Origin of the sequence: Hydrogenoanaerobacterium sp. (assembly GCF_032017025.1) — a bacterium.
In the GTDB taxonomy this organism is placed as follows: Bacteria; Bacillota; Clostridia; order Oscillospirales; family Ruminococcaceae; genus Hydrogenoanaerobacterium.
This window is the reverse complement of the sequence record NZ_DALZQO010000006.1, coordinates 7621-63817: the sequence shown is the minus strand read 5'-3', so window position 1 is coordinate 63817 and position 56197 is coordinate 7621. Positions and strand designations below refer to the sequence as shown.

At 46.5% G+C, this 56197-nt stretch carries 60 protein-coding genes, 2 riboswitches and 2 other annotated features (1 of these 64 cut by a window edge); of the genes, 21 read left to right on the top strand and 39 right to left on the bottom strand.

All coding sequences use genetic code 11. The features are described 5' to 3' along the window. The 4 genes from pyrH to RTV33_RS05440 all read right to left on the bottom strand — a co-directional run. On the bottom strand, window positions 1–279 hold the beginning of the coding sequence (pyrH, locus tag RTV33_RS05455) for a UMP kinase (RefSeq protein WP_312642346.1). Its footprint begins 426 nt before the window's first position; only the first 279 of its 705 coding nucleotides appear in the window; it begins with the start codon at window positions 277–279; its stop codon lies beyond the left edge, outside the window. Window positions 280–558: 279 nt separating this feature from the next. Further along, window positions 559–1485, bottom strand: a complete 927-nt coding sequence (tsf, locus tag RTV33_RS05450; protein WP_312642344.1) for a translation elongation factor Ts — start codon at window positions 1483–1485, stop codon at window positions 559–561. Window positions 1486–1585: 100 nt separating this feature from the next. Continuing rightward, complete coding sequence (gene rpsB / locus RTV33_RS05445) at window positions 1586–2326, bottom strand: 30S ribosomal protein S2 (protein WP_312642341.1); 741 nt, start codon at window positions 2324–2326, stop codon at window positions 1586–1588. Between the two features lie 163 nt (window positions 2327–2489). Next, entirely contained in the window at window positions 2490–2774 is a 285-nt protein-coding gene (locus RTV33_RS05440; RefSeq protein WP_312642339.1) for a YlmC/YmxH family sporulation protein, read from the bottom strand. Between the two features lie 157 nt (window positions 2775–2931). Here RTV33_RS05440 and sigG point away from each other — a divergent pair, with 157 nt between their 5' ends. From sigG to RTV33_RS05425, 3 genes are all read left to right on the top strand, one after another. Then, window positions 2932–3702 (top strand): RNA polymerase sporulation sigma factor SigG, encoded by a 771-nt coding sequence (gene sigG / locus RTV33_RS05435; protein ID WP_312642337.1) that lies wholly within the window; start codon window positions 2932–2934, stop codon window positions 3700–3702. Between the two features lie 162 nt (window positions 3703–3864). Further along, complete coding sequence (locus RTV33_RS05430; RefSeq protein ID WP_312642470.1) at window positions 3865–4965, top strand: PfkB family carbohydrate kinase; 1101 nt, start codon at window positions 3865–3867, stop codon at window positions 4963–4965. 19 nt (window positions 4966–4984) lie between these two features. Continuing rightward, window positions 4985–5938: a pseudouridine-5'-phosphate glycosidase gene (locus tag RTV33_RS05425; RefSeq protein ID WP_312642335.1), complete on the top strand. Its 954-nt coding sequence runs from the start codon at window positions 4985–4987 to the stop codon at window positions 5936–5938. A gap of 84 nt (window positions 5939–6022) precedes the next feature. Here RTV33_RS05425 and sigE read toward each other — a convergent pair whose 3' ends face one another. Together sigE and RTV33_RS05415 are read right to left on the bottom strand one after the other, a co-directional pair. Next, window positions 6023–6754 (bottom strand): RNA polymerase sporulation sigma factor SigE, encoded by a 732-nt coding sequence (gene sigE, locus RTV33_RS05420; protein ID WP_312642333.1) that lies wholly within the window; start codon window positions 6752–6754, stop codon window positions 6023–6025. Between the two features lie 87 nt (window positions 6755–6841). After that, window positions 6842–7912 (bottom strand): sigma-E processing peptidase SpoIIGA, encoded by a 1071-nt coding sequence (locus tag RTV33_RS05415; RefSeq protein ID WP_312642331.1) that lies wholly within the window; start codon window positions 7910–7912, stop codon window positions 6842–6844. 101 nt (window positions 7913–8013) lie between these two features. Between RTV33_RS05415 and RTV33_RS05410 the strand changes: the two genes are divergently transcribed. Continuing rightward, a complete protein-coding gene (locus tag RTV33_RS05410; protein ID WP_312642329.1) occupies window positions 8014–8166 on the top strand; it encodes a hypothetical protein in 153 nt (50 codons plus the stop codon). 74 nt (window positions 8167–8240) lie between these two features. Here the strand turns inward: RTV33_RS05410 and leuD are convergent, their stop codons facing one another. From leuD to RTV33_RS05395, 3 genes are read right to left on the bottom strand one after another with little or no spacing between them, the layout of a single operon-like run. Then, window positions 8241–8714, bottom strand: coding sequence for a 3-isopropylmalate dehydratase small subunit (gene leuD, locus RTV33_RS05405; protein ID WP_312642327.1), 474 nt, complete (start codon window positions 8712–8714; stop codon window positions 8241–8243). A gap of 16 nt (window positions 8715–8730) precedes the next feature. Beyond that, a complete protein-coding gene (gene leuC, locus RTV33_RS05400; RefSeq protein ID WP_312642325.1) occupies window positions 8731–9990 on the bottom strand; it encodes a 3-isopropylmalate dehydratase large subunit in 1260 nt (419 codons plus the stop codon). Window positions 9991–10043: 53 nt separating this feature from the next. Beyond that, window positions 10044–11726: a 2-isopropylmalate synthase gene (locus tag RTV33_RS05395; protein ID WP_312642323.1), complete on the bottom strand. Its 1683-nt coding sequence runs from the start codon at window positions 11724–11726 to the stop codon at window positions 10044–10046. Between the two features lie 60 nt (window positions 11727–11786). Then, window positions 11787–12046: a binding site (T-box leader), on the bottom strand. A 248-nt stretch (window positions 12047–12294) separates the two neighbouring features. On the opposite strand from RTV33_RS05395, the gene nth reads away from it, so the two are divergent. The 3 genes from nth to RTV33_RS05380 all read left to right on the top strand — a co-directional run bounded on the left by nth (window position 12295) and on the right by RTV33_RS05380 (window position 14452). After that, window positions 12295–12936: an endonuclease III gene (nth, locus tag RTV33_RS05390; protein WP_312642321.1), complete on the top strand. Its 642-nt coding sequence runs from the start codon at window positions 12295–12297 to the stop codon at window positions 12934–12936. 32 nt (window positions 12937–12968) lie between these two features. Further along, window positions 12969–13078, top strand: a riboswitch (TPP riboswitch). A gap of 92 nt (window positions 13079–13170) precedes the next feature. Continuing rightward, the gene (gene thiT / locus RTV33_RS05385) at window positions 13171–13743 is read left to right on the top strand and encodes an energy-coupled thiamine transporter ThiT (protein ID WP_312642319.1); all 573 of its coding nucleotides are present in this window, start codon (window positions 13171–13173) and stop codon (window positions 13741–13743) included. Between the two features lie 253 nt (window positions 13744–13996). Then, complete coding sequence (locus RTV33_RS05380; protein WP_312642317.1) at window positions 13997–14452, top strand: small multi-drug export protein; 456 nt, start codon at window positions 13997–13999, stop codon at window positions 14450–14452. 49 nt (window positions 14453–14501) lie between these two features. Here RTV33_RS05380 and RTV33_RS05375 read toward each other — a convergent pair whose 3' ends face one another. From RTV33_RS05375 to RTV33_RS05360, 4 genes are all read right to left on the bottom strand, one after another. After that, window positions 14502–16544, bottom strand: a complete 2043-nt coding sequence (locus RTV33_RS05375) for a DUF5107 domain-containing protein (RefSeq protein WP_312642314.1) — start codon at window positions 16542–16544, stop codon at window positions 14502–14504. 120 nt (window positions 16545–16664) lie between these two features. Further along, entirely contained in the window at window positions 16665–17537 is an 873-nt protein-coding gene (locus tag RTV33_RS05370) for a carbohydrate ABC transporter permease (RefSeq protein ID WP_312642312.1), read from the bottom strand. 18 nt (window positions 17538–17555) lie between these two features. Then, a complete protein-coding gene (locus tag RTV33_RS05365; RefSeq protein ID WP_312642310.1) occupies window positions 17556–18464 on the bottom strand; it encodes a sugar ABC transporter permease in 909 nt (302 codons plus the stop codon). Between the two features lie 100 nt (window positions 18465–18564). Beyond that, window positions 18565–19851, bottom strand: coding sequence for an extracellular solute-binding protein (locus RTV33_RS05360; protein ID WP_312642308.1), 1287 nt, complete (start codon window positions 19849–19851; stop codon window positions 18565–18567). Between the two features lie 327 nt (window positions 19852–20178). On the opposite strand from RTV33_RS05360, the gene RTV33_RS05355 reads away from it, so the two are divergent. From RTV33_RS05355 to RTV33_RS05345, 3 genes are all read left to right on the top strand, one after another. After that, window positions 20179–21099 carry an AraC family transcriptional regulator gene (locus RTV33_RS05355; RefSeq protein ID WP_312642306.1) on the top strand — a complete coding sequence of 307 codons (921 nt, stop codon included), beginning with the start codon at window positions 20179–20181 and terminating at the stop codon, window positions 21097–21099. Between the two features lie 269 nt (window positions 21100–21368). Then, window positions 21369–22295 (top strand): sugar phosphate nucleotidyltransferase, encoded by a 927-nt coding sequence (locus tag RTV33_RS05350; protein WP_312642304.1) that lies wholly within the window; start codon window positions 21369–21371, stop codon window positions 22293–22295. Continuing rightward, window positions 22292–23407, top strand: a complete 1116-nt coding sequence (locus RTV33_RS05345; RefSeq protein ID WP_312642302.1) for an aminoglycoside phosphotransferase family protein — start codon at window positions 22292–22294, stop codon at window positions 23405–23407. The genes RTV33_RS05350 and RTV33_RS05345 overlap by 4 nt, the downstream gene beginning before the upstream one ends. A 52-nt stretch (window positions 23408–23459) precedes the next feature. Here the strand turns inward: RTV33_RS05345 and RTV33_RS05340 are convergent, their stop codons facing one another. The 4 genes from RTV33_RS05340 to spoVG all read right to left on the bottom strand — a co-directional run bounded on the left by RTV33_RS05340 (window position 23460) and on the right by spoVG (window position 27066). Then, entirely contained in the window at window positions 23460–24863 is a 1404-nt protein-coding gene (locus tag RTV33_RS05340) for a polysaccharide biosynthesis C-terminal domain-containing protein (RefSeq protein WP_312642300.1), read from the bottom strand. 360 nt (window positions 24864–25223) lie between these two features. Further along, complete coding sequence (locus RTV33_RS05335; protein ID WP_312642298.1) at window positions 25224–25796, bottom strand: dipicolinate synthase subunit B; 573 nt, start codon at window positions 25794–25796, stop codon at window positions 25224–25226. Beyond that, complete coding sequence (gene dpsA, locus RTV33_RS05330) at window positions 25783–26682, bottom strand: dipicolinate synthase subunit DpsA (RefSeq protein ID WP_312642296.1); 900 nt, start codon at window positions 26680–26682, stop codon at window positions 25783–25785. Before dpsA ends, RTV33_RS05335 begins: the two co-directional genes overlap by 14 nt. Window positions 26683–26778: 96 nt before the next feature. Then, window positions 26779–27066: a septation regulator SpoVG gene (spoVG, locus tag RTV33_RS05325; RefSeq protein ID WP_312642294.1), complete on the bottom strand. Its 288-nt coding sequence runs from the start codon at window positions 27064–27066 to the stop codon at window positions 26779–26781. Window positions 27067–27281: 215 nt separating this feature from the next. Here spoVG and murC point away from each other — a divergent pair, with 215 nt between their 5' ends. Continuing rightward, complete coding sequence (murC, locus tag RTV33_RS05320; RefSeq protein WP_312642292.1) at window positions 27282–28664, top strand: UDP-N-acetylmuramate--L-alanine ligase; 1383 nt, start codon at window positions 27282–27284, stop codon at window positions 28662–28664. 61 nt (window positions 28665–28725) lie between these two features. Here the strand turns inward: murC and RTV33_RS05315 are convergent, their stop codons facing one another. The 4 genes from RTV33_RS05315 to acpS all read right to left on the bottom strand — a co-directional run bounded on the left by RTV33_RS05315 (window position 28726) and on the right by acpS (window position 31908). Then, window positions 28726–29100: a type II toxin-antitoxin system PemK/MazF family toxin gene (locus RTV33_RS05315; protein ID WP_312642468.1), complete on the bottom strand. Its 375-nt coding sequence runs from the start codon at window positions 29098–29100 to the stop codon at window positions 28726–28728. 311 nt (window positions 29101–29411) lie between these two features. Beyond that, a complete protein-coding gene (locus tag RTV33_RS05310; RefSeq protein WP_312642289.1) occupies window positions 29412–29951 on the bottom strand; it encodes a hypothetical protein in 540 nt (179 codons plus the stop codon). Window positions 29952–29998: 47 nt separating this feature from the next. Then, window positions 29999–31534: an NAD(P)H-hydrate dehydratase gene (locus tag RTV33_RS05305; protein WP_312642287.1), complete on the bottom strand. Its 1536-nt coding sequence runs from the start codon at window positions 31532–31534 to the stop codon at window positions 29999–30001. After that, window positions 31531–31908: a holo-ACP synthase gene (acpS, locus tag RTV33_RS05300; RefSeq protein WP_312642285.1), complete on the bottom strand. Its 378-nt coding sequence runs from the start codon at window positions 31906–31908 to the stop codon at window positions 31531–31533. Before acpS ends, RTV33_RS05305 begins: the two co-directional genes overlap by 4 nt. Window positions 31909–32036: 128 nt before the next feature. Between acpS and RTV33_RS05295 the strand changes: the two genes are divergently transcribed. The 6 genes from RTV33_RS05295 to RTV33_RS05270 all read left to right on the top strand — a co-directional run bounded on the left by RTV33_RS05295 (window position 32037) and on the right by RTV33_RS05270 (window position 37606). After that, window positions 32037–32204 (top strand): hypothetical protein, encoded by a 168-nt coding sequence (locus tag RTV33_RS05295; RefSeq protein WP_312642282.1) that lies wholly within the window; start codon window positions 32037–32039, stop codon window positions 32202–32204. A 37-nt stretch (window positions 32205–32241) separates the two neighbouring features. Then, the gene (locus RTV33_RS05290) at window positions 32242–32736 is read left to right on the top strand and encodes a gamma carbonic anhydrase family protein (protein ID WP_312642280.1); all 495 of its coding nucleotides are present in this window, start codon (window positions 32242–32244) and stop codon (window positions 32734–32736) included. Between the two features lie 43 nt (window positions 32737–32779). Further along, window positions 32780–33020: a binding site (T-box leader), on the top strand. A gap of 118 nt (window positions 33021–33138) precedes the next feature. After that, on the top strand, window positions 33139–34158 hold the full coding sequence (gene pheS / locus RTV33_RS05285; RefSeq protein WP_312642278.1) for a phenylalanine--tRNA ligase subunit alpha: 1020 nt from the start codon (window positions 33139–33141) through the stop codon (window positions 34156–34158). 122 nt (window positions 34159–34280) lie between these two features. Next, entirely contained in the window at window positions 34281–36659 is a 2379-nt protein-coding gene (gene pheT / locus RTV33_RS05280) for a phenylalanine--tRNA ligase subunit beta (RefSeq protein ID WP_312642276.1), read from the top strand. Window positions 36660–36764: 105 nt separating this feature from the next. Continuing rightward, complete coding sequence (locus RTV33_RS05275) at window positions 36765–37010, top strand: IreB family regulatory phosphoprotein (RefSeq protein ID WP_312642274.1); 246 nt, start codon at window positions 36765–36767, stop codon at window positions 37008–37010. Between the two features lie 278 nt (window positions 37011–37288). After that, window positions 37289–37606, top strand: coding sequence for a hypothetical protein (locus tag RTV33_RS05270; protein WP_312642272.1), 318 nt, complete (start codon window positions 37289–37291; stop codon window positions 37604–37606). A gap of 73 nt (window positions 37607–37679) precedes the next feature. Here RTV33_RS05270 and RTV33_RS05265 read toward each other — a convergent pair whose 3' ends face one another. The 10 genes from RTV33_RS05265 to RTV33_RS05220 form a co-directional block, all read right to left on the bottom strand. Next, on the bottom strand, window positions 37680–40073 hold the full coding sequence (locus RTV33_RS05265) for an endonuclease MutS2 (protein WP_312642270.1): 2394 nt from the start codon (window positions 40071–40073) through the stop codon (window positions 37680–37682). A gap of 97 nt (window positions 40074–40170) precedes the next feature. After that, window positions 40171–40923: a DNA repair protein RecO gene (gene recO / locus RTV33_RS05260; RefSeq protein WP_312642268.1), complete on the bottom strand. Its 753-nt coding sequence runs from the start codon at window positions 40921–40923 to the stop codon at window positions 40171–40173. Next, entirely contained in the window at window positions 40877–41053 is a 177-nt protein-coding gene (locus RTV33_RS05255) for a hypothetical protein (RefSeq protein ID WP_312642266.1), read from the bottom strand. The genes recO and RTV33_RS05255 overlap by 47 nt, the downstream gene beginning before the upstream one ends. Before the next feature lie 150 nt (window positions 41054–41203). Continuing rightward, entirely contained in the window at window positions 41204–42106 is a 903-nt protein-coding gene (gene era, locus RTV33_RS05250) for a GTPase Era (protein ID WP_312642264.1), read from the bottom strand. A 20-nt stretch (window positions 42107–42126) separates the two neighbouring features. After that, window positions 42127–42636, bottom strand: coding sequence for a GNAT family N-acetyltransferase (locus RTV33_RS05245; protein ID WP_312642262.1), 510 nt, complete (start codon window positions 42634–42636; stop codon window positions 42127–42129). An 11-nt stretch (window positions 42637–42647) separates the two neighbouring features. Beyond that, window positions 42648–43136 (bottom strand): diacylglycerol kinase family protein, encoded by a 489-nt coding sequence (locus RTV33_RS05240; RefSeq protein WP_312642260.1) that lies wholly within the window; start codon window positions 43134–43136, stop codon window positions 42648–42650. Beyond that, entirely contained in the window at window positions 43129–43635 is a 507-nt protein-coding gene (gene ybeY / locus RTV33_RS05235) for an rRNA maturation RNase YbeY (RefSeq protein ID WP_312642258.1), read from the bottom strand. The genes RTV33_RS05240 and ybeY overlap by 8 nt, the downstream gene beginning before the upstream one ends. A 31-nt stretch (window positions 43636–43666) precedes the next feature. Continuing rightward, the gene (locus tag RTV33_RS05230; RefSeq protein ID WP_312642256.1) at window positions 43667–44635 is read right to left on the bottom strand and encodes a PhoH family protein; all 969 of its coding nucleotides are present in this window, start codon (window positions 44633–44635) and stop codon (window positions 43667–43669) included. A gap of 99 nt (window positions 44636–44734) precedes the next feature. Beyond that, window positions 44735–45919 carry a sporulation protein YqfD gene (yqfD, locus tag RTV33_RS05225; RefSeq protein ID WP_312642254.1) on the bottom strand — a complete coding sequence of 395 codons (1185 nt, stop codon included), beginning with the start codon at window positions 45917–45919 and terminating at the stop codon, window positions 44735–44737. Window positions 45920–45967: 48 nt separating this feature from the next. Continuing rightward, on the bottom strand, window positions 45968–46273 hold the full coding sequence (locus RTV33_RS05220) for a YabP/YqfC family sporulation protein (protein WP_312642252.1): 306 nt from the start codon (window positions 46271–46273) through the stop codon (window positions 45968–45970). Between the two features lie 87 nt (window positions 46274–46360). On the opposite strand from RTV33_RS05220, the gene RTV33_RS05215 reads away from it, so the two are divergent. Beyond that, entirely contained in the window at window positions 46361–47506 is a 1146-nt protein-coding gene (locus RTV33_RS05215; protein ID WP_312642250.1) for a hypothetical protein, read from the top strand. A 75-nt stretch (window positions 47507–47581) separates the two neighbouring features. Next, the gene (locus tag RTV33_RS05210) at window positions 47582–48997 is read left to right on the top strand and encodes a potassium/proton antiporter (RefSeq protein ID WP_312642248.1); all 1416 of its coding nucleotides are present in this window, start codon (window positions 47582–47584) and stop codon (window positions 48995–48997) included. Between the two features lie 34 nt (window positions 48998–49031). Here the strand turns inward: RTV33_RS05210 and RTV33_RS05205 are convergent, their stop codons facing one another. Further along, window positions 49032–49661: a stage II sporulation protein M gene (locus RTV33_RS05205; protein ID WP_312642246.1), complete on the bottom strand. Its 630-nt coding sequence runs from the start codon at window positions 49659–49661 to the stop codon at window positions 49032–49034. A gap of 130 nt (window positions 49662–49791) precedes the next feature. On the opposite strand from RTV33_RS05205, the gene RTV33_RS05200 reads away from it, so the two are divergent. Beyond that, window positions 49792–50040: a hypothetical protein gene (locus tag RTV33_RS05200; protein ID WP_312642244.1), complete on the top strand. Its 249-nt coding sequence runs from the start codon at window positions 49792–49794 to the stop codon at window positions 50038–50040. Between the two features lie 50 nt (window positions 50041–50090). Here the strand turns inward: RTV33_RS05200 and scfB are convergent, their stop codons facing one another. The 7 genes from scfB to queA all read right to left on the bottom strand — a co-directional run bounded on the left by scfB (window position 50091) and on the right by queA (window position 55644). Then, window positions 50091–51458, bottom strand: a complete 1368-nt coding sequence (gene scfB / locus RTV33_RS05195; RefSeq protein ID WP_312642242.1) for a thioether cross-link-forming SCIFF peptide maturase — start codon at window positions 51456–51458, stop codon at window positions 50091–50093. Window positions 51459–51566: 108 nt separating this feature from the next. Further along, window positions 51567–51713: a six-cysteine ranthipeptide SCIFF gene (gene scfA / locus RTV33_RS05190; protein ID WP_092751776.1), complete on the bottom strand. Its 147-nt coding sequence runs from the start codon at window positions 51711–51713 to the stop codon at window positions 51567–51569. Between the two features lie 62 nt (window positions 51714–51775). Continuing rightward, window positions 51776–52186, bottom strand: a complete 411-nt coding sequence (locus tag RTV33_RS05185; protein WP_312642237.1) for a TIGR04086 family membrane protein — start codon at window positions 52184–52186, stop codon at window positions 51776–51778. Window positions 52187–52280: 94 nt separating this feature from the next. After that, a complete protein-coding gene (yajC, locus tag RTV33_RS05180; protein ID WP_312642235.1) occupies window positions 52281–52670 on the bottom strand; it encodes a preprotein translocase subunit YajC in 390 nt (129 codons plus the stop codon). Window positions 52671–52835: 165 nt separating this feature from the next. Continuing rightward, the gene (gene tgt, locus RTV33_RS05175) at window positions 52836–53969 is read right to left on the bottom strand and encodes a tRNA guanosine(34) transglycosylase Tgt (RefSeq protein WP_312642233.1); all 1134 of its coding nucleotides are present in this window, start codon (window positions 53967–53969) and stop codon (window positions 52836–52838) included. 45 nt (window positions 53970–54014) lie between these two features. Then, complete coding sequence (locus RTV33_RS05170) at window positions 54015–54566, bottom strand: flavodoxin domain-containing protein (RefSeq protein WP_312642231.1); 552 nt, start codon at window positions 54564–54566, stop codon at window positions 54015–54017. Between the two features lie 10 nt (window positions 54567–54576). Then, the gene (gene queA / locus RTV33_RS05165) at window positions 54577–55644 is read right to left on the bottom strand and encodes a tRNA preQ1(34) S-adenosylmethionine ribosyltransferase-isomerase QueA (RefSeq protein ID WP_312642229.1); all 1068 of its coding nucleotides are present in this window, start codon (window positions 55642–55644) and stop codon (window positions 54577–54579) included. 108 nt (window positions 55645–55752) lie between these two features. Continuing rightward, a riboswitch (Lysine riboswitch) is annotated at window positions 55753–55937 on the top strand. A gap of 170 nt (window positions 55938–56107) precedes the next feature. On the opposite strand from queA, the gene RTV33_RS15665 reads away from it, so the two are divergent. Further along, window positions 56108–56197: hypothetical protein (locus RTV33_RS15665; protein ID WP_396327223.1), on the top strand; the 90-nt coding region annotated here is incomplete at its 3' end.

Below are 56197 nucleotides of genomic sequence, written 5' to 3'. Positions count from 1 at the left end.
ACCCAGCTGCTCCAGTGCATCTGCCAGCGCGAGCGAATTGATGACGGTTGCGAGCATGCCCATGTGGTCGGCTCTGGTTCTGTCCATCTGCCCGCTGGAACGACCGCGCCAGAAGTTTCCGCCGCCCACGACAATACCGATTTCTGCGCCTAAGTCCCATGCATCCTTGATGCTGGCACAAATTTTCAGTACTGTGTCAAAATCCAGTCCGCTCTTTTTATCTCCTGCCAGGGCCTCACCGCTAAGTTTTAGCAATACCCTTTTGTATTTAATAGCCATTGGTAGTATCCTCCAATTTAGTTTGTTACGACTGCGCATTTTTAATCCATAACTTAAATAAACACATCTCTTTATATTTTACAATAACCATACCTTGATGTAAAGAGTTACCGGTAAATTTAACAAGCAAATGTAGTTTACCCGAAGCAGAGAAAACCATTACAACAAAGTAACCCCTTGCACGAATAACCTGCCTCTGGAGAAAAAACTCGAGACATCACCCGCAAAAAAACAGGGCGCAAATCTCTCTGCGCCCTGCGTTTTAATACAATGTGAGAACTATTTCATCATGCTGGCAACTTCATCAGCGAAGTTGTCTTCTCTCTTCTCAAGACCCTCGCCTTTTTCAAAGCGTACGAAGGATTTGATTGCAATAGAACCACCGAGTGCTTTTGCAGTATCGGCAACAAACTGGCCAACAGAAATATCACCGTTTTTGATGAATGCCTGTTCAACAAGGCAGTTCTCTTTGTAATACTTCTTGATTTTTCCCTCAATCATCTTCTCGATAACTTGGGCAGGTTTGTTCTTGGTTTTTTCATCATTCTGGATCTGAACCATCATGATCTCTTTTTCTTTTGCAACAACATCAGCAGGAACAGCCTGCTCGTCAAGGTAAGAGGGCATAATGGCGGCAATCTGCATTGCAACGTCTTTTGCCATCTCTTTAAACTCGGGTTTTGCACCTGTAGCAGCATCGGTATCAAACTCAACCATAACGCCAATTCTGCCGCCGCCGTGTACGTAGGTAACCAGCTCGCCCTCGAATCTTGTGAAACGGCGAATCTTCATGTTCTCACCAATGGTAAGAATTTTTTCTCTGAGCTCTTCCTCAACGGTGGTATCCATACCAGATGCCTTGCATGCAAGCAGTGCTTCTACATCAGCAGGATTCTGCTCTGCAACGGTTTTAGCGCAGTTCTCAACGAATGCAATAAATTTGTCATTTTTAGCAACGAAGTCGGTCTCAGCGTTTACTTCAAGAACAACGCCAACTTTTTTAGCCTCATCGACATAAGCAAGAACAACGCCCTCTGCTGCAATACGGCTAGCTTTTTTTGCTGCCGCGGCAAGACCTTTTTCACGGAGAAGCTCAATAGCTTTTTCTATGTCGCCGTTTGCCTCTGTCAATGTTTTTTTACAATCCATCATTCCACAGCCGGTTCTCTCACGAAGCGACTGTACGTCTTTTGCTGTAAAAGCCATATTATATTCCTCCTGTATTTTACTACTATTATTATTTATGCAATTACCTTAAAAATGCCCGAGCGGCTGGCACGGGCATTTTGGGTTGTTTTATGCGAAATTATTCAGCGTCGGTTTCTGCAATTTTCGCTTCAGCGGTTTCGTCCGCTACAGCTGTGCTGCCCTGTCTGCCTTCAATGATAGCGTCGGACATGGTCTGAGCAATCAGTTTAACAGCGCGGATAGCATCGTCGTTACCGGGGATAACGTAATCCACTTCATCGGGATCACAGTTGGTATCAACGATAGCAACAACGGGAATACCCAGTTTTTTAGCCTCTGCAACAGCAATTTTTTCTTTACGGGGGTCAACAACGAACATTGCACCGGGGAGTTTTTTCATCTCTTTGATGCCGCCCATGAATTTCTCAAGCTTCTCAATTTCGAGCTCGAGTTTGAGAACCTCTTTCTTTGGCAGACGGTCGAAAGTGCCGTCCTCTTCCATTTTGTGAAGCTGTGCCAAACGTGCAATTCTGCGCTGGATAGTTTTAAAGTTGGTGAGCATGCCGCCCAGCCATCTTGCATTTACAAAGTGTGCACCTGCGCGCTCAGCTTCTTCCTTAACGGAATCGCCGGCTTGTTTTTTGGTTCCTACAAACAGAACCTCACCGCCCTGTGCGGATACTTCACGGACGAACATGTAAGCGTCCTCAAGTTTTTTAACGGTTTTCTGCAGGTCGATGATGTAGATACCGTTACGCTCTGTGAAGATGTACTGTGCCATTTTGGGGTTCCAACGTCTTGTCTGATGTCCAAAGTGAACGCCAGCCTCAAGAAGCTGTTTCATGGATACTACTGCCATAATAAATTTCCTCCTTCGGTTTTTACCGCCGTTTCCCGGTACAAATCCTTACCACCGCCTGCAAAAAGGCGGCACCACGCGCAGATTCCGGTGAAACGTGTGTTTTATTTTTGCTGTGTTAGTATACCATAGTAATCTCACATTTGCAAGGGTTTCACAACATTTACTGTAAAAATTTTTCGAAAAACCTTTTTCGCTTCGGTGGGAATTTATGGCTGAAGCATACTAAAACCGTATCTTCGCCAATTACCTCAATATTATCCCACGGAATGATGATATCTTCCTCCCTGCCCAACAAGCCAAAACATTTTGGCCGCCCAAAAATAACAATACACAGCACACGTGCCGAGCAGGTGTCAATCTCAATATCGTTGACACAGCCCAGCCGACATCCGTCCTTAATATTGATAACGTCGCGAAAACGCAGATCAACCACTCTGCACTGCATACACAACACCTCGCCTTCTCTATTATAATCTATGCCAAAACCAGGTTGACCTATGAAAATTTTTAGAAACAATTGGAAAGCGAATTTTAATGCATTACTTTTTGCACACCCGCCAATACTTTTGAGCAACTAGATAAAAGAATGGGGCTGTGTGTGAATGTATCTGAACAAGGTTGAAATCTGCGGGGTTAACACGGCAAAACTGCCAACTTTAAAAGAAGCCGAGACGCGCGAGTTACTGGCCAAGGCTCAACAAGGCGACCAGAAAGCGCGCGAAAAGCTGATACAAGGGAATTTAAGGCTGGTACTAAGTGTAGTGCAAAAATTTTCGAACCGCGGAGAGAACATGGACGATTTGTTCCAGGTAGGCTGCATCGGGCTCATTAAATCAATCGATAATTTTAATCTTGACCTTGATGTGCGGTACAGCACCTACGGAGTGCCTATGATTATCGGCGAAATTCGACGTTACCTGCGCGATAACAACGCAATTCGTGTCAGCCGCTCGCTGCGCGACACCGCTTATAAGGCAATGCAAACCAAGGAGCGCCTAACCAATTTGCATGCAAAAGAACCCACAATTGAACAAATTGCGGAAGAAATGGGGGTTAAAAAGGGGGATGTTGTTTTGGCGCTGGAGGCAATTGTTGAGCCTGTCTCGCTGTTTGAACCAGTGTATTCCGACTCGGGAGATACCATATATGTGATGGATCAGGTTGGAGATAAAAATGATGACAGCAACTGGCTGGAGGAAATTGCGCTGAAGGAAGCGATTACTAATTTAAACGACCGTGAGAAACGAATTTTATCTTTGCGCTTTTTTAAAGGCAAAACCCAAATGGAGGTTGCCGCCGAAGTAGGTATATCGCAAGCGCAGGTGAGCAGGTTGGAAAAAGGAGCATTGTCAAAAATTAAAAAGCAAATTTAGTGCATTTGAATAGGGTTAAACCGCCGTCGGCTTGCAGCAGGCGGCGGTTCGGTTTATTTAAAAAATTTCTAATATAATCTTCTTGACAGCAACATTAAAATCGGTTAATATTAAGCAAAAGATTACTCTTATAAGCTTTTGATTAGGAGGCGATTGACCGTGATGACCGACCGGGAGCGTCAATTACTTACCTGGATTGAAGAAAAACCCCTAATTTCGCAGCAAGAGCTTGCACAGCGTGCGGGGATTACCCGTTCTTCCGTAGCTGTACACATCTCCAATCTGATGAAAAAGGGGCTGATTCAGGGTAAGGGGTACATTTTACAAACCAGACCTTACGCCGTTGTAATCGGCGGAGCAAGCACAGATATTTTTGGCTGCCCCGCCAAGCCGCTGATCGCACGCGACTCCAACCCCGGTACTGTCAGCCTGTCACCGGGCGGTGTGGGGCGCAACATTGCACATAATCTTTCGTTGCTTGGCGAACAGGTAAAGATGATAACCGCGTTTGGCGAGGATGTGCATGCAGAACAAATTACCCGCAACTGCCGTGAACTGGGCATTGATATTTCATGCTCGCTCACCGTGCCAAATGCAGCGACTTCAACCTACCTTTTCATCACCAATCATTTCGGTGATATGGAGCTCGCTATTTCGGATATGGAGATTTACAACCATCTGACGCCTGAGTTTCTAAGTGGCAAAATGGATTTGATCAACAGGTCGCGTATCTGTATTGCGGATACCAACCCACCGCAGGAGACACTGGAATATCTTGCAGAAAATTGCAAGTGCCCCCTGTTTGTAGATACAGTCTCCACCACCAAGGCGGTTAAACTGCGCGGTATTTTGGACAAAATACACACGATTAAGCCCAACCGCATGGAGGCACAGCTTTTAACCGGTATTACCATTACAGATGATGCATCGCTGGAAAAAGCTGCACTGCATTTTCTGAAGCTCGGCGTTAAGCAGGTGTTCATTTCGCTTGGCTCTGAAGGTGTATTTTGTGCCGATAAAGATACCTGCATCAAGCTGCCTTGTTACCCTGCTCAAATTATGAACACTACCGGTGCGGGTGACAGCTTTTTAGCGGCACTTGCCTGGGCGCATTTGGAAGGCTTTTCGCTGGCGGACGCAGCGCGAGCCGGGCTTGCAGCATCAAGCATCTGTGTGGCAAGCAAAGAGACCATCAGCCCCCAAATCAGCACCGATAATATCCTTGCAGTTATAAACAAAAACGGCAGTGAAATTTATATTTAATATAGAAGGAGTCGATTATATGAGCAATCTGGAAAAATATCTTGAGGTTTCGCCCGAGGTTCAGCAGGCAATTGAGGCAGGACAGCCTGTGGTAGCATTGGAATCCACTATTATTTCGCACGGTATGCCCTACCCTAAAAATGTTGAGACCGCTTTAAACGTTGAGCGAGTAGTCCGCCAAAACGGTGCTGTCCCAGCTACCATTGCTATCATCGGCGGCAAAATGAAGGTGGGGCTGACGGAAGAGGAGATTACTCATCTGGGTAAAAAAGGCCTTGATGTGATCAAGGCAAGCCGCCGCGATCTACCGATTCTTGCCGCAAAGGGCGAAGACGGCGCCACCACCGTTGCCGCTACGATGATTATTGCAGCACTCGCAGGCATTTCGATTTTTGCAACAGGCGGCGTAGGCGGTGTTCACCGCGGTGCCGAAACCACCATGGATGTCTCCGCAGATCTTGAGGAGCTTTCGATGACACCCGTTATGGTTGTCTGTGCGGGTGCGAAATCCATTCTCGACCTTGGTTTGACACTCGAATACCTTGAAACAAAAGGCGTTGTGGTGCTTGGTTATCAAACTAAGGAGCTGCCTGCATTCTACACCCGTAAAAGCGGTTTTTATGTAGATTACCAGATGAATTCGCCAACGGAGATTGCAAGTGCATTTAAGGCAAAAGAGGACCTTGGGCTAAAGGGCGGTATGCTTGTCACCAACCCGATACCGGAGCAATATGCGATGGATCACGATTATATCACGGCTAAAATCGAAGAAGCCGTCCAAGAGGCCGATTCTCTTGGAATTAAGGGCAAAGAGACAACCCCCTTCCTGCTGGATAAGATTCAGAAGATTACCGGCGGAACCAGCCTTGAAGCTAACATTCAGCTTGTTTACAACAATGCGGCTTTGGCTTCTCAAATTGCAGTGCAGCTCTCTCAGATGAAACTCGCGTCTTCCCCCGCATTTGATCTTTAATACAATTAAACACATAAAAAGCGCTCGGAGATAACCTCTCCGGAGCGCTTTTTATGTGTTTTTAGGTTTTGTTCTAAGGGTGCTTTACGCAATTCGTTCCAGTTCTTTTTTTAAGCGCTTAATGATACGTTTTTCCAGACGCGATATGTAGGACTGTGAGATTCCAATCATATCCGCTACCTCTTTTTGGGTGTGCTCTACACCGTCGAGCAAGCCGAAGCGCAGCTGCATAATATTACGTTCACGTTCTGAAAGACGATTCACCGCCTCATGCAAAATGCTTTTTTCTACGTCGCTTTCAATGTTTTTATTGACACTGTCGCTCTCTGTACCCAGAATGTCGGAAAGTAGCAGCTCGTTGCCGTCCCAGTCTATATTGAGAGGTTCATCGATTGATACCTCGTTTTTTAGGCTTTGTGTTTTGCGTAAAAACATTAAAATTTCGTTTTCGATACAGCGTGAAGCGTAGGTTGCAAGCTTAATGTTGCGGCTGGGGCAAAAGGTATTCACCGCCTTGATAAGCCCGATGGTACCAATAGAGATGAGATCTTCCACACCGATACCTGTGGATTCAAATTTACGGGCGATATACACCACCAGCCTAAGGTTGTGCGTGATGAGCATTTGGCGAGCTCCGCTGTCGTTGTTTTCAAGCCCCGTAAACACCACAGCCTCCTCTTCACGTGTGAGCGGCGGCGGCAGGCTTTCGGGCCCGTTGATGTAAAACACCTTTCCGCCAAGCTCCAACGCGTTCATCAGCCGCCAAAGCCAAGATTCCTTTAACCTTTCTCGTCCGATTGTAAGAAGCCTTTCCATTACCACTACCCCTTTTGCGGAAACACCGCTATATAAAGTATTTATTGAGTCGATATAAATGCCAGCTGATTTTGTTTTACGCTTGTTTTAGCTAATCTTGACCATTTCTTTGTGCTGCTTTTCGGTTTCATTTTTCAAGCGGTATTCAACCGGCAGCATCTCAAAATTGAGCAGCATGTCATAATCCCCTTTGCACAGTTTTTGCTGCGATACCGCTACATAAACATTTTCCATCTGAAAGCTGCGGGTACCCTCCTGCAAAATCAGACGGTCAGGGATAAATGCAGGTAAAATTCCGCTAAAGCCTACCGTGTTATACGGAATCAGTTTAAATTTGTTGCCGGTATGAACTGTCATCAGCCGTTCCAAACGGTCAATCTGCTCAATCGGTGTTGAGAAAATATCAAGTAAACTGCTCGGCAGGATGCTATGTATGGCATCAAAGTCGCATACCACCACGGGGTATCCGGTATAGACGTCCTTGAGTGTATTGCCCGTATCAAAAAAACCTGTGAGTAAAGTTTGTTTTTGACCAAGTTCAATGGTGACATGGTACATAGCGGTATCCACTCCTTGTTTTTTATAAAGTCTTGAAAATATTTCTGCAACTCCATAGGCAATTCCTGTAAAGCCAATAAGCATTACAGCAGAAATGTTAAAGTAAACGATTCCGTTATAAAACAACATGCCTTTTGGCGAAACAAGCAGCCACAATGCAAGCATGAGCCCTGCAAAAATAAAATTTACAGTAAAGAACACGAGGTATTCTTTTATGTACTGCTTGGGGCTGACATAACGGTACGCAATACGCACCATTGCCGCGGAAATAATTAGTTTAGAACCGAGCAGCACCCAAGGTGGCAAGCCTTTTACAAATAAAATCATTGCATACAATGCACCAAGCATGCTTGCCAGAAACAGCCGTAGCCTTATTTGTTTTCTTTGGCAGAATCGACCTGTCGAAAGTAGCAGAAAATAGTTAACAATTAGGTTAACACAGATAAGAATGTCCACATAAACAACCGTTCTCATCGCCCCCTTCACCACTTTGTCTGCCTTGTCTATTGGCGATATTTTTAGTATAACGGTGTGTGCACTGAATTTTAGTCGCTTACCGTCGTACAAAAATGTCTTTTTGCGTCGCTTGGTGCTGCCCAAAATGCACGCACCCTTTAAAAACCGCCAGCATAAACTGTTATTGTCCCCCAAGGATAAAGAATACGTACGTGAAAAGGAGAGATTTTTAATGTGTAACTTTTTTGGATGTGGGTGCAATAGGTGCAATAGGTGTAACCGCTGCGATCGTGACTGTGATAGATGCAACAACCGCTGCGACCGTGACTGCGATAGATGCAATGGCTGTAACGGCTGCGGCAACAGATGTGGTTGCAATGGCTGTGGCTGCTAAATAAAAAATTCGTGGGCTGATGCCTGCATAAAATAAAAGAACGGAGCGCTCACTTTTAGAGCACTCCGTTCTTTCGGTTTATTTATGAATCCAATTCATCAATCCGCCCGCTTGCATAATCTCCCTTATAAACTTGGGAAACGGCTGGCTTTGATATGTTTCGCTTCTAGTAATATTGGTTATGATGCCCGTTTCAAAATCTACTTCCACTTCGTCACCTGCTTTAATACATTCAGATGCTTCCCTACATTCCAGAATTGGCATGCCGATGTTGATGGCATTGCGGTAGAAAATACGTGCAAAACTGGCAGCGATAACACAGGAGACGCCATTTTCTTTGATCACCATAGGGGCATGCTCTCGAGAAGAGCCGCAGCCGAAATTTGCACCACCGACTATGATATCGCCCTTCGCTACATTTTTGGCAAACCCTTTGTCTATGTCCTCCATGCAATGGGTTGCCAGCTCTTTGCGATCCATAATATTTAGGCACCTTGCGGGGATGATAACGTCGGTATCGATGTTATCACCATATTTGAATACTTTTCCCATACTATATTTCCTCCCTCTACAACATATCAGGTGTGCAGATGCTGCCGCAAACCGCGGATGCCGCCGCCACAGCAGGAGACGCCAGATACACTTCGGAGGTCACATGCCCCATACGCCCCACAAAATTGCGGTTAGTTGTGGCAACTGTGCGCTCACCCGCCGCCATAATGCCCATATGTCCGCCGAGACAAGGCCCGCAGGTAGGGGTAGAAACTGCGCAGCCCGCCTTGATAAAGATTTCGATGTATCCCGCTTTCATCGCATCGAGATAAATTTGCTGAGTTGCAGGGATAATTACAGTGCGTACGTTCTTGGCAACATGGTTATTTTTGAAAACCGCCGCCGCAACAGCAAGGTCACTGAACCTGCCATTGGTACATGAGCCGATAATAACCTGATCGATTTTGATTCCGGTGGCCTCTTTGGCTGGCCGAGCATTCTCGGGCAGATGGGGAAATGCTACGATTGGCTCAAGAGCAGAAAGATCAATCACATAGGTTTCATCATAAACTGCGTCTGGGTCAGCTGTGTATTCTTTATACGCACGGTCTACCCTGCCCTTCATATAAGTACGGGTTGCGTCATCCACCGGAAAGATACCGTTTTTTGCACCCGCCTCAATGGCCATGTTGGCAATGGTAAAGCGATCGTCCATCGAAAGATACTGGATGCCATCCCCTACAAATTCCATTGATTTGTAGAGCGCACCATCCACACCAATTTTGCCGATAATGTATAGAATAATGTCCTTTCCGCTTACCCATTCTCTCGGCTTACCGGTCAGCTCAAATCGGATTGCGGCAGGTACCTTAAACCAGCATTTGCCTGTTGCCATTGCCGCTGCCATATCGGTAGAGCCAAACCCTGTTGAAAACGCGCCCAGCGCACCGTAGGTGCAGGTATGGCTGTCTGCGCCCACAATTAGCTCACCCGCAGCCACAATACCCTGCTCGGGCAGCAATGCGTGTTCAATACCCATTGCACCAACATCATAGAAATGCTTAATATCGTTTGCATTCGCAAAATCGCGGCAAGTGGCACACAGCTCTGCCGCCTTAATGTCTTTGCTCGGGGTAAAATGGTCAAGCACAATCGAAATTTTATCCTTATGAAACACCTCTGTGCAGCCGTGCTCTTGATATTCACGAATTGCCACAGGTGTTGTAATGTCATTGCCGAGCACCATATCCACCTCGGCATAAATCAATTCACCTGCCGAAACCTGCGGCAAGCCTGCTTTATCCGCCAAGATTTTCTGGCTCATTGTCATTCCCATACGTATCAAACCTTTCCCTGTTGTTTTGTTGCTTCCTTTAGAAATGCTGCAAGCTATACCTGAGCTACCGGCTGGCATACCCCTGCACGATTGATGGCGCTGACCAGCGCGTTGACCGAAGCTGCCATAATATCGTCGTGTACGCCGGCGCCCCAGCTAACCTTATTGCCGCCAATGCTGATGCTGACATAAGCAACTGCTCGGGAGTTGGTTCCGCGCTCAAGTGCATGCTCTTCGTAGGTGAGCAGCGAAAAGTTGAGATCAAGATTATTCTTAAGCGCATTTGCAACGGCATCCAGACGGCCGTTTCCAGTACCGGTAAACTCTTTTATCTCGTCACCCACTTTGGTCGTTACCACCGCGTAGATGCCATTTTTCTGAATAAAGTGCACCTCAACAACATCAATCGGAGTAAAGAAGTTGACATACTGCTCTTTAAAGATATGGTGCACCTCACTTGGGCTGAGTTCTTTATGCTGCTGGTCGGAAATACCTTTGACGGTATAACCAAAATCTTCGCGCATTTTGGCAGGCAGCCTGTAGCCGTATTTCTGTTCGAGCAGGTAGCCGATACCGCCCTTGCCCGACTGGCTGTTGATGCGGATAACATCGGTTTCATACTCTCTGCCAACATCTTGCGGGTCGATAGGCAGATAAGGTACGGTCCAGCGTGCACAGTCGTGCTCTTCACGCCACTTCATGCCTTTGGCAATCGCATCTTGATGCGAGCCGGAGAATGCCGCAAACACCAATGCACCCGAATACGGCTGACGGTCGTAAACCTTCATACCGGTCACCTTCTCATACAGTTCGGTAATTGCAGGCAAGTTCTCAAAGTTCAGCTCAGGGTCTACGCCCTGCGAGAACATGTTCAGTGCAAGGGTGACAATATCAACGTTACCGGTGCGCTCACCGTTGCCGAACAGCGTGCCTTCGATGCGTTGTGCTCCCGCGAGCAGACCCATTTCAGAATCGGCAACCGCACAGCCACGGTCGTTGTGGGGGTGCAATGAAACAATGATATTGTCGCGGTAGTTTAAACGGTCGCACATATATTCTATCTGGCTGGCGTAAACGTGCGGCATAGAGTGCGACACGGTAACCGGCAGGTTGATGATCACTTTTTTGTCCGCAGTCGGCTTCCAAACATCCAGTACAGCGTTGCAGATTTCAAGAGCGAAATCCATCTCGGTACCGGTAAAGCTTTCGGGAGAGTATTCAAAACGATAGGGGCTTCCCTCTTTTTGCGAATACTCCAGCAGCATCTGTGCACCGCTGACAGCAATGTCGATAATTTCTTTTTTGGACTTTTTAAATACTTGTTCGCGCTGTGCAACCGAAGTGGAATTGTAGAGGTGCACAACCGCGTTTTTTGCACCTTTTAGTGCTGCAAAGGTTTTCTCGATGATATGCGGGCGTGACTGGGTGAGCACCTGAATGGTTACGTCGTCGGGTACTAAATCCCGTTCAATTAGCGCACGGCAAAACTCATATTCGGTATCGGATGCTGCTGGAAACCCGATTTCCACCTCTTTGAAGCCTACAACTTTGACTAAAAAAGTAAAAAACTCTAATTTTTCTTCTAGGCTCATCGGTACAATCAGTGACTGATTGCCGTCGCGCAGGTCAACACTGCACCAAATCGGCGCCTCGGTAATGTATTCCTTCTGCGCCCACCTCATTGATGTCTCGGGGGGCATAAAATAGGCCCGACTGTACTTTTCAAAATTTTTCATATCATAAAACCCCTTTCTGTTTTGCTGTAAAAAACAAGAAACCTCCGTCTCTTTCTTCGAAAAAGAGACGGAGGTTAAATTCTTCCGCGGTACCACTCTAGTTGATGCAATTGCATCCGCTTTGTTCACATCTGCGCTGCAAGCAAACACCTGCAATGCGAAAATGCTATCTCTGTTAACGGTGAGAAGCTCCGTTCACGCCTACTATATTCGGGTGACAGCTCAGGGGCGAGTTATACACAAATTCCGTATCGTTTTACACCAAGCAACGACTCTCTGTAACTGAAATGCTGTGTTTTGTTCCCCATCTACGCCTTTAAAATATGATGTTGCAATTAATATAACCCGAAAAAGTTTGTTTGTCAACACTTTACCGTAAAAAAGTTTTTACCGCTTTAAAGCAGATGATACAGGACTTGCCAAAAGACTACTTTTGCAGTATAATTTAGATGCAAAACATGATAAATTAACAGTAACCAATCATTTTTATGCTGGTACAGGCTTATGCCCTGCACCATGCAAAATTTAATTTTGTAAAGGTTTTTGGCTTTACACAGGAGGAATCTAAATGACCCCATTACAAAATAGAACCCTGCAGATTATTGAACGGTTTAAACAGGAATATCCCGATGCGGTTTGTTCTTTGAATTATGTGGACCCATTGCAGCTGCTCCTATCCACCCGTTTGGCGGCACAGTGTACCGATGCGCGCGTAAATCTCGTTACACCTGCTCTGTTCGAAAAATATCCGGACGCACAGGCTTTTGCAAGCGCCGAGCTTTCGGAGGTAGAAGAAATTATAAAATCCTGCGGGCTGTACAAAACCAAGGCAAAGGATTTGATTGCGACCGGCAAGATGCTTACCGAAGATTTTGGCGGCGTAGTACCCGATAATATGGAGGATTTGCTCAAATTGCCTGGTATTGGCAGAAAAACGGCTAACCTTGTGCTCGGTGATGTGTTTGGCAAGCCCTCGGTGGTGTGTGACACACACTGCATCCGTTTGACCAATTTGATGGGGCTAACCGTGGGCAAAGACCCGTATAAATGCGAAATGCAGCTGCGCGAACTGCTGCCACCCGAGGAAAGCAACGACTTTTGCCACCGTACTGTGCTGCATGGCAGGGCAGTATGCAAGGCGCGTAACCCGCAGTGCGGGCTATGCTGTGTGCGTGACCTGTGCGATTATGGCTGCCAGGGCGGTGCTTGACAGAACCCGTGCAACGGTGTATACTAAAAGCGAAAAGAATACAGGGGAGCTAACGAAAATTGGCTGAGAGGAACACTGTCGTGTTTAAACCCTTAAACCTGATCCAGATAATGCTGGCGTAGGTAGTAATTAATATTTAATTGCTAGACACCATTTGGCATTATGCTAAGTGGTGTTTTTTTCTGTGTTCTTTTAAATTTAACGTGTTATTTGACACAGGAGGACGTAAAAACAATGACTCAAACCAGTAAAACCCGCATTATGACAGAATGCGCCATTATGGTGGCTTTGTCTGCTGTATTGCAGCTCATTCCATTCGTAAAGCTAGCCAACGGTGGCTCTATTACCCTTGCAAGTATGGCACCTATCGTGTTCATTGCGCTGCGCCACGGCGTAAAATGGGGCCTGCTTACCGCGTTTGTGGGCAGCCTTGTTCAGATGCTTCTGGGCGGCATTTCAGCCCCGCCGACAGAAACTTTCTTTTGGTTCCTATTGGTGATTTTACTCGATTATGTAATTGCTTACACCGTTCTGGGACTTGCACCGGTTTTTGCAAAGCCCTTCCAGAACCAGCTTGTGGGTGCGGGTGTAGGAACGTTTGCTGTTACACTGCTGCGCTATATCTGCCATATCGTTTCCGGAATTCTTATTTGGGGCGTGTATGCACCTGAGGATCAGCCCGTATGGCTTTACTCGATTGGTTATAACGGCAGCTATATGGTTCCTGAGATCATTATTACAGTTGTCATAGTGGTTCTTTTATGGAAATTTGTTGCAATGCGTGCACTTAAAAACCGACATGCATAATACTATTTTTGTTTATTGAATAGAGGCACATTAGCCGCCGGAATGTTACACACATTTCGACGGCTTTTCTTATATTTCCAACTTCTTTATAATAAGTTTACAGCTTTAACGTTGTATCATACTGGCAAGTAAGGTATAATAAACATAAAAGCGCTTATTATCCTCGTTCTAATCCTCTTCGGCTCTTCTCTTACGCGGCAACTACCGAAGAACGGCAATTATACCACAAACCTTAAGGAGTTGTTCTGATTCATTGAAACTGAATAAATATTTGCTTGTACTGCTTGTCTCTATGCTGCCTATTGTTGAATTGCGTGGGGCAATTCCTATTGGTGCGGGCTATGGAATACCATTTTGGACAAACTATGCCATTTGTTTGATTGGCAATGTGCTGCCGGTACCCATTATTATTTTATTTGCTACCAAGGTTCTAAAATGGCTGACTCAATTTCGAAAAATAGGGCCGTTTTTTCAAAGAATACTGGACAAGGCTGAGGAGAAATCTAAAAAGATTGGTAACGTTGAGCTGTTTGGCCTGTTTTGCTTTGTCGCTGTTCCCCTGCCGGGCACCGGCGCATGGACAGGTTCACTGATTGCCGCAACATTGCGGCTGAAATTTTGGCCTTCGATTGTTGCCATTGCGGCCGGAGTTGCCGCAAGCGGTATTATTATGGGTATACTCTCATACGGATTGTTTTCATTGCTTTAGATGCAGGCAATAAAACAGGCTGCCATTTCATATGGCAGCCTGTTTTGTATTATTTGATCTGTTTGGGTGGAGTCATACGGAAATCGAGGTTGTACGGTGGCTCAATGGTCGCTTTTACCTCTTCAATCAAGGCATGGTAATCAGCAATACCGCGCTTCTCAGCCAACAACAATGACTGCCGCTGAAACCAAAGGTCAATAAGGGCACTTTCGCCCTCGCGTACAGTAGCAAAGGTATAGGTAAACTGTTCTTCTAAGAAAGCCCACTCATGCAGTTCAAAGGCTGTTTCTGCTGCGCTCAGGCGTATACGCTCCCCCCGCTTCATCACATCAGGCAAGGAGTTGTAAAATTCCCAAGCCTGTTCGTACTTGCCTGCAGAGTTGTGAATAGCTATATATTCTTCGGCAAATGCGTGATGCTGTGCAACACCGCCAAGCTTAACCGCTTTATCGATACATAAGCACGCTTGACCAGACTCTTTTTGCTGCACCATTGCCTGAGCAAGGCAGCGATAAACAATAGCGGTTGGGTGCAGCTCGGCAGAGCGCAGAAGTGCGTCTATCCCCTGCTGCGACTGATCGTTTTCGTAGAGCATTACGCCGAGGTGGAGGTATGCGGCTGCAGTATGATTTTCATCGTTTTGCAGCGAAGCCTCAAGCAATGGTAGCCAGCGCGTGTCGGTAAGCCATGAAGCGGGCAGCTCATCTGCTGCGAGTGGTGGCAGAGCACCCTGTTCCAGCAGCGACAGCCACGGCTGCTGCTGTGCATCTAAGGTACTTTCGGGGAAAAGCATTCCCTGAGGAATGATAGAAGGCTCACGTTTTGCCTCCAGCGCACCCCAGCCACTGCCGTGATGCAGAATTTCATTAGGCTTTTTAGAATAGAGCGCATCGTATTTTTGATTCAGGGCAGTCAGCTGATTGGCAGAAAGCGCTTGCTCCACACAGCCATAGAGGTATTTGCAAGACTGTTCCCACTCGGCATTCGCCTGTTCTGTATCGACCTGAAAACCGCCAAATACTTGTGTAAAGCTGCATCGCTCGCCTGCACCGAGGTCTTCCCCATGCACCTGTGTGGGCGCCAACCCTGCCTGTATTTCTAGATAATCGCCGCCTACATCATCGGAAAGGAAGTGCTTCCAATGATTGCCGCCACGGTGATTGCCCCAACAGAACATTTTGCGGTAGCTCAGACGCTCGGTAGAGCGCTCCCAAAATGCGGTGCCGTCATCATAGGCAGCTGCCTCCCATGTGCAATCGAGCTGTGCAGGGTTTTGAAAGAAATATTCGTTGGAATAGGGCAGATTGTTAGGATAGCTTGCATCCAGCCCGTTTAGGGTAGCAAGATATGGCATTTCGCCATGACCAAAGCCATGAATAGAATTCTGCGACTTTTGTGTTTCGGGCTTGATGTAGATGACCTCTTTGCTGCCTGAAAAAACACGCACATTGCGGTTTTCTTTAACGGCAATGTTAGTCCACCAGTAAAGAGGTACCGGTTCATCCTTGCTGTTTTGTATGCTGACATGTGCTGCAAGATAACCTACATCTTCGGGCAGGTGAAAGTCGATTTGCAAAAAGAGGCATTTTTGGCGCTCGTACTCATACATGCGTAGGAACTCATTGCCTTCATTGTCGGTGCAGCGGGCAAAAAACACAGGCTCGCAGGTTAGGCAGGTATGCCCATGCTGCCCTAAATTCCATTCAATTCCGCCTGAGAACCATGCATTTCGAATCGCCAAGTTTGCAAAACGAAGAACAGGGTTGCGAAACAGAAGCTCCCGTTTCTCCTGTTTATCGTAAAGCGACCATAAGCGTCCACCAACATCCGGAAGAAAGATTGCTTTCAGTCGGCTATTCTCCATCACAATGGCGTTTAAATCGGTCTCCTGCAGGGTTCTATTGTATTGATCCTGCATGGTATATGGCAACACGCGAAATGCAGTTTCGTAGCCAAAGCCGGTAAGCTCCTCTTCCAGCAGGCCATCATTGATCAGTTGCTTATTGTGGTTTCTGTCGCGAAAACATGGCAGCGGGTTTTGCCCGCTAAGGCTTGCCGCTGGTGTGCGCAGAGTAGTACGATAAATCTTCAAGGCTGATTCCTCCATCCTTTATATGTTATAGAAAAGGAGCCCGCGCCGGCAAGGTGGGAGCTCCTTTTACGGGTATTCACCCGCGACTGATAGGATATAATCTTACTATTTACACAAGGTTTAGCCCTTAATTGCACCACCGGTGACGCCTGCAATGATTTTTTCTGATAGGAAAATATACAGGATAAAGGTGGGTAGGAACACAATAACAACAGCAGCAAACATACCGCCCCAGTCGCCGGTGTAGCGCATCGACTGAATCATAGAATACAGGCCGACCGCAACGGGGCGCGTCTGCGGAGAGTTTGCAAAGATAAGTGAGATAAAGTACTCATTCCAGATCGTAATAAAGTTGAAGATGGTAACGGTGACGATACCGGGCTGGGCAAGGGGCAGCATAATCTTCCAGAATGTTTTTATTGGGCTGCAGCCGTCGATTGCCGCTGCCTCCTCAAACGATACGGATAAATTACGAAAAAACGTAGTTAAAAAGAATATGGTAAACGGTACATTAATTGAGACATACAGGAAAATTAACAGTATCCTGGAGTTGGTAAGCTGCATGGCAGTTACCATTGCAAACAACGGCATAATAATCATAATAGATGGGATACCCAATGCAGTTGCAAACATGTTTTGCAGCAGACCGTTTCCCTTGAACCGAAAACGGCTGAGCACATACGCTGCAGGTGCTGCAATAATAACCACGAGGGTGCAGGATACTAAAGTATAAAGCAGCGAATTCATAAAATAATTGGAAACCTTATGTGTTTTCCACGCTTTTATGTAGTTTTCAGGATGAAAGCCCGTCGCAAACTTGAATAAGTTACCATCAAAAATTTCACGCGTTGTCGAGAAGGAGGCAAGAATGATCCAACCGATGAGCACAAAGGTAAATAATACCCACAGCGAAACAATCAGATATCCCGGTGCAAGCTGCAGCTCCTTCTTCCAGTTAACAGGTTGCTTGATTTTCTTTGATTTTTTAGCCATTTATTTCACCCTCCCCTCTTAAAGCTCAACATCATCGTTTTTAATGATACGCTGGGTTGCAAAAAACACTGCAACTACAATCAAAACCATGATTACGCCGATGGCAGCACCTGCACCGGAATCGCGCTTGGTAATTGCCGCAGAGCTAGCGCCGAATACCAGCTCATACATGTAAGACATTGGCGTAACGGTGCTTGCACTCAGATTAACCGGTGAGAACAATTGGCTCCATACAAAGAATGTAACCGTGCTTACCGTCCATAATACGATATTGGTTCGGATGACGCCCTTGAGCAGAGGCAGTGTAATTTTAAGGAAGCGTTTAAATACATTTGCCCCCTCAATGGTAGCTGCTTCGTAAAAATCTACCGGAATTCTCTCAATGCCGCTCATAAATATGAGCATATGATACCCTACCATGCCGAAGCAATATGCAATCAGCATACTCCAAAATAGCATTTCCGGCCCTGTCCACAGAATTTCAGACATTTTTTTCATACCCAGAGAAGAAAATATTTCGTGGAAAAGACCAAAATCAGGGTTATATACATAGTTAATCCACATCGTTCCCATTGCAACCGCAGAAACAACATTGGGCAGATAAATTGCCGAACGGAAAAAGCTTTTGCCACGGATACCACTAGTGAGGATGACTGCAAAAAGCAACGCAAGGAGCATGACAGAGATTCCGCCTACAAGCCATATTCTGGCGATATTACCCATTGAATTCAAAAACAGCGGGGTATCAATTAGTGTCTTAAAGTTGCCCAACCCGTTAAAACTCCATGTTGCAATAGAATCTGTTACACCTTCTACCCTGAAAAAGCTCATGACAATTGTGCGAATGGTAGGATATAGAAATACCAGAGTATAGGTAAGCACCGCCGGGGTGAGAAAAGCAATGATCATTGTCTTGTTCTTTTTCATAAGAATCCCCCTAGTTCCTTACTTACTTATTGGAAAACGACGGCAGCGTAAAACACGATGCCGCCGCTTTATGCTATCTACTAAGGTTTAGAAGTAAACGTTATTTTTTCATAGCATCTGCAAAGCCCTGTGCGTCCAGCTTACCACTGACAAGCAATGCAAAGTTGGTTTTAATTTTAGCGTTAATGTCGGGGTTATTCTCCATGCCAACTGCCCATGGCAAACGTTTTGTAGTGTTGTCCAAAACTGCTTTTGCATCAGCAAGCTGTGTAGGCCAGGTAGAATCGTTGCCCATCGGCACGCCGAGGGAGTTTGCAGCAAGCTTGCTGTCCCACTCGCCGGTGGTGAGCCATACGATTAGGTCAAAAGCCTCTTGTGGGTGTTTGGTGTTTTTGTTGATACCAAGGCATTGTGCACCAAAGTTATTTGCCTCAGGGCCGTCGCCCGCTGCGGCAACTGCAGGATATGCGAAGGAACCCCATTTAAAATCTGCAGGAGCAGAATCTTTAATTTCGTTCGGGAGCCATGTGCCGTTTAGGTACATTGCAACAGAACCGTTTGCAATCTCCTGCTGGCCGGCAGGATAGATATTGGCAGCGGCATTTTTAGAGATATAACCTTTTTGCGCCATTTCCTGCCACTGCTTACCAAATTCCAAAACAGCGGGATTGTTAAAATCGTTCTTCTCAACAATCTGCATCGTTGCATCCATACCGATCAGGCGATCCAGATGGTAGCCCACCAAGCCGGCCATGTAAGCATCATCAACAGTGATAGCGGTTTTACCGACTGCTTTAATCTTTTCACAGGCTGCGAGGAACTCATCCCATGTTTTCGGAAGAGCAGTAATGCCTGCCTCAGCAAAGATATCTTTATTGTACATAACTACAAATGTAGAGGGCTGGTAAGGGATAGTAGAGAGTTTTCCGTTAGGACCAAGCGAACGGGCAAGATCGACGAGGGTTTTGCTAACAACGTCGGTATAAGGCTTGCCACCGGTGCTGTCATACGATTTTGCAGCCATTTCTTCAATGTCCAGTAGGTAGTTGCCCCAGGTAACATTGACGCGTTCGACATCTTCGTCAAAAATATCGATGACTGTGCCGCCGTCCAATGCGGGCTGCAGTGTCTTACGAATGTCGCGGCCGTTCCAGTTGACTTCAACCTCAACACCGGTTTTTGCGGTGTAGGCCTTAACGGCCTCGGCAATGGTCTGGCCTTGAGGCTCGGTTTCGTTCCACATCGTCCAATAAACAAGCTTTACTTTTTCACCGCCAGAAGGTGCAGCAGAACCTCCGCCGGATGGAGCAGATTTACCCGCGCAGCCCGTAAACAGCAAGGCTGCTACCAGTACCAGACACATAAGTGACAACAATCTCTTTTTCATCTCGTAAATCCTCCTACTATTTGATTCTTCATTATGTTAAGGCATCCGCCTTAAAGTACAAATTTTCACTTTTGAAAAAGTATAGTTTTTTCCTGTTTCGTTGTTTGTTACTCTACCCCCTTATTCTAGCGTTTGTTCTTACAAATTGATTTACCATTATTTGTATTAATTTTGCACAATTTACCTCAAGATATGAGAATTAATTATGTAGAATAATTGCATTTTCTTTTCTTTTGGTATAAAATAATAGTATTAAAGTAAATTTCTTGTACTTTTTCCATAAACATCTTTGGAAGATTGTACAAAATCACATAAGGTGGTGTCAAAATGGGCTACATAAGTACATTTCTAAATCAAGAAATTATAATCGACCATTTGGTGACGGTGCATTATTTTGAATATACCAGCGATTTCTTCTTCCCCGGTGAGGTGCATAATTTCTGGGAGTTCCTGTATGTAGACAAAGGTGAGGTTGAAGTGACCGCAGGTGAAACCTGTTATTTGCTGAAAAAGGGTGATGTTATTTTCCACAAACCGATGGAATTTCACAACCTATGGGCAAACGGTGTAATTGCCCCAAACCTTGTTGTGGTTGCATTTGAGTGTATCTCACCTGCTATGCAGTTTTTTGAAGATAAAATTTTACGTGCCGGAGATGCAGAGCGTGATTTGCTGGCTAAAATTGTAGAGGAAGCAAACCAAACTTTTTCTTCCGCGCTGGATGACCCCAATTTACGGTCGTTAGAAAGAAGCGGAGACGGACAATTTGGGTCGGAACAGATTATTAAGCTTAGTTTAGAACTAATGCTTTTACAGCTGATACGCAAAGGGGATGTTCCACAAACCAATATCAGGATAACCTCATCCATCCGCGAAAAAGAGGGACAGGATGTTTTCGCCCGCATTCAGCATTATCTAGAGGATAATATCCATAACCGTATTACTCTGGATGATGTATGCCGTGATAATTTGTTTGGGCGCAGCTATTTACAGAAGATATTCCGGGAAAAAACCGGCGGCGGTGTAATGGATTATTTTGGAAAGATGAAAATCTCCGCAGCCAAACAGGCTATTCGGGAGGGCACCCGTAATTTTACCGGAATCGCAAATGAATTAGGGTATACATCCATTCACTATTTTTCACGCCACTTTAAAAAGGTAACCGGAATGACCCCCTCGGAATACGCATCTTCGGTGAAAATTCGTTCAGAAAGCACGCAGAAGCGACCGGTTTCATTAAAAAAATAATTTAAAAACATTAAAAACTCAGCCTTCTTCTGGTAAGCCAGAGAATCGGGCTGAGTTTTTTGCACATTTAGAATGATGAATTTTGATGCTTGCTGCATTTTTGTGCAAATATTTTGAGCAATCGGACATTTATTTTAACGAAAACATTCGATAGAATAGTAGATGGAGCAGCAGGCTGTTGCTTTATGATATGCCAGCGATCGTTCCATCCTACTGGCTGCCTTAGATGCAGCAGTCTGGAATTACATCAAGAAATGAGGCTGTGGTTTATGAAAGAACCGATATTGGTGGTTATGGCTGCCGGAATGGGAAGCCGGTACGGCGGGCTAAAACAAATTGACCCTGTCGGGGCAAACGGAGAGATCATCATTGATTTTTCTCTTTTTGATGCAATGAATGCAGGCTTTAAAAAAGTAATATTTCTAATTAAAAAATCGATTGAAGAAGATTTTAAAGAGATTATCGGTGACAGGATTTCAAAAATTATGGAGGTCGGCTATGCCTATCAGGAGGTGGATGCGCTTCCTGCAGGCTACACCGTACCCGATGGAAGAGAAAAACCCTGGGGCACAGGACATGCGATCCTCTGCTGCAAGGAGCTCATCGACGCACCGTTTGCGGTAATTAATGCAGACGATTACTATGGTAAGGATGCTTTTAAGCTGATTTACGATTTTTTGCTGCACAGCGAAGACGATGCACTTTACCGCTATGCAATGGTGGGCTATATACTGGAGAATACACTCACCGACCACGGACATGTGGCGCGGGGTGTATGCGTTACAACAGCAGACGGTTACCTTGACACCATTCATGAGCGCACACACATTGAAAAACGCGGGGGCGGCGCACAATATACCGAAGACGGCACCCATTGGGTGACGATTCCCGAGGGCAGCACCGTTTCAATGAATCTGTGGGGCTTTTCGCCCAGCATTTTAAATGCATTGGCGGATGAATTTCCCGTATTTTTGGACCAGGCAATTGCAGAAAATCCGCTGAAGGCCGAATATTTTCTGCCGACTATGGTAGACCACTTAGTAGAAGGCGGAAAGGCGACCGTAAAGGTGCTGCAATCCCCCGACCGCTGGTATGGCGTCACCTACCGTGAGGATAAGCCTGTGGTGGTAGAAGCTATAAAACGCATGAGAGAAAACGGGATTTACCCCGATAAGCTTTGGAGGGAATTTGCATGAAACCAATTACAGAAGAGCTTTTGCGCCGTGTGGTAGATTGTTTTGAGTACGAAGGTGAGTTTGCAGGTGCGCTACCCTACGGCAGCGGACACATCAACGACACCTTTGCTGCTTATTTTCAGCTGGAGGACGGCACCTCCAGAAGATACATTTTACAACGCGTCAACAGCCATGTTTTCAAAGACCCGAAAGCAGTAATGGAAAACGTAGCGGGTGTAACACACTACCTCAGCAAAGCAATTGCAAAGGCAGGCGGCGACCCGATGCGCGAAACCCTAAACTTGATTGCTACCAAGGGCGGCGAGTTTTATCACGTTGATGAGGACGGCGGCTTTTGGCGCATGTATGTATTCATTGAGGATACGACAACCTTTCAGATGGTACAGAATGCAGATGATTTTTACAACTCTGCCCGTGCGTTTGGTAAGTTCCAGCTGTTGTTGGCTGAGTACCCCGCTGCAACCCTGCATGAGACCATCCCCCTATTCCACAATACCGTAGACCGCATTCGCCAGTTTAAAGAGGCGCTTGCTGCCAATACCACAGGCAGGGCGGATGATGTGCGCGAGGAGATTGAATTTGTGCTTTCGCGTGAGGCAGACACCCATGCACTGCTTGACCAGCTGGCAGAGGGCAAATTGCCGCTGCGCGTTACTCATAACGACACAAAGCTGAACAACGTGCTGATTGACAATGCTACCGGCAAGGGAATTTGCATTATTGACCTCGATACCGTGATGCCCGGACTATCTCTTTATGACTTTGGAGATTCTATCCGCTTCGGCGCAACCACTGCAGCAGAAGACGAACGCGATTTGAGCAAGGTGAACTTTGATATTTCTCTGTTTGAGGTGTATACCAAGGGCTACCTTGAAGTGGCGGGCAGCGTGCTCACCCCCAACGAAATTGCAAACCTGCCTATGGGTGCAAAGCTAATGACACTGGAATGCGGTATGCGCTTTTTGGCCGACCATATTGCGGGCGATACCTACTTTAAAATTCACCGCGAGGGGCATAACCTTGACCGTGCCAGAACCCAGTTTAAATTGGTTGCCGACATGGAACAGCAATGGGAAGCTATGCATGCAGTCGTAAAGAAGTATACAAAATAGGAAAAGTCCGGTTCGTTTTTGAATCGGACTTTTCCTTTTGTAATTTTGAGGTTTAGGCTTGATGGAGCCTCTTACTTAGCAGCTTTTGTAAAGTAACAAGAATTGCACCAAGATTGGTAACAACCATAAGCACTGTGAGCCCTATTTCGTACCAAATCCAGTAGGGTATTTCGTTAATCAGAATCAAGCTCTGTGCCAGGAGCACAACGGTATTAAACACCATTTTGAATACATTCCATCGAATTCTGATATACCTGCGGGTATCCACCGCACGCAGCACAAACACCACAAAATAGCTGACAAAAGTAGCAAAGGCAGCACCATTGACCCCATAGAGCGGAATGAGAATGATATTCAGCCAAATGTTAATTCCCGCACCGATTGCGGTTGTAACCAGCGCAAACACACTTTTCTTTTCCGCCATATACACTGTGCCAAGAAAAGTAACCATGCATGAGAAAACGGTAGCTATCACAAGAAATGGGATGTACTGCCACGAGGCATAGAATGAATCGGAAACCAACAGCTTTGTAATCAACTTTGCCAGAAGAATCAGCCCCGAACCGACGGCAAACAGCAAGGACTGATAAGTACGGAACACCTTGGTAAAAAAGCGCTCACGCGCAAGCTGTGTCTGCTCGGTTACCGCGGATATCTGCCAAGCATCGATAAAAATAGTGGAAATAAGGTTGACGATGGTCGGCACCTTATAAGAGACCGCAAACAAACCGTTGGCCTCGCTGCCGAGGACGTTGGATACGATATAGCGATCTGATACGTTCATAATCCACCAGAATAGCGTGGTTGGAATGAGCGGGATACAATACCGCAGCATCGCCGAGGTAGTTGTGCGGTTAATTCGCTTGAAATGAACATAACGATAAAGCTTTGCTGAAAGGAACAGAAACAGCACAGACAAAAGATCTGCACTGAAAATAGCCATCACATAGCCAACAATGCCCCACTCAAACACCACCAGGTAAAGGACATTGAACACAATTGTGGTGATGGTGCTGAGCACGCCGTCAAATGCATACAGTCGCACGTAGCCTTTGGCACGTGTAAATTGCGAACAAAGTGAACGCAGGCATGCCATCAGTACAAACAGGTAAATGAGCATGGTATGCCCCGACATATACGGCACCTTTGCAAGCAGCGGCTGAAACAGAACGAGTACCGTAAAGCCACAGAGAATGGTGATAAGCCCTGTTGAAAAAACATCATTTTTATTGATTTTATCATCGAGCCCGAAACGCACTACCGCATTGATGATACCCACCGAAACGATTGGAATAAGTAAGTTACCCGTTTGGATAATCAGATCGACCACACCATAATCGGAATTATTCAGCACGCGGGTATAGAGCGGCATTAAAAGAAATACCAACACCTTGGAGCTGAAAGTACCAATTGCAAAAATCATTGTATTTGAAATTAGCTTTTTATATTTATCCACGCCTAAACTCCTTGATCAGAATTGTTATCTATCTATTATACCGCTTTTCGGTGGAAAAGGGTATCTCTGTTTTTATTTATCTTTCTTTATCCATAGTTACTCATAACAAAACCGCAGCTGCCCAATTTTCTGCTTAGCAAGCCGCTGTTTTAGGTGTATGTATTATTCTGGCACGCTCTCGTACTCTGTAACCCCAATCTTTGGCAAATATTATAAATAAGGTTTAGGCATTTCATTTTGCAGATGAAACTGCTGCATGCCGCAAAAAGCTGCCGATGTCTGAAACAACAACGGCAGCTTTTTACAATGATATAAAAATGTCTAAATATAATTTTACTTAAGGAGGAAGATGAAGAAGGACTACTTTATCAGCGGTTGAATCTGCACATTTTTTAGTGCAAATTCCAGTGTTTGTTCTATTAAATGGAAGTCTGCGACAAGTGAGGTCGCCTTTTTTGTATAGTCATCCTGACGATAGGGCACAAAATAGATGTTGCGCACATTCAGCAGCTGACCGATGTTGCGTGCAGATGCACTTAAGCCGTCGTTAGTGGAAATTGCGATAATGGTAGGGCGTGCGTTGCGCAGGTGTGCTTTGCATGCCATGGTAACTGAACTATCTGTAATGCCATTTGCAAGTTTACCCAGTGTGTTGCCGGTGCAAGGTGCAATTACAAGTGCATCCAGCATAGCTTTTGGGCCAATTGGTTCCACCTCGGTTATCGTGCTCATTACTTTTTTACCGCATATTTTCTCAATTTCATCTACAAAATCTTTTGCTTTTCCAAAGCGCGTATCGGTAGAATAGGCAAACCCGCTCATAATCGGGTAAACATCATACCCTAGGTCTACCAGCCGCTGCATTTGCGGCAGCACTTGTGAAAAGGTACAGAAGGAACCGCACAGGGCAAAACCGACTTTAGTCTGATCCAATATAAATCCCCCTTTCTGCCAGAATATTAAGTACCGTCTCTTTAATAATTTCACCTGCAGAAATCGGTGCGACCTTACCGGGCAAAGATAATGCCCAAATGGTTTTGATTTGAAGATTTTTGGCCATGTCAAAGTCAACACCACCCGGTTTGCTCGCAAGGTCAATAACCAGGCAGTCGTGTTTTAGCCCCGATAATATCTCTTCATCCAAAATCATGGCCGGCACTGTATTGAATAAGATATCGGCTTCTCCCACATAGTCTTTTATCTTTGAGATGGGTATCGCCTCGCACCCAATGATTTTAACCCATGCAAGGTCACTATGCTTTCGCGCCGCAACAATTACTCGGGCACCCATTACAATTAGTATACGGGCAAGCACCTTTGAGATTCTACCATACCCGGTAATGATACAAGTACTGCCATAGATGGTACTGGCACGTTCACGCATGGCAATGGCCAATGCCCCTTCTGAGGTGGGAACGGCATTTAAAACCGCAAGTTCTTCACGTTCTAAGTAATCGATCAAGGTAAGGCCCATTTGCTCACCTTTGGTTTGCAGGTCGGTATCAATCATGCCGCCGAGGAGGAGAGCGCCTTTTTTGGCAGAGGTCAATACCTCGCGCACAGTGAGTTTATGTTCAGAAAATGGTGCGTTTACCGTAACTTTATCGGCAGTGACCGGTAATGGTAAAATAATGACATCGCTTGCTCCGATTACCTTTTTCGCATTTTCGGCAAGCTGAACCCCGTCCCCAAGGTAGACGTCCTGTTCCAGACAGAGTGCCGATACCGCAAAACCATCTTGTGCAAGCTTGTTTGCAAGATGTGCCTGACGCAAATCACCGCCGATAACGGTTATTTGTAATGCTTTATCATGTAGCATGAGAATAACCCCCATAGGATATCTCTATACCGCTCCATGTTTTATAGGGCGATATACCATATCCTATGAGGGTTGCGGGCAATGGGTTCCTATTGTTTAGAGGGTTCCGGCAGCATTTTGCTGCTGTGCCTGTATATGAGCTTGATAAGCTTCGAGAATGGCGTTTTCGAGCTGATGACGGGCCTCAGGCGTAATGGGATGCGCAATATCACGGAACACCCCGTTGTCGTCTTTGCGGCTAGGCATTGCTACAAACAGGCGCTCCGGCCCCTCAATCACCTTGATATCATGGACTGCGAGGTCGTGGTCTATCGTGACCGAAACCAACGCTTTGAGCCGTGTATCCTGATAGGTTCTTCTGATTCTGATGTCCGTAATGTTCATAATATGACTGCTCCTTTGTTGTGATGTTCGAAAGCTTAAAACCGCATTCGTTATCTTTAGTATTTTTCAAAATTTGCAGTGTTATACAATTTGAGACAAATAATGTAAGAAAGATGTTTATTTTATGAACCGTTTGACCTATAATAGAGTAGTATAACTAGGGTAATCTATCTGAAATATCACTTAAAATGAAATACAGGTCGGGAGTGCGTACTATGAGAAATATCGAAGATAACATTTTAGAAGGTAAAAAGCATGTGCACTTTATCGGCATCGGCGGGTCTGGCATGTTCCCGCTGGTGCAGATTTTACATGCAGAGGGTTTCTACATCACAGGCTCAGACAATAATGAGACCGATACGATAAATTACGAGCGCGAAATATTAGGGATTCCTGTTACGATAGGACAGTATGCGCAGAATATTGAGGGTGCGGATCTGATTGTATATACCTCCGCAATTCTTAAGGACAATGAAGAGCTTGTTGCCGCGCTTGCCTCGGGAGTTCCCTGCCTCGAGCGGTCTGAGCTTCTCGGGCTTATCACAAGAAAATACGACAATTGCATCTGCGTGAGTGGCACCCACGGTAAAACCACAACCTCCGCTATGCTCACCCAGATTTTATTGGGTGCCGGGCTGGACCCAACCGCTGTTATCGGCGGTAAGTTGCCCGCCATTCATGGCAGTGGGCGCGGGGGCAAGTCCGACATCATGGTTTGCGAGGCCTGCGAATTCTGTGACCATTTTCTGATGCTCAACCCCGACATCTCTATCATTCTAAACATTGATGCCGACCATCTGGATTACTTTGGTACTCTGGATAATATCATTGCGTCTTTCCGCAAGTTTGCTCAAAAAACCACCAAGGCACTGGTCGTTAATGGAGACAACGCCAACTCTATGAAGGCGGTTGAGGAGCTCGACAAGCAACTGATTACATTTGGCTGGGAGGCATCCAACGACTACTACCCTGCCAACATTCGTTACAACAAGGGCATTCATACCGAGTTTGACCTGATGCATCGTGGGGAATTGCTGCAACACATAGAACTGAGAGTACCCGGCAAACATAACATTCTCAACGCAACCGCCGCTTGTGCCGCGGCTCTGTACGTTGGCGCAGAGCCACAGGCGCTGCTAGACCACCCGTGGGAATTTGGCGGCGCGGGGCGGCGCTTTCAGGTAATGGGCAAGGTGCGCGGCATCACCATTGTGGATGATTATGCTCATCACCCGACAGAGCTTGAAGTGACGCTGCGCACCGCCAAAGAAATGGATTTTAACAAGGTATGGGCGGTGTTCCAGCCCTTTACTTATTCGCGTACTGCCCTGCTGCTCGACGATTTTGTGCGGGTGCTTTCCATTGCGGACAGAGTGGTGATGTCAGAGATTATGGGCAGCCGCGAAGTAAACACCTACAACATTTACACGAAGGATCTGGCAGATAAAATTGATGGCAGCGTTTGGTTTAACACTTTTGAAGAAATAGCAGATTACGTGATGAGCCATGCTGAAGACGGAGATTTGGTGATTACACTGGGCTGTGGTGATATTAATAAGTGTGCGAACATGATGGTAGCGGATTGCGTAATAAGATAAACCGTACACAGACATAATGCAAAAAGGACACTTGCGTGTCCTTTTTGTGTTATGGTTTTGCCTATGTAGGCTGTTGGTGATTGTTGTCCTCATTACCCAGTCCAAAGCTAACGGATAAGGCTTTGTCTACTTTTGTCATCGCTCCCCCGTCTAGCTTGCCCATTCTTTCTTTTAGACGGCGCTTGTCTATGGTTCGAATTTGTTCCAGCAGTACCACCGAATCGCGCGCCAGCCCGCAATTTTGGCTTTCAAGAGGGATATGAGTTGGCAGCTTGGATTTTTCTTTTTGGCTGGTGATGGCAGCCGCAATAACAGTGGGGCTGTATTTGTTTCCTACATCGTTTTGTACAATTAACACAGGGCGCACACCGCCCTGTTCCGAACCGACAACCGGGCTCAGATCGGCATAGTAGATATCTCCTCGTTTTACGGTCATCATAATCACTCCGAAATTTTGAACTTTATTGTTATTATTGTTGTCAGCGGCAATATTACTTAATCGCTATTTTGCCGTTTTTGTAAAATTTTTATAGACTTCTGCCTGTGCATAGCTTGCGCTTACGCATGGCATCTAGTTCATTGTATTAATTTCTGCGCATTTCTGACAATATTAGAAAATACCAAATTGGTGGATTGCGCGGTATTAGCTGCAAAAACTACACAAAAATACCTCACAGATTTCTTTTATCTGTGAGGTAAAAAAATTATTAGCCCTATCTGTTCAAAATTCGGGTAACACTCCGATTGTTATTGTGCAATAAAGACAAAGTTCGAGAATTCGGCTTCAAATTCATCGGCCGGTACCGAAAGGCGAATTAAATTGCCGTTTTTAGGGTCAATACGCAAAACAAATTCGTTGTCGTTTTCCTCCATCTTACCTGTTACCAGCAGAACCTCATTCTTATATTCTACTCGCACGCCTTCCTTCTGGGTGGCGGAATCGATGGCAGAAACCAGCAGCTTACTCACCGCAGAACCTGGCAACGAGCCGGGTTTAAATGAGGTATGCAGCTTTTTATAATCGATGTTCACCTTATCCACAGTAAATTCAATCGCCATATCTTGAAGGGCTTCGGGGCTTGCAAAGGTGATTTTACAATAGCCCGGCGCCTGCTTGGCAATTTTCGCTGTCGCATCAATATCTTTGTATTTGATGCTCACAGTGCTCTCGAACGGCCTTGTTAGCTCATCCGTAATATTGGATTTGGGCATGTGTTTTTTGGAACATGCTGCAAGCGAGGTTGCCACAATAAGGGCAGCAGCCAGTATCGCAACGATTCTTTTCATAATATCCCCCTCCACGGCAAAATGCCGCCCCAAAATTGTTTTTGCCGCTATCTGCCGTGCTCTAAAAACAGTGTGCACAAATCCTCCAGAATTTCAGAGGGCAGCATACCTGTTTGTGAAAGCCTTGCGGCGCATCGGTCGGCAGATTTCCCGTGCAGATAAACCCCGCACATCGCACTTTGTTCGGCAGGTATTCCTTGTGCCAAAAAGCCTGCAATCATACCGGCGAGAATATCTCCGCTACCGCCCTTGGCAAGCCCACTGTTGCCTGTGGTATTAACCATGGTATTGCCTTGCGGCGTAAAAATGAGTGTGTTGGCACCCTTGAGTACCAGCACTACATGATATCTTTGCGCAAACTCCCTGCCAAGTTCTACCCTACGGGCGAGCAGCTCGGCTGTAGTGATACCAAGCAGGCGCGCCATCTCGGCGGGGTGTGGTGTAAGCACTACGGGTACCTGCGCCTCATACAGTACATTTATATTCCGGCACAGCGTGTTTATACCATCTGCGTCGATTAAAACAGGGCATTTTACATTTTTTATCAGAAATTCCGTTACAGCAGCCGTGTCGTCGTTATTTGAAAGCCCGCAGCCGATCATGCATGCCGATACCTGTTTTAGTTTATCCTCAAGCTGAGGAATCGCCAGCCTGGAGATACTCCCCGTGCCATTTTCGGCCAACGGAAGAAACACAGCCTCCGTCAATGTGGTAGCATGTATTGAAATCAGCGAGCAAGGCGCACCGAGCATTACAAGGCCGGTGCCTACACGCTGCGCACCCATTACCGAAAGCCTGCCTGCCCCTGTCATACCAACGCTGGAGCTGATGTTCAGCAACTTACCGAAACTGCCCTTGTTGGAGTTGACGGCACGGTGCGGAATGGCAGAGAACACCTGCTCGCCGGTGACATGGCTGAATATAGGTGCAATACCGTCGCGGCAATGCGCGGTAATGCCAATATCGGCACACTCAATAAGCCCGCAGTGTTCTACCGCGGGATAAACAAAGTGCGCAGGCTTTAAACTGTCGAACGCGATGGTGAAATCGGCGCGCACGGCATCTTCACTGAATTCACCGTTGTCGGCATTGATTCCGCTGGGCAGATCAAGCGCAAATACCGCCGCAATTGCAGTGCTGATTTGGCGTGTTGCGTGTTTTGCATTTTCGCATAGTTCACCGTGAAAGCCGGTACCATAGATAGCGTCAATGATTACATCGACATTTTGCAGGAGCACACTGATTTTTTCGGCATCGGCTAGCAACTCAAGTACTTCGATTCCGAGTTCGCGTGCAAGGCGCAAGTTTGTAGCTGCGTCCTCGGTTTTCGGCTCGCCGTCTACTAAAATCACCTTGACGTTCGCATCGGCATTGCAAAGCAATCGTGCCACTACAAAGCCGTCTCCGCCATTGTTGCCCCTGCCCGCATAGACGAGCACGCGTTTTCCCTCCGCGTCAATTTTTTGAAGAATACTTTGCACTGCCGCAGTGCCCGCATTTTCCATCATATCGTAGTAGGAAAGCCCGCTTTCTGAGGCGGCCTTCTCAATTGCTTTCATCTGTTGCGAGGTAACAATCCTCATGGCTCTATTCCTCCGTAGCAAACCACCACCGCAGAGGCGTAATCTTTGGTGTGGGTGACGCTGACTGACAGCGTATATCGGTTTTCTTGTACGATTTCAAGCGCGTTTCCGCTCAGCTGAAAGTAAGGCTTGCCAAGCTCATCGCGCAAAAGCGAAATTTCGTTCAGTGCAAAGCCTCTTACACCTGTTCCCAATGCCTTTGCAAATGCCTCTTTCGCCGCAAAATTTGCTGCAACAGTCTGTGGGCTATTGCCGCGCTTTTCAAACATCACCTGCTCCTCGGGCGAAAACACATGCTGCATAAAGCGCTCTCTTTGCATGCTTTTGGCAATACGCGCCACCTCAATCAGGTCGATGCCTGTTTGTATCATCATAGAGTTACCCCTCTCGTACTCTGTCTTATTTTAGAGTATAGCACAAAAATGCAGATAGTATCAACGAGCGCAATTGTTATTTGGCGTTTTGCGTGATAGAATAAAGGATATCGAAAGGCGGGTGCGGCATGAAAAAGAAACGCAGTGAGGCCAGCTCCATTGGAATGATCGGCGGCACTACGAAAGAAACACATGAGTATGTCATCCAGCACTTGGGCTGGTGGAAAGGGCACTTGTTTTTGTTGATGCACCGAATCAAAAGCCTATTTGCAAAGATGCGGAATGGTACTGATTAAAACTTATAACCGATAAGGCTAAGAAGGAGAACACCGTATGAAAAAACCGACAATAGATGAAAGCTCCTTGATTTTGCAGGGTGCCGTCGTAACAGGTGATGTAACGATTGGGCGCGGCTGCTCGGTTTGGTACAATGCAGTGCTGCGCGGCGACATTGCCCCCATTGTAGTGGGCGAGGGCAGCAATGTACAAGACTGCAGTGTACTACATGTTGACCACAGCAACCCCATAATTGTGGGTAAGGGCGTTACAATTGGGCATGGCGCAATTTTGCACGGCTGCGAGATTGGAGACAATTCGCTGATTGGCATGGGAGCAATTGTATTAAACGGTGTGAAAATAGGCAAAGATTGTATGGTAGGTGCCGGTGCACTGGTAACACAGGGTACTCAGGTACCCGACGGCAGCCTGATTCTGGGCAACCCTGCAAAGGTGAAGCGCCCCCTTACTCAAGAAGAAATTGAGCATAATAAAACGAACGCTGCTGAATATTTGCACCTAATACCGCAATATAAACAGGATATGCTATAAATTTCTGTTGCAAAACCACAGCAACTGTGCTATATTGAATATTATTAACGTGAAGACTGGGAAAGTAGGATTCTATTAGTCTCTTGCAGAGAATAGATGCCGGCGGCTGGGAGCATCTTAGAGATTGGGAAAACGAAGTTCGCCCACGAGCGGCGCTGTTGAACCTTTTAGTAGGCAGCGACGGGTTTGCCCCGTTACAGGCAATACAAAGTGTTTGCTTTGCTGCAAGGCAAGGTGAAAATACGGGTGGTACCGCGGAAGTATTTTAAGCTTTCGTCCCTATTTATTTGGGGACGAGGGCTTTTTTTATTGCCAAGGCCCGCAATTTTGCACACAAAGCTGTAGCTGCTTTGCAGGGTTTTCTGCTGCAAGCAGCAAACATTTTATATGGAGGTTAACGAAATGAAAACTGCATTAGAACAGATTCGTAAAAATGCACTTGAGGCCCTGCAATCTGTCAACGATGAAAAATCGATGGACGATATCAGAGTCAAATTCTTAGGAAAAAAAGGCGAGCTGACCGCTATTTTGAAACAGATGGGCGGGCTTTCTGCCGAAGAGCGCCCCATTGTAGGGCAGCTTGCAAATGAAGTTCGTGGCTTTATTGAGCAGCATATCGAAGCTCGTTCCGCCGAACTGAAAGCAGCGGGAACTGCCGCACGCATGAAGACCGAGACCATTGACGTAACCATGCCCGGCACGAAACGTGCGCTGGGCAAACAGCATCCGCTGAATTTGGTGCTGGATGAAGTCAAGGATATTTTTATGGGCATGGGCTTTGACATTGCGCAAGGCCCCGAGGTGGAGTATGACTACTACAACTTTGAGGCGCTGAACATCCCCAAAGATCACCCCGCGCGCGACACGCAGGATACCTTCTATATCAACGACAACATCGTGCTGCGCACGCAAACCTCACCTGTGCAGATTCGCACCATGGAAAATAAGAAACCACCCATCCGCATTATTGCGCCCGGACGTGTTTACCGTTCTGATGCTGTGGATGCAACCCACTCCCCCTTGTTCCATCAGATTGAAGGACTGGTGGTAGACAAAGGCGTGACAATGGCAGACCTTAAGGGTACGCTTGAGATTTTTGTAAAAAAGCTGTACGGTGAGGCTTCTGTTGTGCGCTTTCGGCCACACCACTTCCCGTTCACCGAGCCCTCTGCCGAGCTTGATGTGCAGTGCTTTGCCTGCCACGGCGAGGGCTGCCGCCTGTGCAAAGGTGAGGGATGGATTGAGATTCTAGGCTGTGGCATGGTGCATCCGAAGGTGCTGTCCATCTGCGGCATTGACCCTGAGGAATACAGCGGCTTTGCGTTTGGTATGGGGCTTGAGCGTATTGTTATGCGCCGCTTTAATATTGACGACCTGCGTTTGTTTTATGAGAACGACCTCAGATTTTTGAATCAGTTCTAGTCGGCAAGCCGCCGTCGTATTCTTAGCCAGATTGTTGCAGGGCTTGGAACTACACCGAGAGTATCTGTTTGCAGATACCCCTTGCCTTGCAAGATTCCATCAACTTATAAGGAGGATTTCAGATGAATTTATCGATGAAATGGCTTTCAGATTATGTGAAAATAGATGCTTCTCCCCGCGCCTTTTCGGAGGCGATGACTATGTCCGGCTCAAAGGTTGAGGGCTATGAGATTGAGGGAAGCGAAATTGAAAATGTTGTAGTGGGCAAAATTTTGGCGATTGAGCGCCACCCCGATGCTGACAAACTTGTTGTTTGCTCCATCGATGCCGGAAAAGAGTCTCCGCTGCAGATTGTGACGGGTGCAACCAACGTAAATGTTGGTGACATGGTGCCTGTTTGCTTGGACGGCGCCAAACTGCCGGACGGCAAGGTTATTAAAAAAGGCAAACTGCGCGGCGTAGTAAGCGAGGGCATGCTCTGCTCGCTGGGTGAGCTTGGGCTCACCCAGCACGACTTCCCCTATGCGATTGAAGATGGCATTTTTATTTTGCAGGAGAATTGCGAAATTGGGCAGGACATTCAGTCTGCCATCGGGCTCAACGATACCTGCGTCGAGTTTGAAATTACCTCTAACCGCCCCGACTGCCTGTCTGTGATCGGTCTTGCCCGCGAGGCGGCCGTCACATTCGATAAGCCCCTCACCCTGCCGGTACCCACAGTGAAGTCTGAAACAGATGACATCCATGGTCACCTTGCCGTAGAAGTACAAAGCCCTACACTCTGCCCGCGTTACGTTGCCAGAATGGTGAAAAATATCAAGGTAGCACCTTCTCCGCGCTGGTTAAGAGAAAGACTGCGCGCTTCCGGTGTGCGCCCCATCAATAACATTGTCGACATCACCAACTATGTCATGCTCGAATATGGGCAGCCGATGCATGCCTTTGATCACAAGCTGGTAAAGGGCGGCAAAATTGTGGTACGCAACGCAAAAGACGGTGAGAGCATTGTTACGCTCGACGGCGTGGAGCGCAAGCTTTCCTCCGATATGCTCGTTATTGCAGACGAACATGCGCCAACTGCTGTGGCAGGCGTTATGGGCGGTGAGTTTTCGGGCATTATGGATGGCACCAACACCATCGTTTTTGAAAGCGCATGCTTTAGCGGCCCGTCGGTGCGCATCACCGCAAAAAAACTTGGTATGAGAACCGAGGCTTCCGGCCGCTTTGAAAAAGGGCTTGACCCACAAACCTGTGTCCCCGCTGTGATGAGAGCATGCCAGCTTGTAGAAGAGCTTGGCGCAGGCGAAGTGGTCGGTGGCATGATTGATGTGGATAATTCTGATAAGACCCCTGTGCGCATCCCACTGGAGCACGACTGGATCAATCGTTTTCTCGGCATCCAGGCTTCTCGCGAGGAAATGATTCGCATTTTGGAAAAGCTGGAATGCACCGTGGATGAAAACGATGTGGTAACGGTACCGTCGTTCCGCGCAGACTTGCAGCATAAAGCAGACATTGCCGAGGAAGTTGCACGTATCTACGGCTATGATAATATTCCTGTTACGGCTATTCGCGGCTCGGCGCAAGCGCAGCTAACCGATTTGCAGAAATTTGAGAAAAAAATCTCTACTACTCTGTTGGCACAAGGCTGCAATGAGATTATAACCTATTCGTTCATCAGCCCCAAATATTATGATAAAATTGGGTTGCCTGCCGACAGCAGCTACCGCAATTCGGTGGTAATCAGCAACCCGTTGGGTGAGGATACCAGCATTATGAGAACAACGGCGATTCCCTCTATGCTAGAGGTGCTGGCACGCAACTACAACAACCGCAATCTTTCTGCAGCCCTGTTTGAGGTTGCAACCGAGTACGTGCCCACAACCCCCGACAAGCTACCTGAGGAAAACCAGAAAATTCTGATTGGCATGTACGGCGAGAATGCAGATTACTACGCACTCAAGGGCATTGTAGAGGAGCTGTTTGAAACCCTTGGCGGTTATGACTACGATGTAACCCCCGAAAGCGGCAACCCGACGTTCCACCCCGGGCGGTGTGCGAAACTGACAGTGAACGGTAAAACACTGGGTGTCATCGGTGAGATTCACCCGACTGTGCTGGATAACTACGACATTGGTGTGAAAGCCTATGTTGCAGAGCTGGATGAAGCGCTGCTGTTTGCGAACAAGGCTGCCGACAAGCAGTACAGACCCATGCCGAAGTTCCCTGCCACCACACGCGACATTGCGGTGCTATGTGATGAAACACTTCCGGTGCTGAGCCTATACAAAGCCATTCAAGGTGCGGCAGGCAAACATTTGGATAAAGTAGAGCTGTTCGACGTTTACCGCGGTGCTCAGGTTCCGGCAGGTAAAAAGAGTGTAGCGTATAATATTTCATTGCGTTCGGCAGACAAAACACTTACCGATGAAGAAGCAAGCAGCGCCATGAAAAAGATTTTGAAAGCCTTGGGTGAACTGGGTGCAGAGCTGCGTTCTTAGCCTCTACATCTTAATTTTCTATAAAGGTTGTCATTTCTATCTTGATAATTTTTGTATTTTAGTGTATTCTAATAGTAATAATTTTAATCAATGGAGGTTTAAAGCATGCATGAGCCTACGATATCGTTTTCGATTCACGAAGACAAAGAAAATGAAATGAAGCAGACTTTGACAACTGTGTACGATGCTCTGCGTGAAAAGGGTTATAACCCCATTAATCAGATTGTGGGCTATATCCTTTCTGAGGACCCCACCTACATTACAACACACAACAATGCGCGCAGCTTGATTCGACGCATTGACCGCGATGAGCTATTGCAGGTGCTGGTAAAAGCGTACCTGAACGATTGAAGCTAATAGAGTAATTCATGTTTGCGGTAGACGGTGTAGCCATTCGGCTATACCGTCTTTCTGTTCGCAATGGTTTCCTTGCTATTTGTAAGGGCTAATTCAGTTATCAAATTTTGTTTATTTTTTACATATTCATTGTATATTTACATTTGGCAATGTGTTATCTCGTTTACAATTGTCTATAATTATGGTATAATAATTTGATGTAACGGCTAAATATAGTATTTGTGCTGTTTTTAATTTGTTTAAAATATTTTAAGATACAGGAGGACGATTAGATGAGCGAAGCTGTGAAAGACGAAAAATTTTTGACCTATAAGGGTAAACCTCTTGTTCGTTCAGGCAACACCATTTATTACGGCAATATGAAAGATAAATTTGTGGTGATGATGCAGATTCAGGATAGCAAAAAAGATGATGAGTTGGGGCTTGATATGGCGCAAAAAGTGACCATTCAGTTGCTCTCCACCGATCTTGACTTGCGCATTAAGGACAGAATCATTAAAAAGAGCGAAAAGGAAGGCCTTTACAAGGCAATGGATTTGGCAAGCATATGGTTGGAGCGTGCACTGAAAGATGCAGCAACAAAAGCATAATGCTTGTAAGCAAAAAAGGACACTGGTAGAACCAGTGTCCTTTTTTAATTTTCATGCGGCGTTTTTCCGCTTATCATTTTAGTTCCGCAATGGTAACGCCCGATTCACCCTCACCATAAACACCCAGGCGGAACGTGCGAATATTTTTATGGTGGCGCAAATCACTGTGTACCGCAGCGCGCAGCGCACCTGTTCCCTTGCCGTGGATAATGGTGATGACACCTAACCCGGCAAGTACCGCATTGTCAATATAACGTTCAAGCTCAATCAGTGCCTCTTCCACCATCATACCGCGCAAATCAATCTCAGTTTTACCAGAGCGCTCTGCACGGCTTGTAATGTTTTTGCCCACACTGCCCTTTTGGTTATTCAGTGTCACCTTGTTCTTGCGCTCATCGAGCCGTAGCTTGCTTTGAGCAACTTTAATCTTCATAATGCCAACCTGCACCATAACGTTACCGGAGCTATCGGCGGATGACAGCACAGTTCCATCCTTACCGATATCTACAATAGAAACGATATCACCCTTTACCAACTTGCGTGGCAGGGTGTAGTTGTCATTATGTTGCTGCTTAACGGGGTCGGCAAGCTCGTACAGCTTGTTGATACCCGATTTCATCTGCGCACGAGCCAGACTGGGCATGTTGTTGTATTTTTCGGTGTCCTTTTGCTTTTTGATTTCCTCCAGCTCATCGACCATGCGCTGAGATTCTATCTTCACCTTTTCAATCAGGCGCTTGGCTTCGGTTTTGGCGCGCTCAATCTCACGTTCCTTTTCTTGCTCAAGGCGGACTTTATAGGTAGCAATTTCGTTCTTCATGCGTTCTGTTTCTTCACGTACCTGCTGTGCACCAGCTTTCTCCTTCTCAAGCCCGAGGCGGGTTTCCTCAAGCTGCGACACAACATCTTCAAAACGCGCATTCTCATTGGAGACACGGTCTTTTGCGCGTTCAATTATGTTATGATCGATACCCAGCCGTTCAGAGATTGCAAACGCGTTGGAACGCCCCGGTACGCCGATGGATAGCCTGTAGGTGGGGCTGAGCGATTCCACATCAAACTCGCAGGAGGCATTCTCTACCCCTTTGGTTTCGAGCGCAAACACCTTAATCTCGGCATAGTGCGTGGTGGCAGCAATTTTTGCCCCCTTTTCGCGCAGTGCCTCAATGATTGCAATCGCGAGTGCCGCACCCTCGATCGGGTCGGTACCCGCCCCAAGCTCATCGAGCAATACAAGGGTTTTTCGGTCAGTTAGCCCTAAAATAGACACAATATTGGTCATATGAGCGGAGAAAGTGGATAGGCTCTGCTCTATGCTCTGCTCGTCGCCGATATCTGCAAGCACACGGTCAAACACCGAGATGGTACTGGCATCGGCAACCGGAAGCATAAGGCCGCACATTGCCATCAGTGTGAACAGGCCAAGAGTTTTGAGTGAAACGGTTTTACCGCCGGTGTTGGGGCCGGTGATGACAAGGGTATCAAACGCACCACCCACATAAATATCGGTGGGTACAACTTTGTTCTCGTCAATCATCGGGTGACGTGCTTTGCGCAAATCAATCACACAATCGTCTGTAATCGTTGGCACGGTGGCTTTCATCTTTCTGCCAAGGCGAGCTTTTGCAAACAGCAAATCAAGTTCCACCGCAGTGTCATAATCCGCGCAGATGCTGTCGGCAAAGTTTCCAACCTCTCCAGACATCTGTGCTATAATGCGCTCAATTTCTTGCTGCTCTTTATTTTGCAGCACACGAATTTCGTTGTTTGCCTCCACCACCGCAATCGGCTCAATAAAGAGGGTTGCACCGCTGGAGGAGGTATCGTGCACCATGCCCTTCACCTCGCCACGGTACTCCTGCTTAACAGGTACGACAAAACGCCCATCGCGCATGGTGATGATCGAATCCTGCAAATATTTTTGGTAGGTGGTGGATTTGACCATTTTATCAAGCTGGGCACGAACCTTCAGCTCGGTATTACGGATGCTGCGACGGATGCTGAACAGCTCAGGGCTCGCGGAATCGGCAAGCTCATCCTCAGACAGAATATTTTCGTTAATCATGTTCTCAAGTGCTTTGTTTGGGGATAGGCTTTCAAACATCGAATCCAGTGCAGTCTCCATGTCATCGCAATCCTTGCGGTAGATGCTAAGGTTACGGATCGTACGCAGAACATTGGAGATGTCCATCAGCTCACGCAGGTTGAGCATCGCCCCTACCTGTGCACGTTTGAGCATTCCTTTGACATTTTTCATGTTCAGCACGGTGGGCATGCCGAAACGTACTGACAGCAGATGAGCATCCTGTGTAAAGTTCATTTGCCTTACAGCTCTCGGATAATTCGTTTGCGGCTTAACATCAAGAGCAAGAGCGCGGCTGTCCTCACAGCTACAGCATTCTGCAAGCCGCGCAAGAATTTTATCAAGTTCCAGTGCGCGGTAATGTTTTTGTTCCTTATATTCCATGTGAATCCTCACTTTCGCAGGCAAAACCTCTCGGAACCTACAGGCCAAAATGCGCTTAAATAAAGCACATATCGCCTGTAGGCTCGGGTAAAATAGCTTATATCAAACTTTTATAGAACTCTAGCGTGCCGTAGCTCTTCTCCGTCTGACGAATCAAATATTTTTCGACAACACTGCCCAGATACTGAAGCCCCTCGGACGGCAGTTCAAACGCAAACAACCGCTCGAACGGACTGTAGATGATGTGGCGCATTGCCGCAAGTACTCCCCTTGGCAAGGCAATTGGCTTTACAGTTGTTTCGTTGCGTGTTTGCATGCAGTTACCGCAAAGCAGCTCCCCGCTATCAATAAAAAAGCTCATGGTATCGCTCTCATAACATGCACACTCACGGCACGCAATAAGATTAGGCATATAACCTGCCAACGTAAGTGCGCGCAGTTCAAATACCGGCTTTAAAAACGCATCGGTTCGCTTTTCTTTTTCCAACAGGTGCAATGAATTCAGCAGCAGACGCAAAAAATCTTCCGCGCCCTCGCTTTGCGGAGCAATGGTTGCCGAAAGCTCGGCAAAATATGTAGCAAGGGACAGCTTTTCGATATCCCTGCGTAAACCGAAGAACATATTCAAGCTGTCCGCATAATCGACCGTATAACGGTCTTTATTCTTAAACAAAACAAAGGATGAGTAGCACAGCAGTTCGGTGGTAGGTGCAAGCTTACTTTTCATACGGTTGGCTCCCCTGGCGTAAGCATAGATTACACCGTGATCTTTGGAGAGCAATGTAAGCAGCCGGTCTTCCTCATCAATATCCCGTGAACCGATTACCACCGCCTGTGTATTCATCTGCATCAGGATATTCCTCACCTTCGATGAAATCATTATCATTGGGTAATACACCGAGAGACTGGCGATAGCGCAGATAGTCGCTGACCTTGCCTGTACGCAAAAATTGTTCCCAAGCATTCATCATTTGATCCATGATGTGTTCCTCCCGCATCTCTATTTGCTTACAGTGTTACCCTGAAAGCAAAACTTATGAACGGGAAAGCACACCAGAAATTCCAATAATTTAGACTTGACAAAATACAATTCAGCGGCATATTGTGTAGAAACTTATTCTGCTATGCGGTTATTTGTAGCCAAAGTTTTTGATAAGCCCCGCTTTGTTGCGCCAGTCTTCGCGAACCTTCACCCAGAGGCGAAGATTAATTTTGATTCCAAGAAATTTTTCCGCCTCAACGCGTGCCTGTGTACCGATTTTTTTGAGCATAGTGCCACCTTTGCCGATAATCATGCCCTTGTGGCTGTCACGCTCGCAGTAAATGGTTGCGTCAATATCGGCAATTTCTTCACCGTCGATATTGGTGCGCTCTTTCATGCCCTCAATGCCAACTGCAACACCATGTGGTATTTCATCCTGCATGTTGTTGAGCACCTTTTCACGGATAATCTCGGAAACAATCACTCGTTCAGGCTGGTCGGTCATCGCGTCGTCATCAAAAAAGTGCGGGCCTTCGGGTACATAGCTCTGAATTTTATCAAGCAGAATCTGTACGCCTTCGCCGGTGCGGGCCGAGATTGGAATGATGGCTTCAAACTCAAACTCCTGTGAAAACGCCGAGATCTTTGCCATCATCAGCTCTTTTTGAGATAAAGCATCGATTTTGTTGACCGCGAGAATAACCGGTATTTTTGCCGCTTTCAGGCTGCGCAGCAGGTCAAATTCCGCTTTGGCAATCTCCCCTGTAGGCTCGGTAACCAGCACACCGATGTCCACATCCGATACCGATTCGTTGATCTGTTTTACCATATACTCAGAAAGCTTGGTGCGCGGCTTGTGTAAGCCCGGGGTATCGATAAACACCATCTGGGTTTCACCTTTGGTGAGTATCCCTATTATTTTATTGCGGGTAGTTTGCGGCTTTGGTGAAACAATTGCCACCTTTTCACCTACAAACTTGTTCATTAAGCTGGATTTACCAACATTCGGACGACCGACAATTGCCACAAACCCAGAATAGGTTTTTTCCATAAAGTTCTCCGTTTCTAATCTTATTCAAAGTCGAATACATAGCGTACGTCAACTATTTGTTTTCCCATAATCTCGCTGATATACTCATCCTGACTGCAGCAGAAGCCACTTTTTTCGTAAAAACGCCTTGCAGTGAGATTTTCTTTTAACACCCACAAATAACAATTACGGTAACCATCCTGTTTTATGCATGATAAAACAAAATCAAATAATCTTCTACCGTAGCCTTTGCCATAGTAGTCGGGATGCATATAAACTGAGACGATTTCACCCCAATTTGGCATTTTGCTGTCCCTGGCTTTACCGTAAGCGGTACATCCTATAGGCACATCATCCGCACAGATGAGATAAACTGTAAAAATCTCATTTCCAATCCAATCTTCAAATGCCGGCACCCAAAAATTATCCTTTAAGTCATCCAGATATTTTTGGGGGATAATACCCCGATATGCTTTTTTCCAGCTCGCAGCATGTATCTTGCTGATTGCATCGGCATCCCCTACCGTTGCGCGCTTAATTTCGATATTCATTTTTATATCTCCTATCGTTTTGCAAGCCATCTCCAAATTTTTACAGGGCCTGCAAAAATAAACAACAGGGCAAAAACGGCAGACAATACAAATAAACCACCATACAGGGGGCTTGTACACAAAACAAGCAAGATGTGCCAAATGGTGGCAGGCTTAAAGAACAGCAGTAGGCCAATGGCAAATGCAAAAATTGCGCACACCAAAACAGCGCCTGCCGCAATATCTTTTGCAATACGCGCCAAGCTGCTGTAGGCAGGCGAACTGATATCTACAAGTGCTTCCACCGCAGTGTTTACCATTTCCATGGCAATTACCAAAGCAATGGCGCACAGCATTAAAGCAAACTGCGGCTGAGTAAGGTTGAAAAAACTGCTGAATACGGTGATGTAGCATGCCACAACAAGATGAATACGCATATTGCGCTCGTTGTTGATACAGTACACCACACCGCGCGCAGCATTGCGAAAGCTTGTAATTAGGTTGCGAATCTGACTACTCATTGCTTTCTAACACATAGCTGGAGTCGCGCTGCAACCCAAGCTTTGTAAGAACCTCTTCCTCTTTCTCGCGCATTTTCATCGCTTCAATACCGCTCACCTCGTGGTCGTAGCCGAGCAGATGCAGCATAGAATGCACGGTGAGAAACCCTATTTCGCGGCTGAAGGAGTGCCCGTAGATTTCCGCCTGTTCGGTGGCTTTTTCTACCGAGATTGCGATATCACCGAGTACCTTTGCCCCGGTTTCCTGATTGGTGTCATAAACACCGTTTTCGCCCATAGGGAACGAAAGCACGTCGGTTTCTTTATCGATATTCCGGTACTCTGCATTGAGTTCACGAATTTGCTTGTTATTGAGGAAGCTGACGCTTACCTCGGCAACCCCAGTCATGCCCTCCATATCGAGCACTGCATGGCAGCAACGGCGAATGAGCAGCCTTGTACCTGTAGGAATTTTTACATCCTTTTGTCTGTTTGTGATATATACTTTTACACTATCCATGTTTGCTTGTTTCGAACGGCTCTTTTCAAGCCTATCGGAAACGTTTGCCCTCCTCGTAATATTTTTCATAAGCTTTGATAATTTGTTGAACCAAACGATGACGGACAACGTCCTTTTCTGTAAAGCGGACGATTGCAATATCATCTATGTTTTTTAGAATTTTTGCAGCCTCTACCAGCCCTGATTTTTTGGTGTCTGGCAGGTCGATTTGAGTAATGTCACCTGTGATAATCGCTTTGGAATTGAAGCCAAGCCTTGTTAAAAACATTTTCATCTGTTCCGGCGTGGTGTTTTGTGCTTCATCGAGGATGATAAAAGAGTCATCCAAGGTGCGCCCTCGCATGTAAGCGAGAGGGGCAACCTCAATGTTGCCGCGCTCAACGTACTTCTGGTAGTTATCGGCACCTAGCATATCAAACAAAGCGTCATACAGTGGGCGCAGGTAGGGGTCTACTTTGTTCTGCAGATCCCCGGGGAGAAAACCAAGCTTTTCACCGGCCTCCACTGCGGGGCGTGTAAGAATAATTTTGTTAATCTCATTTGCACGAAACGCTTTAACCGCCATTGCCACCGCAAGGTAGGTTTTGCCGGTTCCCGCAGGGCCCACACCCAACGTAATGGTGTTTTTGCGAATTGCTTCAACATAGGTTTTTTGCCCCAGTGTTTTTGCTTTAATGGGTCTTCCCTTTGCTGTAATGCAGACCATATCGTTTGCGAGCTTAGCGGCCTGCTCTTCATTCCCCTCAGAAACTAAATCGATAATGTAGCGTACGTTTTGTTCTGATAAGGCCTCGCCCTTATTGAGCAATTCAAGCAGGCTGCGTATAGCACGTGACGCTGCCGCCACGTTTTCTGCTTCTCCGCTCACCTTTACTTGTGTGCCACGGTTGAGAATGCATACATGGTACTCATTCTCTAATATCTTAATGTTCTCATCAAAACTACCAAACAACTCCAGTGTATGTTCCATTCTATCAACATCAACAAATTGCTCAATCATTCATTCACATTCCTTTTTTCTTGTTTCCAACAAAAATCGTGAAAAATTTTGTATCTTTTGCTACACATACTTTATTATAGCATTTTTATTTCGAAAGTTCTATTGATTTATTAAAATTTCTTTCTCTTTTGCTATATCAATATTGCACAGATATTTTATATTTAATTTATACAAATTATCCAAAAACTCATCATTAACCGTTTTTTCAACAATTTTTGTCTCTTTTAGCTCTTCCTTCTCTTTTTGCAGCAGAATTACCTCCGCCTCGCGTTTCGCCTGCTCTGGTGTAAGGGGATGCTGCTCTATTACATAAAAATCGTAGGTTTCCTCTATCAACGTGATAGGCAGCGGAATACCGAACAGCGTAAGCGGCGAGATTTCGCGCTTTAAGTCGTAAGCAACCTTGAACGGACGGTAGATAAACAAAGGCAAATCTGCACCGAATACACGCAGATAGCGCCGGTGTTTTTGTATTCCGATCATTACCTTTTCGTCTTTAATCAGTGGCTGCTCCACGGTAATTTCATAATCAGTCTGCGCAATCACTTTGGCACGCGCGTGTTTATAAGTAGCCTGCCCCTTTTTATCTTCAATGATGCCGCTGACGATCACCTCGCCCTGCTTTACCGTGTCGCCCACCTTGAGCACGCTCTGCCCCTCGTAAACCTCCATATAGGTGATAAGCCCTGTATGTGCCGCCACCACGTTGCAGGGTACATCATGATCTGGGAACATCTCAGGGGGCATTACCCGCTCACGAACCTCAACAGTTGCAGTGCTTCCATCGATATTAACTGCAATCCATGACAGCCTCTGCAGCCTGCGCAGCGCAGTGCGTTCCATCTCGCGGGCGTTAAGCTTACCTTTGAACGCACCTGCCTTAAGCCCCAGCTCATTAACCGTAGCGAGTATTTGGTCGGTTGGTACCTCGGTGTTGCCAACTACCTCAATGCGCCAGATAAACTGCCCCATAGCGCACAAAAAAAGCATAAAAAACAGGATTCCTACCAGCAGCCCAACCCGTTTGTGGTAGCGCCGCACCCGAAAAGGAGCCCCATGTCGCTCTTTCACGCGCAACCGCACACCTGTTTTTTTGGCATAAGGGCGCAGGCGTTTGTAAGAGCGAACATCCGTGCAGGCTGTCAGCGTAGTGTCTTGCTTTTTTACCTCCCAAATATTAACCCCTTTGCGCACCACCATATTCAGAAAGCGCTCCAGAAATACGCCTGTTGCCGTAAAACGGACATATCCCTTGAGGTAGCGTATTATTTTTATAATAAACATAAGCGGACTCCTTTGCTGCAACTCTGCCTGAAAATGAAATTGATGCCGCTACACCAGAAATTCTATACCAAGAATAAAACCATGTACGATGACGCTTTCGCCCGTCATACATTTTATTTCAAGGTTCCTGCCTGTAAACTGAAGTATCATTTTGTTTAGGCTCAGCTTAATCAGCGTAGAGTCATATTCCAGTACACCGCCGCAACCCTCGATAACCGCTTCGCGGTTGCCGGAGAGCGAAATCTGTGAAAAATCCGAGAAAACACCCTCGGGAATATCAAAGGCGCGCGCAAGTTTCGATGGTTTTACATCAGGCTGCTCCTGCGCTGCCGTTCTGCGTCTGCTTTTTCTCATACTTTGTTCCTCCGTTATGCAAACTATTTCTCATAATACATATGCGTAGCCCCTGCGCTCATATGCTTTTGTAAGGGGTGAGCGATTATGGAACATTTTATGGGAAGAATAAATGCCAAGCGGTGGAGCGTATTTATACTTACTTTCCTTTGTATTTTACTGGCTTTCCTATTGCTGAGCAGTTCACAAGCGGTGGGTAATGGCGTACGCGAGGGGGTAAAGCTATGTGCAGACGTGGTGATACCCTCTTTGTTCCCGTTTATGGTACTATCCGGTTTTATGGCAACAAGCAAAGTTTCGCTGCTATTGAACAAAATTTTTATGCCTGTGACCAAATACCTGTTCCGTCTGCCCGCAGCAGCTGCATCACCATTGCTGATGGGCTGGATTGGCGGCTACCCTGTAGGAGCCCGCACTTTGGCACTTATGGTAGGACAGCAGCGCATCTCAGAAAAAACAGCAAGCCGAATGCTTTGCTTTTGCGTGAATGCAGGTCCTTCGTTTTTAATCTGTGCGGTGGGCGCGGGCATGTTTGGTTCCACCCAGGTTGGTTTGCTGCTGCTGGGGGCACAGGTTGTGTCTTCAATTGTGATTGGGGTTATTCTCGGCTTATTTTCACAAAAAGAAAGTCCGCTGCAAAACGGCTCGCCCTACGGTTATAGGCCTAACAGCGTTTGTTTTGTACAGTCGGTGAACGATGCATCAGCCGGGATGATGACGATTTGTGCGTTTGTTGTATTGTTTTCGGCAATTACTTCGCTGATACTCTCCACAGGTGTGGTCACATCACTGGCGAGCAGTTTGAAATCGGTGTTCCCCTCTCTAAACAGCGGACTGTTTGAGGCCTGCTTATTTAGCGTATTAGAGGTTGTGGCCGGTTGCAAAAAGCTCGCGGCTTATGGTTTTGGCGGGCTGCTTGCGGCAGCGGCCTTGCTTTCGTTCTCGGGGCTTTCTGTCATTTTTCAAGTGCTTGCAGCGGTGCATGGAAGCGGAATCAATACTAAGCCATTTCTGATTTCGCGTGTGCTCCACGGCGGGCTGACGCTTACCTTCTTTTGCGTGTTGCTTCGTATATTCCCGCAGGCGATTACGGTATTTGAAAACCTTTCTCAACCCGTTGCAGCAACAGAAGGCTCGGCGGGCGGTTCCATTTGTTTGCTCGCCATGTGCGCAGTATTTCTGCTTACAACAGGGGGTAGAAACCAAGTAAATGAGCCGCGAATAAAATCTTAACGGATTTAGTAATTGCCCTGTCCGTTCTTTACTGATATAATTAAAAGGTAAATAAAAGAAGAAAGGAGTTCATTCATGCTACAATTTATGATCATTGGGGCAGTTATACTTTTACTCGCCGTTGCATCCAGTAAAGTCTTCTACCGGTTTGGCGTACCCTCACTGCTGCTGTTTTTAGTGTTGGGTATGGTGTTTGGATCGGACGGGATATTTGGAATTGGTTTTGACAATTTTGAAGCCGCCAGTAAAATTTGCTCAATAGGGCTGATTTTTATTATGTTCTTTGGTGGTTTTGGTACCAACTGGAAAATTGCAAAACCTGTTGCGACAAAAGCGGTACTGCTATCTACCCTTGGTGTGGGGCTAACCGCATTGCTGACAGGTTTATTTTGCCAGCTTGTATTGAAAACCTCGTTGCTGGAAGGTTTTTTGATTGGTTCGGTGCTTGCTTCTACCGACGCCGCATCGGTTTTCTCGATTCTGCGTTCTCGCAATCTCAACCTTAAAGACGGCCTAGCCTCTCTTTTAGAGATTGAAAGCGGAAGCAACGACCCGTTCTCGTATATGCTCACCGTCATCGTTATTTCGATTATGACGGGCAATAACCAACAGCCCGTTTTGCTTTTGCTTGGCAAGCAGGTAATCTTCGCAATCGTCATTGGTGTAATACTTGCTTTGCTTGCCGCCAGTGTGCTTCGCTTTATCAACTTAGAAATCGAGGGGCTGTATCCGATTTTAGTGACAGCTGTAGTGGTGCTGGGGTATGCTCTTTCGGAATGGGTGGGAGGCAACGGCTATCTGTGCGTTTACATTATCGGTATCATTCTAGGCAACAGTAAGATTCTGCATAAACGTAGCCTCGTGCACTTTTTTGATGGAGTATCGTGGCTGATGCAAATTTTATTGTTCTTTACGCTGGGCCTACTGTCGTTCCCGTCGCAGCTTCACAACGTATTGGTGCCCGGCGTGCTCATTTCGGTCTTCCTAATCGTAGCAGCACGCCCCATAGCAACCTTCGCTATCCTCACACCGTTTAAAGTACCGTTCAAATCACAGCTTTTGGTTTCATGGGTTGGTTTGCGCGGTGCGGCATCGATTGTATTTGCTATTTTCGCAGTTAACTCCGGTGCACTGGTAAACAACGATATCTTTCACATTGTATTTTTGGTGGCATTGCTATCAGTAGGCTTGCAAGGCTCGCTGATTCCGCTGATTGCCAAAAAACTTGATCTTGTAGAGCCCGATATATCGGTGTTCAAGACCTTTAACGATTATCAGGATGAGTCGCTTACCAAGCTGGTAGAGGTTGAAATTGCACCGAATAGCCCATGGGCAGGCAAAAACGTGATGGATGCAAATATCCCAGAGGAAATACTTGTTGTAATGGTGAAACGTGGAAATAAAATGCTGGTACCGAAAGGTTCGACCATGATCAAGGTCGGCGATGTTATGGTGCTTTCGGGCAACAGCTTTGATAATATTCCAATGTAGCAAAAAACACGGTGATCTGAGATCACCGTGTTTTTTATACCAATGTGAACAATCTGCTGAACAGAAAGGTACATGCCGTATCTATGAGGGATACGATGAGCACTAAAAACAATAGAAACAAAAATTTGATACAGTAATTTTGCAGGTTAATAAGCCTGCTGCCGCCTTCTTGCTTTGCCGCCCTGTAATAAGCGGTGGACATCGTAAACGCCTCACCGCAGCCGTAAATTAGAATGAGCGTTGAGAGCAGCATGTTGGGCAGCAGCACCAATGCCACATACCCCACACCGGTAAAGCCATTTTGCGCATACAGGTACCCTGCCTGATAGCCAAAGCCCAGCCCGCGAAAAAACGGCAGCAGTACAATAACAGGCTGCGCCACAGCGCAAAAGCCGCAGACAAATAAAACACCCAGCATTAGTGCGGTTGAAGTAAATGATGTGGTAAACGTCGTAAGCATATCCTGCTCGCCGCGCCGCTTAGCAAACTGCCCCACCAGTACCGAAAGGTTTTTGAGTGTTTCGGGGCTCACACTTTTGAGAAACAACGCCCCTGCCAGCACTCCTGCCAAAAAAAGCGCCGCATAAAAAAAGACTTGCCGATAGGCATGGAAATAGCGCAGCAGAAGCCTGCGCGTTGGAGAAAAACTACGGATTGTCCTCATTGTTATCATTCCTTTGCAGTTTGCTATACCAATAGATATGATAGCGCTGCAAAAAATATTCGTTCAAGCCGATTGTGTTTACTTCGCATCCGCGATATACTAAAAACATAGTATGGAAGGTGGAATGACAATGAAACGATACAAAAACAAAAATAAAAAAGGGCTTGCAAAATGGCTTATGATTTTAAGTATAGTATCAACTTTGGTGACGATTGTTACCATCCTGATTTCGCGGATACTGGAGCAGAGGATGATGCTAAAGATTACACAGTGTATGGATTCACTGCAAAAGGCATTGCCCACAATTGAGAAAGCTTCGCAAATCTACATAAATGCAAACACCGCCGATGAAATTGTTGCTGTGCAAAAAAACTCATAGCAGTAAAAACCCTCGTACCATCTGCCGATAGTACGAGGGTTTTTGTTGTTTTATTCTGCATCCGCCATAGCAGCTTTGATCATGATTGCGCATTCAAGGCGCTTTTTCTCGGTATCGCAGGAGAGTTTATGGGGCTTTAAGATATCTCCCTCGTACTGTACGCTGTTGGCGCTGCAGCCGCCGCTGCAATAGAACTTCGCCCAGCAGTCTCTGCAATCTTCTTTTGCATAAACATTCGTCTTGGCAAACTGATCTTTCATCTTGAGGTCGAGGGTATCATCCAACAGGCTACCCATCTTCCACTCCTCCTGCCCTACAAACTGGTGACAGGGGTAAATGTCGCCGTCGGGTGTTACCGCCACATACTCGTTGCCGCAGCCACAGCCGCGCAGCCGTTTGATGGCACAGGGACCCTGATCAAGGTCAAGCATGAAATGGAAAAAGTTAAAGCCTTCCCCCTGCTTTTTGCGCTCAACAATCAGCTTAGCAAGGCGCTCGTATTCCTCATAGATTGCAGGGATATCGGCAGGTGTCAAGGCATAGGGCTTGTCAGCTGACGATACAACCGGCTCAATGGAAATCTGCTCAAAACCCTCATCTGCAAAGTGCAGCACGTCGTTGCCGAAATCAAGGTTGTGTTTTGTAAAGGTACCACGTACATAGTATTGATCCTGCCCGCGCTTTTCTACAAGATTTTTGAATTTGGGCATAATAATATCGTAGCAGCCCTCACCGTTCACGCGCGAGCGGATGCGATCGTTAACCTCTTTTCTGCCATCGATAGACAGAACGACGTTGGACATTTCTTTGTTGATAAAGTCTATTTTCGCATCATCAAGCAGCATACCGTTGGTGGTGATGGTAAAGCGGAAGTTTTTGCCGTACTCCTTTTCCTTAGAGCGAGCATAGAGCACGGTTTCCTTCACCATTTCAAAGTTCATAAGGGGCTCACCACCGAAGAAATCCATCTCAAGGTTTTTACGCCCATAGGACTGATCAATGAGAAAATCGATCGCCTTTTTACCGATCTCAATGGGCATTAGCTTTCTGCCGCCGTTACCGTATTCACCGGTGCCCGCAAAGCAATACTGGCAGCGCAGGTTGCAGTCGTGCGCAACGTTCAGGCACATTGCCTTGATCGGTGCAGATACCATCATACTGGCAAACGGCTCGTAACTGTCTTTAGAAAAAAGCTGCTCTGCCTCAGTAAGCTCGTAAATCTCGGCATAAGCATCTGCAATATCCTGGGCGCTGTACTCACCTGCGAAATGCTCGGAAATTGCGGTGGGGCACTCCTTTGCGACCGGCTCAGCAACGAAATCAAGCATATCGTAAAGCAGCTTGTCTACCACGTGCACCGCACCGCTGTTTACATCCAGTACAATATGATAGCCATTCTGATAAAACTTATGTATCATAATAGGATTCTCCATCTTTTTATTTTTAGGCGAAAATTAGGGGACAGCTCATGCGCTGTCCCCTAATTGAAAGTTCTTTCGCAACTGTCAAAGCCAAATCTACGAGAATTATCTGTTTTTGTTCTCGCATTTCTGGTTTGCAACGGTGCAAGAGGTTTTGCAAGCAGACTGGCAGGAAGCCTGGCATTCGCCGCAGCCGCCTTTCACTGCGGACTCTTTCAGGTTTGCTTTATTCAATGTTTTAACGTGTTTCATTGTAACATCCTCCTAATCAAAATATATGTTGTTATTATAGCATAAGAAACTACATTATTCAATTATTTCCTGCGTTTTTTCGTATTTACACCCATCACTCCGCCGATTGCCGAAAAAGCCAGTGCTATCGCAAGCTTTGCCGCCGCCATAATGCCAAAGCCGTTATCACTGATACCCTGCCCAAACAACAGCAGCATTAAAAAAAGCAATACGCCGCAGCACAACCCAACAGCAAGCCCTTTTTCGCGCACCAGTTTCGCTGCAAAGTTGCCGCCCATAAGCGAGCCCACAGCGAGTGCCAAAAGTACCATTGGGGTAATTAACATTTGGGGTATATTCTGCAGCGACAGCAGAAGTGACAGCACCATCAAAATAATGGTGATCACCACAGCTCCCACTAAGGTTCCGGTTAAGATTGGTTTCAAATACTTCATTGTTCCATACTTCTCTACTTTGGATTTGCCCTGTTTCATACAAATCACCCCTAAATTTCCTTTGGTAAAGCAGCCCTCTACACAAAGGATATTCAGGAGTGACTTTGATTATTCCGATTGAGTTTTTAAGGGATTATTTGGTTTCCTCTGTTTTGGCATTTTTAGCATTTTTCGTAGGCGCTACCGCTTTTTCAGCAGCTACCCTCTCAGCTGCGGTATTGTTCTGCTGAACTGCACTGCGCAGGAAGCGGATTTTGCTTCGATCAGAACCGGTTTCAAGGACGAGTGTATCATCTTTCAAGCTGACAACACGTCCAACAATACCACCAATGGTGATGACCTCATCGCCAATCTCAAGGTTGCTTCTCATCTTGGCAGTTTCTTTGTCTCTCTTTTTCTGAGGACGGATAAGAATGAAGTAGAACACCACAAAAATTAGAACCATTGGGAGCAAGGATACCAGCATAGAGCCGGTGCCTGCAGTTCCAGCTGCAGCAGTGTCTAAAAGGTTTGCAGTTGACATTTAGGGATACCTCCATCGATTTTCGTTTTCTCGCGGACAGGAGGCGGACACCTTCTGCCTTGTGCATAGTATAGAATATTATAACGTGAATTCCCAAAAGTTGCAAGAGAAATGGGCAAGATTTTATAAATACGTATTAACATAGAATATTCCCATTGTATGCAGCTAAATTCTTTTGCCTAAAACGGGAACCATCTCGGCACGGAACTGCTCGAAGGTGCCGTTATCGAGTGCATCACGAATTTTCTCCATCAGCGTGTTGTAGAAGTAGAGGTTGTGCTGCACTGCAAGGCGCATAGCGAGCATTTCGTTTGCTTTAAACAGGTGCCGCAGATAAGCGCGTGAGTGGTTGCGGCAGCAGGGGCAATCGCACTGGTCATCGAGCGGCAAATCATCGCGCGCATACTTCTCATTGATCAGATTGCGGATCCCGCTCCAGGTAAACAGATGCCCGTGCCGCGCGTTGCGGCTGGGCATGACGCAGTCGAACAAATCCACCCCGCGGTGAACTGCTTCAATGATGTTTACGGGGGTTCCCACGCCCATTAGGTAGCGGATTTTATCACGCGGCATGTACGGCTCGATCGCTTCAATGACACCATACATTTCTTCAGCGGTATCCCCCACTGCCAAGCCGCCAATGGCATAACCGTCGAGGTCGAGCTCGGCGATTTCTTTCATATGTTGGATGCGCAGATCGTGGAAGGTACTGCCCTGGTTAATACCGAACAGCAGCTGATTTTTGTTGATAGTGTTCTCGAGCGAATTAAGCCGCTGCATCTCGCGTTTGCAGCGCACCAGCCAACGTGTGGTGCGGGCAATGGAATTGACGGTGTATTCGCGTGTTGCCGGGTTCTCAATGCATTCGTCAAATGCCATGGCAATGGTGGAAGCAAGATGCGACTGGATTTGCATGCTCTGCTCGGGGCCCATAAAGATTTTTTTGCCGTCGATATGGGAGGAAAAGTAAACGCCTTCCTCTTTTATGGTGCGCAGCTTTGCCAGCGAAAAAACCTGAAAGCCGCCGCTGTCTGTGAGAATAGGGCCATGCCAGCCCATAAATTTATGCAGGCCGCCCAACTCATAGATCAACTCATCGCCGGGGCGCAGGTGCAAGTGATAGGTGTTGCAGAGCTCCACCTGGCATTTGAGATCGACCAGATCGTAGGACGAGATGCCGCCCTTAATCGCCGCAGCGGTGCCCACATTCATAAACGCGGGGGTTTGCACGGTACCGTGTACGGTTTTAAACTCGCCGCGGCGTGCGGTGCCTTCATTTTTCAGTAATGTATATGCCATAGTTACCTCTCAGTTTTGTATTATGACAGTGTTCTCCTGTCAGTTTTATTGAGTATCAGCAGCAGGAGCTTTTACAAAGGAGACAATGGGTTCAATGGTTGTTTGATCGGTGAAATCAACTACGCGGCCATAGGCCTCCAACATCATATTTTGCTCTTCGGTAAGTTCCTCTTGGGGTCTTTTTCTCATCATATTTATCAGCATTTTCATCATGGTTTTATGAATAAAACCCAGCTTTTTGTAATCGATTCCGCCGCGCAGATGGAAAATTCGAATTTGACTACGCATTTCCTCAGTAAAGTTTCTCTCAAGAATCGTCCCAAACTGCTCTTTCTGATTAGGGTCGGCAAGCCCAACTGTAAATACAGCAATGGTCTTACCCTTGAGTTTTTCAAAATGATTGGTGATCAGTGAAATTCCGCTGATGCCGCTTGCATACAGCCCGCCACCAAACAAAATTGTATCATACTGTTCTAAGCGATCCGCCTTTATCTGTGAGGCTTTGAACAGTTCACAATCCAGCCTTTCGGCAAGCCACTGGGCGTATTTCTTTGTGCTCCCGTATTTGGATTGATAGACCACCACTGCATTTTTCATACTAACACCCCTACTTCAGTCCGTTTTTTGTATCGCCGTCACATTTGGTTAAAAACATACAATCACCAAAGCTGAAAAATCGATATTCATCTTCTACCGCCTTCTTATACGCGTTTAGAATATGGTCATAGCCCGCAAAGGCAGAAACAAGCATAATCAATGTGCTTTCGGGTAAATGAAAATTGGTAATTAGACAGTCGAGCACTTTAAAATCATAGCCCGGATAGATAAAAATGTCGGTGTAACCGTCATCCGCCTGCAAAGCCCCACCGAATTTTGTTGCAACCGATTCCACCGTGCGGCAAGCGGTGGTACCAACGCCGATAACCCGATGCCCGCTCGCTTTGGTACGATTGATCAGGTCGACGGTCTCCTGCGGTATATGGTAATGCTCCGAGTGCATATGGTGGTCATTCACATCATCCACCTTAACAGGGCGGAAGGTGCCAAGCCCTACATGCAATGTGACATAGCCGATGTTGATTCCTTTTTCGCGCAGCTCTTGCATCATCTCTTTGGTGAAATGCAGCCCTGCTGTAGGCGCTGCCGCCGAACCAAGCTCTTTGGAATAAACGGTCTGGTAGCGCTCATTATCCTCCAGGCGTTTGGTGATATAAGGAGGAAGCGGCATTTGGCCGACTTTTTCCAGGACAGTATAGAAGTTCTCGCCCTCGTCATAGGTAAATTTAACCAATCGGTTGCCGCCCTCAATGGTTTCGAGTATCTCACCGGTGAGCAGCCCACCGCCGAACAAAAAGCGTACACCTGTTTTCGCTTTTTTACCGGGGCGCACCAGAATCTCCCACACATCTTTTTGGTGCTGCTCGAGCAGCAAAAATTCGATTGCCGCACCGGTTTCTTCTTTTTCGCCGTAAAGGCGGACGGGCAGCACGCGTGAATCGTTGAGGATGAGTGTATCGCCCGCTTCGAGCATATTGGTAAGGTCGTAGAAATGTTTATGCTCCAGTTCGCCTGTGTTGCCGTTCATACACAGCATTCGGGAATGATTGCGCGGCTCAATAGGTGTTTGCGCAATTAAATCATCGGGCAGGTCGAACCAAAAATCAGATGTTTTCATATTATTTAGTATTCTCCATTCAAAAGGTCGCCACTTATTTTTATCTTGTCTGACAAATTCAATTGACATAGATTAGCTAAAATGCTAATATAGTTCTTAATAGAATAATATCTGGATAGAGGTGCGGTGTTTCATGAGTAGCCGATGAGATGATTTCCGATTAAATCGTTTGCATCATCGGCGAAAGGGGTTACCGCCGAAGGAAGTTTAGTACGGAATAAGCTTACCTGGTTACTTTGCTGAATAGGCCTGTAACTGTCATCATTGCAAGGTGATGAAGAGCTATCGACTCGTGCTGCCGCAACTTCTGCGGATAAAAAGTCAATAGTTCTATTATATTGCAACGATGACCGGTTTTCAACCGGTTTTTTGTTTTATATACAGGTATTTATTCTTTTAGATGGCAAACCCACTGTAAAGGCGGTTCCGCCCGCCACTATTTTAATGTAAAGGAATGTTCGTTATGAAAGAGTTTCATGTTGGTGTTGTAGGGGCTACCGGTATGGTTGGACAGCGGTTTATCAGTCTGCTTGAGAAGCACCCCTGGTTTAAG

What these genes read in the sequence shown, in the direction of transcription:
- tsf (WP_312642344.1), bottom strand. Translation starts at nt 1,485, where the DNA reads ATGGCTTTTACAGCAAAAGACGTACAGTCGCTTCGTGAGAGAACCGGC.
- rpsB (WP_312642341.1), bottom strand. Translation starts at nt 2,326, where the DNA reads ATGGCAGTAGTATCCATGAAACAGCTTCTTGAGGCTGGCGTTCACTTT.
- RTV33_RS05440 (WP_312642339.1), bottom strand. Translation starts at nt 2,774, where the DNA reads ATGCAGTGCAGAGTGGTTGATCTGCGTTTTCGCGACGTTATCAATATT.
- sigG (WP_312642337.1), top strand. Translation starts at nt 2,932, where the DNA reads ATGTATCTGAACAAGGTTGAAATCTGCGGGGTTAACACGGCAAAACTG.
- RTV33_RS05430 (WP_312642470.1), top strand. Translation starts at nt 3,865, where the DNA reads ATGACCGACCGGGAGCGTCAATTACTTACCTGGATTGAAGAAAAACCC.
- RTV33_RS05425 (WP_312642335.1), top strand. Translation starts at nt 4,985, where the DNA reads ATGAGCAATCTGGAAAAATATCTTGAGGTTTCGCCCGAGGTTCAGCAG.
- sigE (WP_312642333.1), bottom strand. Translation starts at nt 6,754, where the DNA reads ATGGAAAGGCTTCTTACAATCGGACGAGAAAGGTTAAAGGAATCTTGG.
- leuD (WP_312642327.1), bottom strand. Translation starts at nt 8,714, where the DNA reads ATGGGAAAAGTATTCAAATATGGTGATAACATCGATACCGACGTTATC.
- leuC (WP_312642325.1), bottom strand. Translation starts at nt 9,990, where the DNA reads ATGGGAATGACAATGAGCCAGAAAATCTTGGCGGATAAAGCAGGCTTG.
- RTV33_RS05395 (WP_312642323.1), bottom strand. Translation starts at nt 11,726, where the DNA reads ATGAAAAATTTTGAAAAGTACAGTCGGGCCTATTTTATGCCCCCCGAG.
- nth (WP_312642321.1), top strand. Translation starts at nt 12,295, where the DNA reads ATGACCCCATTACAAAATAGAACCCTGCAGATTATTGAACGGTTTAAA.
- thiT (WP_312642319.1), top strand. Translation starts at nt 13,171, where the DNA reads ATGACTCAAACCAGTAAAACCCGCATTATGACAGAATGCGCCATTATG.
- RTV33_RS05370 (WP_312642312.1), bottom strand. Translation starts at nt 17,537, where the DNA reads ATGGCTAAAAAATCAAAGAAAATCAAGCAACCTGTTAACTGGAAGAAG.
- RTV33_RS05365 (WP_312642310.1), bottom strand. Translation starts at nt 18,464, where the DNA reads ATGAAAAAGAACAAGACAATGATCATTGCTTTTCTCACCCCGGCGGTG.
- RTV33_RS05360 (WP_312642308.1), bottom strand. Translation starts at nt 19,851, where the DNA reads ATGAAAAAGAGATTGTTGTCACTTATGTGTCTGGTACTGGTAGCAGCC.
- RTV33_RS05355 (WP_312642306.1), top strand. Translation starts at nt 20,179, where the DNA reads ATGGGCTACATAAGTACATTTCTAAATCAAGAAATTATAATCGACCAT.
- RTV33_RS05350 (WP_312642304.1), top strand. Translation starts at nt 21,369, where the DNA reads ATGAAAGAACCGATATTGGTGGTTATGGCTGCCGGAATGGGAAGCCGG.
- RTV33_RS05345 (WP_312642302.1), top strand. Translation starts at nt 22,292, where the DNA reads ATGAAACCAATTACAGAAGAGCTTTTGCGCCGTGTGGTAGATTGTTTT.
- dpsA (WP_312642296.1), bottom strand. Translation starts at nt 26,682, where the DNA reads ATGCTACATGATAAAGCATTACAAATAACCGTTATCGGCGGTGATTTG.
- spoVG (WP_312642294.1), bottom strand. Translation starts at nt 27,066, where the DNA reads ATGAACATTACGGACATCAGAATCAGAAGAACCTATCAGGATACACGG.
- murC (WP_312642292.1), top strand. Translation starts at nt 27,282, where the DNA reads ATGAGAAATATCGAAGATAACATTTTAGAAGGTAAAAAGCATGTGCAC.
- RTV33_RS05315 (WP_312642468.1), bottom strand. Translation starts at nt 29,100, where the DNA reads ATGACCGTAAAACGAGGAGATATCTACTATGCCGATCTGAGCCCGGTT.
- RTV33_RS05310 (WP_312642289.1), bottom strand. Translation starts at nt 29,951, where the DNA reads ATGAAAAGAATCGTTGCGATACTGGCTGCTGCCCTTATTGTGGCAACC.
- RTV33_RS05305 (WP_312642287.1), bottom strand. Translation starts at nt 31,534, where the DNA reads ATGAGGATTGTTACCTCGCAACAGATGAAAGCAATTGAGAAGGCCGCC.
- acpS (WP_312642285.1), bottom strand. Translation starts at nt 31,908, where the DNA reads ATGATGATACAAACAGGCATCGACCTGATTGAGGTGGCGCGTATTGCC.
- RTV33_RS05295 (WP_312642282.1), top strand. Translation starts at nt 32,037, where the DNA reads ATGAAAAAGAAACGCAGTGAGGCCAGCTCCATTGGAATGATCGGCGGC.
- RTV33_RS05290 (WP_312642280.1), top strand. Translation starts at nt 32,242, where the DNA reads ATGAAAAAACCGACAATAGATGAAAGCTCCTTGATTTTGCAGGGTGCC.
- pheS (WP_312642278.1), top strand. Translation starts at nt 33,139, where the DNA reads ATGAAAACTGCATTAGAACAGATTCGTAAAAATGCACTTGAGGCCCTG.
- pheT (WP_312642276.1), top strand. Translation starts at nt 34,281, where the DNA reads ATGAATTTATCGATGAAATGGCTTTCAGATTATGTGAAAATAGATGCT.
- RTV33_RS05275 (WP_312642274.1), top strand. Translation starts at nt 36,765, where the DNA reads ATGCATGAGCCTACGATATCGTTTTCGATTCACGAAGACAAAGAAAAT.
- RTV33_RS05270 (WP_312642272.1), top strand. Translation starts at nt 37,289, where the DNA reads ATGAGCGAAGCTGTGAAAGACGAAAAATTTTTGACCTATAAGGGTAAA.
- RTV33_RS05265 (WP_312642270.1), bottom strand. Translation starts at nt 40,073, where the DNA reads ATGGAATATAAGGAACAAAAACATTACCGCGCACTGGAACTTGATAAA.
- recO (WP_312642268.1), bottom strand. Translation starts at nt 40,923, where the DNA reads ATGCAGATGAATACACAGGCGGTGGTAATCGGTTCACGGGATATTGAT.
- RTV33_RS05255 (WP_312642266.1), bottom strand. Translation starts at nt 41,053, where the DNA reads ATGGATCAAATGATGAATGCTTGGGAACAATTTTTGCGTACAGGCAAG.
- era (WP_312642264.1), bottom strand. Translation starts at nt 42,106, where the DNA reads ATGGAAAAAACCTATTCTGGGTTTGTGGCAATTGTCGGTCGTCCGAAT.
- RTV33_RS05245 (WP_312642262.1), bottom strand. Translation starts at nt 42,636, where the DNA reads ATGAATATCGAAATTAAGCGCGCAACGGTAGGGGATGCCGATGCAATC.
- RTV33_RS05240 (WP_312642260.1), bottom strand. Translation starts at nt 43,136, where the DNA reads ATGAGTAGTCAGATTCGCAACCTAATTACAAGCTTTCGCAATGCTGCG.
- ybeY (WP_312642258.1), bottom strand. Translation starts at nt 43,635, where the DNA reads ATGGATAGTGTAAAAGTATATATCACAAACAGACAAAAGGATGTAAAA.
- RTV33_RS05230 (WP_312642256.1), bottom strand. Translation starts at nt 44,635, where the DNA reads ATGATTGAGCAATTTGTTGATGTTGATAGAATGGAACATACACTGGAG.
- yqfD (WP_312642254.1), bottom strand. Translation starts at nt 45,919, where the DNA reads ATGTTTATTATAAAAATAATACGCTACCTCAAGGGATATGTCCGTTTT.
- RTV33_RS05220 (WP_312642252.1), bottom strand. Translation starts at nt 46,273, where the DNA reads ATGAGAAAAAGCAGACGCAGAACGGCAGCGCAGGAGCAGCCTGATGTA.
- RTV33_RS05215 (WP_312642250.1), top strand. Translation starts at nt 46,361, where the DNA reads ATGGAACATTTTATGGGAAGAATAAATGCCAAGCGGTGGAGCGTATTT.
- RTV33_RS05210 (WP_312642248.1), top strand. Translation starts at nt 47,582, where the DNA reads ATGCTACAATTTATGATCATTGGGGCAGTTATACTTTTACTCGCCGTT.
- RTV33_RS05205 (WP_312642246.1), bottom strand. Translation starts at nt 49,661, where the DNA reads ATGAGGACAATCCGTAGTTTTTCTCCAACGCGCAGGCTTCTGCTGCGC.
- RTV33_RS05200 (WP_312642244.1), top strand. Translation starts at nt 49,792, where the DNA reads ATGAAACGATACAAAAACAAAAATAAAAAAGGGCTTGCAAAATGGCTT.
- scfB (WP_312642242.1), bottom strand. Translation starts at nt 51,458, where the DNA reads ATGATACATAAGTTTTATCAGAATGGCTATCATATTGTACTGGATGTA.
- scfA (WP_092751776.1), bottom strand. Translation starts at nt 51,713, where the DNA reads ATGAAACACGTTAAAACATTGAATAAAGCAAACCTGAAAGAGTCCGCA.
- RTV33_RS05185 (WP_312642237.1), bottom strand. Translation starts at nt 52,186, where the DNA reads ATGAAACAGGGCAAATCCAAAGTAGAGAAGTATGGAACAATGAAGTAT.
- yajC (WP_312642235.1), bottom strand. Translation starts at nt 52,670, where the DNA reads ATGTCAACTGCAAACCTTTTAGACACTGCTGCAGCTGGAACTGCAGGC.
- tgt (WP_312642233.1), bottom strand. Translation starts at nt 53,969, where the DNA reads ATGGCATATACATTACTGAAAAATGAAGGCACCGCACGCCGCGGCGAG.
- RTV33_RS05170 (WP_312642231.1), bottom strand. Translation starts at nt 54,566, where the DNA reads ATGAAAAATGCAGTGGTGGTCTATCAATCCAAATACGGGAGCACAAAG.
- queA (WP_312642229.1), bottom strand. Translation starts at nt 55,644, where the DNA reads ATGAAAACATCTGATTTTTGGTTCGACCTGCCCGATGATTTAATTGCG.